The 57,671-nt window shown below is 33.8% G+C and carries 31 protein-coding genes and 1 pseudogene (1 of these 32 running past the window's edge); 30 read left to right on the top strand and 2 right to left on the bottom strand.

Annotated elements, in window-relative coordinates; translation table 11 throughout:
• The 4 genes from H599_RS0115295 to H599_RS0115280 all read left to right on the top strand — a co-directional run.
• Positions 1 to 224 carry the final stretch of an alpha-galactosidase gene (locus H599_RS0115295; protein WP_026714925.1) on the top strand. The gene continues 1,981 nt to the left of window position 1, outside the view, so only the last 224 of its 2,205 coding nucleotides appear in the window; its start codon lies beyond the left edge, outside the window; it ends in the stop codon at positions 222 to 224.
• Positions 225 to 294: 70 nt separating this feature from the next.
• On the top strand, positions 295 to 1,311 hold the full coding sequence (locus H599_RS0115290) for a GntR family transcriptional regulator (protein WP_026714924.1): 1,017 nt from the start codon (positions 295 to 297) through the stop codon (positions 1,309 to 1,311).
• 12 nt (positions 1,312 to 1,323) lie between these two features.
• Complete coding sequence (locus tag H599_RS0115285) at positions 1,324 to 2,907, top strand: solute:sodium symporter family transporter (RefSeq protein ID WP_245600531.1); 1,584 nt, start codon at positions 1,324 to 1,326, stop codon at positions 2,905 to 2,907.
• 640 nt (positions 2,908 to 3,547) lie between these two features.
• A complete protein-coding gene (locus tag H599_RS0115280; RefSeq protein ID WP_026714922.1) occupies positions 3,548 to 5,884 on the top strand; it encodes a glycoside hydrolase family 95 protein in 2,337 nt (778 codons plus the stop codon).
• A gap of 287 nt (positions 5,885 to 6,171) precedes the next feature.
• On the opposite strand, the gene H599_RS0115275 is transcribed toward H599_RS0115280, so the two are convergent.
• Positions 6,172 to 7,050 carry an AraC family transcriptional regulator gene (locus H599_RS0115275; RefSeq protein WP_026714921.1) on the bottom strand — a complete coding sequence of 293 codons (879 nt, stop codon included), beginning with the start codon at positions 7,048 to 7,050 and terminating at the stop codon, positions 6,172 to 6,174.
• 325 nt (positions 7,051 to 7,375) lie between these two features.
• Here H599_RS0115275 and H599_RS0115270 point away from each other — a divergent pair, with 325 nt between their 5' ends.
• The 26 genes from H599_RS0115270 (at position 7,376) to H599_RS19885 (ending at position 57,223) form a co-directional block, all read left to right on the top strand.
• Entirely contained in the window at positions 7,376 to 8,749 is a 1,374-nt protein-coding gene (locus H599_RS0115270; protein ID WP_026714920.1) for a sugar porter family MFS transporter, read from the top strand.
• Positions 8,750 to 8,771: 22 nt separating this feature from the next.
• Entirely contained in the window at positions 8,772 to 12,182 is a 3,411-nt protein-coding gene (locus H599_RS0115265; protein ID WP_211253758.1) for a tetratricopeptide repeat protein, read from the top strand.
• 438 nt (positions 12,183 to 12,620) lie between these two features.
• Positions 12,621 to 15,692 (top strand): SusC/RagA family TonB-linked outer membrane protein, encoded by a 3,072-nt coding sequence (locus H599_RS0115260; RefSeq protein WP_211253757.1) that lies wholly within the window; start codon positions 12,621 to 12,623, stop codon positions 15,690 to 15,692.
• A gap of 31 nt (positions 15,693 to 15,723) precedes the next feature.
• Positions 15,724 to 17,238 carry a RagB/SusD family nutrient uptake outer membrane protein gene (locus H599_RS0115255; RefSeq protein ID WP_026714917.1) on the top strand — a complete coding sequence of 505 codons (1,515 nt, stop codon included), beginning with the start codon at positions 15,724 to 15,726 and terminating at the stop codon, positions 17,236 to 17,238.
• 69 nt (positions 17,239 to 17,307) lie between these two features.
• Positions 17,308 to 21,582 (top strand): T9SS type A sorting domain-containing protein, encoded by a 4,275-nt coding sequence (locus tag H599_RS20395; protein WP_051590767.1) that lies wholly within the window; start codon positions 17,308 to 17,310, stop codon positions 21,580 to 21,582.
• Positions 21,579 to 22,268, top strand: a complete 690-nt coding sequence (locus tag H599_RS0115245; protein WP_026714916.1) for a hypothetical protein — start codon at positions 21,579 to 21,581, stop codon at positions 22,266 to 22,268. Before H599_RS20395 ends, H599_RS0115245 begins: the two co-directional genes overlap by 4 nt.
• Positions 22,269 to 22,419: 151 nt before the next feature.
• The gene (locus H599_RS0115240; RefSeq protein ID WP_051590766.1) at positions 22,420 to 25,065 is read left to right on the top strand and encodes a glycoside hydrolase family 2 TIM barrel-domain containing protein; all 2,646 of its coding nucleotides are present in this window, start codon (positions 22,420 to 22,422) and stop codon (positions 25,063 to 25,065) included.
• A 169-nt stretch (positions 25,066 to 25,234) separates the two neighbouring features.
• The gene (locus tag H599_RS0115235; protein WP_035141760.1) at positions 25,235 to 27,169 is read left to right on the top strand and encodes a glycoside hydrolase family 97 protein; all 1,935 of its coding nucleotides are present in this window, start codon (positions 25,235 to 25,237) and stop codon (positions 27,167 to 27,169) included.
• Between the two features lie 73 nt (positions 27,170 to 27,242).
• Positions 27,243 to 27,458 (top strand): ATP-binding protein, encoded by a 216-nt coding sequence (locus H599_RS21430; RefSeq protein ID WP_081810586.1) that lies wholly within the window; start codon positions 27,243 to 27,245, stop codon positions 27,456 to 27,458.
• Positions 27,459 to 27,809: 351 nt separating this feature from the next.
• Positions 27,810 to 30,644 carry a helix-turn-helix and ligand-binding sensor domain-containing protein gene (locus H599_RS0115230; RefSeq protein ID WP_026714913.1) on the top strand — a complete coding sequence of 945 codons (2,835 nt, stop codon included), beginning with the start codon at positions 27,810 to 27,812 and terminating at the stop codon, positions 30,642 to 30,644.
• Between the two features lie 225 nt (positions 30,645 to 30,869).
• On the top strand, positions 30,870 to 33,899 hold the full coding sequence (locus H599_RS0115225) for a SusC/RagA family TonB-linked outer membrane protein (RefSeq protein ID WP_026714912.1): 3,030 nt from the start codon (positions 30,870 to 30,872) through the stop codon (positions 33,897 to 33,899).
• Positions 33,900 to 33,910: 11 nt separating this feature from the next.
• The gene (locus H599_RS0115220) at positions 33,911 to 35,443 is read left to right on the top strand and encodes a RagB/SusD family nutrient uptake outer membrane protein (protein WP_035141746.1); all 1,533 of its coding nucleotides are present in this window, start codon (positions 33,911 to 33,913) and stop codon (positions 35,441 to 35,443) included.
• 44 nt (positions 35,444 to 35,487) lie between these two features.
• A complete protein-coding gene (locus tag H599_RS0115215) occupies positions 35,488 to 36,564 on the top strand; it encodes a LamG domain-containing protein (RefSeq protein WP_162174268.1) in 1,077 nt (358 codons plus the stop codon).
• A gap of 118 nt (positions 36,565 to 36,682) precedes the next feature.
• Entirely contained in the window at positions 36,683 to 38,050 is a 1,368-nt protein-coding gene (locus H599_RS0115205; protein WP_026714909.1) for a glucoamylase family protein, read from the top strand.
• Positions 38,051 to 38,053: 3 nt separating this feature from the next.
• Positions 38,054 to 39,418, top strand: coding sequence for a glucoamylase family protein (locus H599_RS0115200; protein WP_026714908.1), 1,365 nt, complete (start codon positions 38,054 to 38,056; stop codon positions 39,416 to 39,418).
• 4 nt (positions 39,419 to 39,422) lie between these two features.
• Entirely contained in the window at positions 39,423 to 40,415 is a 993-nt protein-coding gene (locus H599_RS0115195) for a metallophosphoesterase (RefSeq protein ID WP_035141742.1), read from the top strand.
• Between the two features lie 11 nt (positions 40,416 to 40,426).
• Complete coding sequence (locus H599_RS0115190; RefSeq protein WP_026714906.1) at positions 40,427 to 41,227, top strand: carboxylesterase family protein; 801 nt, start codon at positions 40,427 to 40,429, stop codon at positions 41,225 to 41,227.
• A 1-nt stretch (position 41,228) separates the two neighbouring features.
• Positions 41,229 to 43,559 (top strand): beta-glucosidase BglX, encoded by a 2,331-nt coding sequence (gene bglX / locus H599_RS0115185; protein WP_026714905.1) that lies wholly within the window; start codon positions 41,229 to 41,231, stop codon positions 43,557 to 43,559.
• Between the two features lie 16 nt (positions 43,560 to 43,575).
• Entirely contained in the window at positions 43,576 to 45,681 is a 2,106-nt protein-coding gene (locus tag H599_RS0115180) for a glycoside hydrolase family 97 protein (RefSeq protein WP_026714904.1), read from the top strand.
• A gap of 2 nt (positions 45,682 to 45,683) precedes the next feature.
• On the top strand, positions 45,684 to 47,924 hold the full coding sequence (locus tag H599_RS0115175) for a glycoside hydrolase family 3 N-terminal domain-containing protein (protein WP_245600530.1): 2,241 nt from the start codon (positions 45,684 to 45,686) through the stop codon (positions 47,922 to 47,924).
• 11 nt (positions 47,925 to 47,935) lie between these two features.
• Positions 47,936 to 50,548, top strand: a complete 2,613-nt coding sequence (locus H599_RS0115170) for a glycoside hydrolase family 2 TIM barrel-domain containing protein (protein ID WP_081810582.1) — start codon at positions 47,936 to 47,938, stop codon at positions 50,546 to 50,548.
• Complete coding sequence (locus H599_RS0115165; RefSeq protein WP_026714901.1) at positions 50,549 to 51,436, top strand: alpha/beta hydrolase; 888 nt, start codon at positions 50,549 to 50,551, stop codon at positions 51,434 to 51,436.
• Positions 51,433 to 53,124, top strand: coding sequence for a sulfatase family protein (locus H599_RS0115160; protein WP_026714900.1), 1,692 nt, complete (start codon positions 51,433 to 51,435; stop codon positions 53,122 to 53,124). Before H599_RS0115165 ends, H599_RS0115160 begins: the two co-directional genes overlap by 4 nt.
• A gap of 4 nt (positions 53,125 to 53,128) precedes the next feature.
• The gene (locus tag H599_RS0115155; protein ID WP_026714899.1) at positions 53,129 to 54,982 is read left to right on the top strand and encodes a family 43 glycosylhydrolase; all 1,854 of its coding nucleotides are present in this window, start codon (positions 53,129 to 53,131) and stop codon (positions 54,980 to 54,982) included.
• A gap of 55 nt (positions 54,983 to 55,037) precedes the next feature.
• Positions 55,038 to 55,865, top strand: coding sequence for an endonuclease/exonuclease/phosphatase family protein (locus H599_RS0115150; RefSeq protein ID WP_026714898.1), 828 nt, complete (start codon positions 55,038 to 55,040; stop codon positions 55,863 to 55,865).
• A gap of 218 nt (positions 55,866 to 56,083) precedes the next feature.
• The gene (locus H599_RS19885; RefSeq protein ID WP_081810581.1) at positions 56,084 to 57,223 is read left to right on the top strand and encodes a formylglycine-generating enzyme family protein; all 1,140 of its coding nucleotides are present in this window, start codon (positions 56,084 to 56,086) and stop codon (positions 57,221 to 57,223) included.
• A 148-nt stretch (positions 57,224 to 57,371) separates the two neighbouring features.
• Here H599_RS19885 and H599_RS20930 read toward each other — a convergent pair.
• A pseudogene (locus tag H599_RS20930) lies at positions 57,372 to 57,671 on the bottom strand (hypothetical protein); the annotation flags it as partial.

Here is a 57,671-nt window from a genome sequence, read left to right as displayed (position 1 = left end):
ATTCTGTTAATTCAAGATATGAAGCGGGCACTCATCTTCCAATAAAATTAAAAGGATTGCAAGCAGGGCAAAATTATAAAGTAGAAGAAATCAATGTATATCCAGACAAAAAACCGGTTGTAGAAACTGCTGTTTATTCTGGAGATTTCTTAATGCAGGTTGGAATTAACCCAAATGTTACTGCATCTAACAGCAGCGTTGTTTTAAAAATTACTAAAGCCTAAGCTAAATTTCAAACATTAGTATATATTTGTAATACTATATTTTCTATTTAAGTACATATTAAAACTTTTTATGAAGAAAATTATTCAACAGATTAAAAATCTTGAATCTATTAATTCTTTATCTAAACATGAGCAATTGGTTCAGGGAATAATTAATGCCATTGATGAAAAGATAGTTGTAAAAGGCGATTTGCTTCCGTCTGTTAATACTTTTATAAGTGAGCTGGGTTTTGCTAGAGAAACAATCGCAAAGGCTTATAAAGAACTTGTTCACAGAGGAATAATTGAGTCCAAAAATAGATTAGGTTACTTTGTTGCTACTGAAGACGTAAAACAGGAATTGAAAGTTGCCTTGTTAATCTTTGCATTTGATATATTTCAGGAAACGTTTTATGAAAATTTTAGAAAGGGTCTTGGTAAAAATGTGCAATTGGATATTTTCTTTCATCACAATAATTTTGAAACATTCGAAAATATCATTCACAGTTTAAAAGGAAAATATGGAATGTTTGTTATTGCTCCAATTCCTAATAAAAAAACACCAACTGTTTTAAAACAGCTTCCAACAAATAGAGTTTTATTAGTAGATCGTTTTATTGAAACAGATGAAGATTATAATTATGTTGCACAAGAGTTTGGAGATTCGTCTTACAAAGCTTTTGTGCAGCTTAAAGATAAAATTAAAAAATATGACGAATTAGTTTTCTTCTTTAAACCATCTTCCGCCGAACCAAATGAAATATTAAATTCTTTTAAGAGATTCATGAAAGATTATGAAATTAAAGGCGTAATAAAAGAAGAATATATTGCTGGATCACTTGAAAAAGGCAAAGTTTATTTTACAATTCATAACTTAGAATTATGGGAAATGCTTAAGGATTCTAAAGTTCATGGGCTTAAAATTGGCAAAGATATTGGGTTTATTTCTCACAATGATGACATTGTTAAAGAAATCATTTTTGATGGTGTTACAACGTTTTCTGCTGATTTTGCTGAAATGGGTAGAAAAGCTGCCAATTTTGTGTTGAAGCGAAAAAAGATTCAGGAGATTATACCAACAATACTGATTGATAGAAATTCGCTTTGATTTATGAGTTTTATGTCTATAGTTAGTTTTGTGTTAACTACTTGTTTAATTGCTTTAATTTCAGGAATAAATGCTCGTAAAAAGAAGGTAAAAACAACAAATGAATTGTTTTTTGCTAACCGTAGTAATAACTTCATTATTGTAGGAGGAGCTTTGTTGCTAAGTAATATTAGTGCAAATCAGTTTATAGGTGAAAATGAGTCTATATATATTAACAACATGAGTGTTATGGCTTGGGGGGTAAGTTCTGTGCTAGCAATGTTGCTAGTTGCAGAATTTTTTTTACCTGTTTATTTTCGTACTGGAGCCATGACGATACCAGATTATTTAGGAAAACGATACGATAATTCTACAAAAAAAATGGTGTCAATTGTAGTTTTATGTAGTTATCTAATAAATTTACTACCTGCAGTTTTATATGGTGGAGCAGTTGCTCTTACTGGAATGCTAAATTTTTTGCAGCCTTTAGATTTAAGTTATTGGCAAAATATTTGGATCATGGTTTGGGGAATTGGTTTTATAGGGTGTGCATATTCGGTTTTGGGAGGTTTAAGGGCTATATCAATAAGTGATACAGTTTTAAGTATAGGGTTATTAACGGTAGGTATTGCTTTTCCTTATTTTGGATTTAGATTTCTTGGGGATGGTGATTGGTTAAAAGGTGCACATATTTTACTTTCTAATCATAAGGAACATCTAAATTCTATTGGGGGGGCTTTTGATGAAGTTCCTTTTAGTACAATTTTTACAGGTATGTTTATTATGAATTTGTATTATTGGGGAATGGAACAATTCATTGTTCAACAAGCTCTTTCTGCAAAAAGTTTATCTCATAGTCAAAAAGGTATGGGTTTAGCTTGTTTAGGTAAGCTTTTGTGTCCTTTTTTGATTAATTTTCCCGGAATTTTAGGAGTACATCTGTATTCTAAACTAGATAAAACAGCTGAGGTTTTTCCTCTGGTTGTAAAAGATACATTACCAAGTGTTTTGATAGGATTAACTGCTGCTGTAGTTCTTGGAGCTGCAATTAGTACTTTTAATGCTGGTTTAAATAGTAGCAGTACCCTTTTTGTTCTTAATATTTATAAACCGTGGAAGGAGAAAAAAAACGAAGTAGTTACAGAAAAGCATTTAGTGTTTACGGGACGTAAATTTGAAATAATTGTATCTTTCTTGGCTATGCTTTCAGCTCCATTTATAATGTTTAGTAAAGTTGGTTTTTATACCTATTTACAGCAACTTGCAGGGATGTTTTGCTTGCCTATTTTTACCATTATTATAATTGGTGTTTTATTTAAACGAGTACCTCCACAAGCGGCAAAGATTGGAATTATATTTTTTATTTTTAGTTTTATTATTTTCAATTACATTTTAAGTGTTAAAATTCATTATCTGCATATGTTAGCTTTATTGTTTGTTACAACATCTGTAAGTATGTTTTTTGTAGCAAAATTTTACCCAAATTACAGTTATACCGAAGTACAACTTGAATCGGTTAAATTATCTCCTTGGAAAAATCGCTATTGGTTTTTTGCATTTTTAATAATAGCAATGGTTGGAGTTTTCGTTTTTTTTTCAAAGTGGGGTATAGCTTAGTTTTTTAGTTCTGCTTTTTCTTTTTCTACTTCATTTTTATCGTATTAGTAAAATGTATTTCAACATGATTTTTATTGTAAAATACTGATAATCATTTTTTTTACTTGTAATGTGTTGTCCGTTTTTTACCTGAAATTATTTAGTGTTTAGGATAATCTTAACGTTTTGTTTGGTTATAACAAAAATATCAGTATGTTTGTGTGTGGTATAGTGTAGTATAGTATATGTTGGTTTGTTTTTTGATTCAAATAATTAATAATAAAATAAAAGCTAGCTTAATAGCTATTTTTATTAACTAAAAGTTATTTATATGAGAGTTGCAATAACATACATATAATTTAATAGTTATTATGTTTTGAAAATAAAATCTGATGCAGAAATTGGAAAAGATAGTATCAGGATGTTTACTTCAAATCATTCAGATACAGATTAGGTATAAGCAGTTATGTCTGGTACCATTTTTAATTCCGATGTCGTAAGTAGATTAGAAAAAATCTAGTTTCGGCGATAAAATTTTAAACTTAAATTAAGGAAGGTTTTCAAAACCTTGTAGGTCTAACGAGATTTAGTAACAGCACATCAATTAAGTTCATCATAGAGTAAAATCATTTTAATCTGTGAAAAAAAATAAACCATGAAGATGATAAAGTATAAAGTATTGCTTTTTATATTAATACCTATTTTAGGTTATTCTCAAAAGAGTCCGCTTGAGTTGTGGTATAACAAATCAGCTTCTCAATGGGAAGAAACATTGCCATTAGGAAACGGTCGCTTGGGAATTATGCCCGATGGAGGTGTGACAACCGAAAAATTGGTTTTAAATGATATTACACTTTGGAGTGGATCTCCGCAGGATGCCAATAATTACAAAGCATTTTCTTTTCTCCCTCAGATAAGAGAATTGTTGTTGGATAATAAAAACAGTGATGCCGAGAAATTAATTAATGAAAATTTTGTATGTACAGGTCCAGGTTCTGGGAGTGGTGATGGAGCTAATGTCCAGTTTGGCTGTTATCAGGTTTTAGGTGATATGACACTGAAATTTGATTATAAAACAAAATCTCAACCAATAAATTACAGTAGAAATCTTAACATTCAGACTGCCCTTGCTTCAACTCAATTTACAATTGACGGTGTAACATATAAACGTGAATATTTTGCTGGTTTTGGCGATGATGCTCTTTTTGTAAAATTGACTTCAAGCAAAAAAGGGAAATTGAATTTTACAGTTCAGTTAGACCGTCCAGAATATTTTAAAACTGAAAACGGGAAGGACAATTCTCTTGTAATGACAGGACAATTGAACAACGGAATTGATGGAAAAGGAATGAAATATAAAGCTAAAGTAAAAGCCAAAACTACAGACGGAAGTGTTTTGTATGCCAATAATACAATTGAGATAAAAAATGCAACGGAAGTAATCTTATATATTTCAGCAGGAACTGATTTTAAAGATAAAAATTTTGAATCTTCGATAGATAAAATTCTGGATGTGACAATGTTAAAAAAATATGAAGATCAGAAGAAAATACACATTCAAAATTATCAAAAACTGTTCAACCGTGTGGTGTTGAATTTTGGAAAACCAGTTCAAAAAACACTACCGACAAACGAGCGTTTGGATGCCTTTTTAAAAGAACCCGATTCAGATACGGAACTTCCGGTTTTGTTTTACCAATACGGACGTTATTTAAGTATCAGCAGTACGAGAGTCGGATTGCTTCCTCCGAATTTACAGGGATTGTGGGCACATCAGGTACAAACTCCGTGGAATGGCGATTATCATCTTGATGTAAATGTTCAGATGAATCATTGGGCCTTAGAAACAGGAAATTTATCGGAGTTGAATCTTCCTTTAAAAGATTTGGTAAAAGGCATGATTCCTTACGGAGAAAAAACAGCCAAAGCCTATTACAATGCTGATGGATGGGTGGCACACGTAATCACGAATGTCTGGGGATTTACAGAACCTGGAGAAAGCGCATCATGGGGAATTGCAAAAGCAGGATCTGGTTGGCTGTGTAACAATTTATGGAATCATTATTTATATACCAAAGACCAAAACTATCTGGCAGAAATTTACCCAATAATTAAAGGAGCAGCTAAGTTTTACAATAGCATGCTGGTAAAAGATCCGGAAACGGGATGGTTAGTAACTTCACCATCAGTATCGCCGGAAAATTCATTTTTGCTTCCTAATGGTCAGGATGCGCATGTTTGCATGGGGCCGACAATCGACAATCAAATTGTACGTGAATTGTTTAATGGTGTAATAGTAGCCTCTCAAAAACTAGGAATTGATTCTGATTTGCGAAATGATTTTGAAAAAAGGCTGCAATTATTACCGCCATCAGGAGTTATTGGCACTGACGGAAGAATTCAGGAATGGCTAAAACCGTATAAAGAACCAGACCCGCAGCACCGTCACATTTCTCATTTATACGGATTGTATCCAGCCTCTTTAATAACTCCCGAAAGTACGCCTGATTTAGCAGAAGCGGCAAAGAAAACTTTAGAAGTTAGAGGAGATGATGGCCCAAGCTGGTCAATTGCTTATAAAATGCTTTTCTGGTCCCGATTAAAAGACGGAAACAGAGCTTATAAATTACTAAAAGCCATTTTGAGACCAACATTGGCGACTAACATCAATTATGGAGCCGGTGGAGGAGTATATCCAAATCTGCTTTCTGCCGGTCCCCCTTTTCAAATTGACGGAAATTTTGGAGCAACTGCAGCAATTGGAGAAATGCTGATACAAAGCCATGCAGGATTTATCGAATTATTGCCTGCAATGCCAGACGCTTGGTTAAAAGAAGGAGAAGTAAAAGGATTAAAAGCTGAAGGTAATTTTACTATAAACATGAAATGGAAAAATGGTAAAATAATCCAATATGAAATATTATCACCATCACCTGAGAAAGTAAAAATTAAAATAAACGGAAAAGTTAAAAATGTTTATTCTAAAAGTATTCAATAATCAAAATTTTAAAATTAATTTTTCTGATTTAGGACTAAAAGATCTTTACGAAATAAGAGATTTATAGAAACATAAAGTAGTACGAAAAGGAAAAAAATGGAATGAAAATGTGCAAAGTCATGAAACAAAATTTTTTGATTAAAAAGAAAAATCTAAATATACATTATCGTTTATAAGTTTGTCCGATGAATTAAGGCTCTGGTTTCTAAAACCGGAGCCTTTTCAAATATCAAAAGAAGATAAGTTAAAATAATGTTCATTAATGAGTTATTTATTTTTATTACTGACTAGTTTTTATATTTTTTACGATACTCCCGTGGTGAAATTTCCATTTCTTTACTGAATGATTTTGAAAAATGATAAGGGTCATAATATCCCAGATAGTAAGCAATTTCATTTATTTTCATATTGCTGAATTGCAATAATGAACAGGATTTCTGAATTTTTAATTTATTTAAATATTCAATAGGTGTAAAAGAGGTTTTCTCTAAAAATAAATTTCGAAAATAAGAATCTGAATAACCTACATGTTTAGCTATCTGGGTTAGTGTTAATTTATTAGTTAGATTATCTCTCATATATATTATACTCATAGGAACTGTGTCTAAATCAGACATGTTTTCTGATTTTGATCGTATAAATTGATCCGTATATTTTATACTGGATAAAAAATGTTTAAGGCAAATACTTGAATATTCTAAATTATCAGCATAAAACCCCATTTCTAAGTTTTGATAAATTTCTTCAAATAGTTCAAGTCTATTGGCAATTCTTACGTCATTTAAACTTATAATTTTTTCCATCTCAGGTGAATAAATGTCTGATTTAGTTCCTCTAAAATGTATCCAATAGATGCTCCAAGGATCATTGGTGTCAGATTCATAAGAATGAGGTTTGTTTGCAGGAATAATTAAGATTTGATTTTCTGTTAGTTTGAATTGTCTTTCATCTATTGTTACCGTTCCAATTCCTTTTTCACAATAAATCAAAATATTTTCAAGAGCACCTTTAGAACGTTTTCGAAAATGATTTTTTGCATTAGGATAATATCCGATATGGGTTACATATAATGATTTCGTCAATTCGTTATTTGTTTGAAAATTACGGATACTATAAGGTAATACAATTGCTCTTTCATCTTTAAAACCATCAGCTATATGTTCCATCTTTAAATTTAGTAAATAAGTTAAAAAATACAGGTTTTAGTCATTTTTGCTAACAATTTATATTGTTTTGTTTTTAATTTTTTGATTTAAAAATATGTTATTATAGATTATTTAGTTCCAAAAATAGTTAATTGTATTTAATTTTATTGAAAAAAAACATATTGAAAAAAAATATAAGTAATTATTTAGATAGTGAGATTTTATGTAATAATAAGTGTTTGTGTGTTTATAAATAGTTGTTTTGTACATCTTTTTGTTTGTTTTTTGCATTTTTTAACTACTGCTATACTTCTAAATTTGTCTTCATAATATAAGTTTCAAAATTATGAGTGAAAATAAATCCTATTTGCTTTTTATTGCTTTAGTTTCTGCCCTGGGAGGTTTCTTGTTTGGTTATGACTGGGTTGTTATAGGTGGGGCAAAACCATTTTATGAAGTATATTTTAATATAGTTAATTCGCCTTCTATGCAGGGTTGGGTGATGGGAAGTGCTATTTTAGGATGTTTGTTAGGGGTAATGGTATCGGGTACTTTGTCTGATCGATATGGTAGAAAACCTTTAATGATTGTTGCAGCCATTTTGTTTACTGCTTCAGCAATAGGAACAGGAGCGGCAAATTCAATTGAAATGTTTATTGTTTGGAGAGTGGTTGGAGGTATTGGTATTGGCATAGCATCTAATCTTTCACCGATGTATATAGCTGAAATAGCACCAAGTGCCACCCGTGGTAAATATGTTTCCATTAACCAACTTACTATTGTAATCGGTATTTTGGCAGCCCAAATTACCAATCTGCTGGTTGCAGAACCTATTGATTCTGGAAATATTCTGTTGAATTCCTGGAATGTACAATCAGGCTGGAGAGTAATGTTTTGGGCTGAAGCAGTCCCTTCCGTGGCATTTTTTCTTTTAATATTAATCATTCCTGAAAGTCCAAGATGGTTAGCCAGTCAGTATAGATTTGAAAAAGCGATTACTATTTTTTCTAAAATAGGAGGTCAGGAATTCGCCTTGGATCAGGTTAACGAGTTAAAGAAAACTCTAGGGGCTGTTAAAGAGACTGTAGGTTTTAAAATGTTGCTTGAAGGTAAAATGCCTAAGATTCTTCTATTGGGAATATTCATTGCTGTTTTTCAGCAATGGTGTGGTATCAATGTGATTTTTAATTACGCTCAGGAAATATTCTCAGCGGCAGGATATGGGGTGTCAGATATTTTATTCAATATCGTGATTACAGGTTTGACTAATTTAATTTTTACGTATGTAGGGATGTTATTGGTTGATAGATTAGGAAGGAGAGTTTTAATGCTTTTTGGATCTATTGGACTTGCCGGTATTTATATACTTTTAGGTTTATGTTATTTCTATTCAATAACTGGTCCGGTAGTTTTAATTCTTGTAATTGCAGCAATTGCTTGTTATGCTATGACATTAGCTCCTGTGACTTGGGTAGTCCTATCTGAAATTTTTCCTGTAAAAATCAGAGCTATGGCCATGGGAGTAGCGACTTTTTCACTTTGGGCAGCCTGTTTTGTATTGACTTATTCTTTTCCAATTTTAAATAAAAGTTTAGGTGCCAATGGAACTTTTTGGCTTTATGGCTTTGTATGCTTTATAGGATATCTTTTTTTAAGAATATATCTAACAGAAACTAAAGGAAAATCCTTAGAACAAATAGAAACAGAATTAACAAAATAATTAATTGAAGAAATGAATGAAGATGGAAAAATTAATTTCAGTTCAACCAGATACAATTGAAGAAGGTAAATTGAGTTCAACTTCTCAAATGCCAAATACAGAAATGGCAGATGAACCTATTACGGCTTACCTGATTCAATCTACGGTAAATGAAGATGGTGTAGTTCGCGCATGGGAAGAAGATATTATGCTGCCAACTTATGAAATTGGTGAAGAAGAAAAGAATCCAATATTTCTTGAAAAACGAGTTTATCAGGGAAGTTCCGGATCAGTATATCCTTATCCGGTAGTTGAAAAAATATCCGATATAAAACGAGACAAATTGTATCACGCCTTATTTATCGAAAATAAATATATCAAAATAATGATTCTGCCAGAATTAGGAGGTCGTATTCACATGGCTTATGATAAGGTAAAACAACGTCATTTTGTGTATTACAATCAGGTAATTAAGCCTGCATTAGTAGGACTTACAGGTCCTTGGATTTCAGGAGGAATTGAGTTCAACTGGCCACAGCATCACCGTCCGAGTACTTTTTTACCAACTGATTTTAGTATCGAAGAAAATGCTGATGGTAGTAAAACGGTTTGGTGTAATGAAGTAGAAAGAATGTTCAGAACTAAAGGAATGCAGGGATTTACGTTGCATCCTGATAAAGCATTCATAGAAATTAAAGTTAAAATTTACAATAGAACGGCTTTTCCGCAAACATTTCTTTGGTGGGCTAATCCGGCTGTAGTGGTAAACGATGAATACAAGTCAGTTTTTCCGCCGGATGTGAATTTTGTGTTCGACCATGGAAAACGTGATGTTTCTAATTTCCCAGTTGCAACCGGTGAATATTACAAACAGGATTATTCTGCAGGTGTAGATATTTCAAAATATAAGAACATTCCTGTACCTACTTCCTATATGGCGGTGCATTCTAAATACAATTTTGTTGGTGGTTATGAAGATGGAGTTCAGGCTGGTTTGTTGCACGTAGCTAATCATCATGTTTCTCCGGGTAAAAAACAATGGACTTGGGGTAATGGAGATTTTGGACTGGCCTGGGATCGAAATTTAACGGATAAAGACGGTCCTTATATTGAATTGATGACAGGGGTTTTTACAGATAATCAACCTGATTTTTCTTGGCTACAAGCTTATGAGGAAAAATCATGGGTGCAGTATTTTATGCCTTATGCCGAAGTAGGTTATGTTAAAAATGCTTCAAAAGATGCCATAATCAACATTGAAGTAGATGGTGACAAAGCGGATTTAATTTTATATACAACCAGTCTTTTTGAAAATTTAAAATTAGAATTAAAAGATATAGACGGGACTCTTTTGCACCAGGAAATTATTACTATTTCTCCACATAATCCGTATAAAAAGAATGTAGTTATTGGAAATGTTGCCTCTGAGAATTTAATTTTCTCCATTTATACTGCAGAGGGGAAAGTTCTTGTTTCCTATCAGGAGGAAAAACCGGAGATTAAACCAGCACCGAATCCTGCAAAAGCAGCTCTTGATCCTAAAGAAATAGCTTCCATCGAGCAATTGTTTTTAACAGGTTTACATTTGGAGCAATACCGTCATGCAACCTATAATCCATTGGATTATTATGAAGAAGCTTTAAGTAGAGATCCTAAAGATGTTCGTTGTAATAATGCAGTTGGTTTGTTAATGTTAAGACGAGGACAGTTTAAAAAAGCAGAAGCTTGTTTTAGAACTGCTGTTGAAGTTTTGACCGAACGCAGTCCAAATCCTTATGATGGAGAACCGTATTATAATTTAGGGATTTGTTTGAAAATTCAAGGGAAATTAGAAGAGGCTTATACCGCGCTTTTTAAATCTATCTGGAATGCAGCCTGGCAGGATGCCGCATTTTTCGCCTTGGCGCAAATAGACTGTATAAAAGGCGAGTGGAATGAAGCATTAGAACGTATTGATTCTTGTTTAATTCGTAATTGGCATAATCATAAAGCACGCCAGTTAAAAGCATCAATTTTAAGAAAATTAGGAAGAGCAGAAGAGGCGCTGGCTCTTGTTAATGAATCAATCAAAATTGATCATTTTAATATGGGTTGTCGTTTTGAAAAGTATTTGTTGACGAATAGCAAAGCCGAATTGGGTAAAATGAATCAAATTATGCGTAAATGGTCGCATGCTTATATCGAATATGCATTGGATTTTGCCGGAGCAGGATTGTATGAAGAAGCTATTCAGTTTTTAAAAGAATGTACTCTGGATGTTACTGCGGTTTATCCAATGGTTTTCTATACAATTGGTTATTTTGAATCTATGAAAGGAAACAAAAAAGAAGCAATTGAATGGTATAAAAAAGCTTCAGCATTATCTCCTGAAAAATGTTTCCCAAATAGAATTGAAGAAGTCAATATCCTGCAAGATGCTATTGTATTGAATCCTGAAGATGATAAAGCGTCATTTTATTTAGGTAATTTTTGGTACGCGTTTCGTCAGTATGATAATGCAATTGATTGTTGGGAAAGTTCAGTAAAAATTGACAATCAATTTCCAACGGTTTTAAGAAACCTGGCTCTTGCTTATTATAATAAATTGGATAATAAAGTGCGTGCACAGGAAGTATTAGAACAGGCATTTCAATTGGATACAACTGATTCCCGAATTTTTATGGAATTAGATCAATTGTATAAAAAAACGGGGAAATCTCCAGAGGAAAGATTAAGCTTTTTTGAACTATATTCTGATCTTGTAGAACAAAGAGATGATTTATGTATTGAACGTATTGGTTTGTATTGTCAGATTGGACAGTATGAAATCGCTAAAAACCTTATCGCTTCGCGAAAATTCCATCCTTGGGAAGGTGGAGAAGGAAAAGTAACCGGTTTATATACATTGTGCAGAGTAGAATTGGCTAAAATCGCCATTACAGAAAAACGTTTTGCAGATGCTATTCAATTACTGAAAGAAACAGAAGTGTTTCCTCATAATTTAGGTGAAGGAAAATTAAAAAATGCCGAAGAAAACGAAGTGTTTTATTATAAAGGTTTGGCATATAGAGGGCTGGGTGATGAAGAAAATGCCAAAGCTAATTTTATGGTTGCAACACTTGGATCTCCGGAACCGGTACAAGCTTTTTTCTATAATGATCAACAGCCTGATAAGATATTTTATCAAGGATTGGCATGGCGTGAATTAGGTGATGAAGATAAAGCCCGTAGTCGTTTTAACAAGTTAGTGGCTCACGGTGAAAAGTATTTGTTTGAAAAAAGCCGTATTGATTATTTCGCTGTTTCTCTTCCGGATTTAGCTATTTGGGAAGATGATTTAGACATTCGTAACCAGGTGCATTGTAATTATGTGATGGCTTTGGGGCACAGTGGTTTAGGAAATGAGGAAGTTTCAGAACGTTTTTATCAGAAAGTAAAAGATCTGGATGTAAATAAATATACTTTTAGAAAATAAAATAGCAATTCATGAGTGTATTGTTTTTCAGAAATATGAATTTTAAAATAATAATTTTTGTTGAGGATTTTATGTATTACTTTATGTGTTTATTTTTTGTTTGAATACTAACGGGTGTTGCATATTATTTAATTTGAGTTAAAAATTTAACTTAAAGTTAAATTGTAAGAGTGTTTTTGATATAAGTTATTCAACTTGTATTTTTCTAATTAAATCAATTTTGTTTTAGTTCTTTTCTAATTTTTTTACCCATATTATTAAATTTTAGGATTTTTCTATTTCAATTAGGGGGTTAATTAGAAAGATGTCATTTTTTTTTTTTTTTTAATGTATATGATGATTATACACAAAAAATATTTTGTATAATTGCAATGAAATAGTATAGTATAGAATAGTAAATTTTTTATAATTTAATTAACAACCAAAATTTAATAAACAATGATGAATAGAATGACAATTTTTTGTACGGTGTCATTGGTGTTGATGTTTAATTTTGCTCTTTCTCAAAATGTAAAAGGGAAAGTGACAGATGAGGATAATTTACCTTTACCAGGGGTGAATGTTCTTGTTGAAGGAGGAAACATTGGTACTGTGACAGACTTTGATGGGAATTATGAAGTCAAAGGAGTGAAATCAGAAGCCACTCTGATTTTTAGTTATATAGGTTTTGAAACAAAGAAAGTTGCAGTAGCAAGTAAAACAATTATTGATGTTGTTTTGAAATCTAGCAGCGAATCATTGAATGAAATTGTAATAGTAGGTGCTTCTGTTAAAAAGGGAGATCTTACCGGAGCTATTGTGAATGTAGATCAAAAAACACTTGAAGAACGTCCTGTAACTAGTATTAACGATGCTCTTCAAGGAAGGGCTGCGGGTGTTTTTATCCAGAATGATCCTTCTCCAGGCGGTAATGCCAGTATCAAAATTCGTGGAAATAATTCACTACAATATGGCGGAAATCCAATTTTTGTGGTTGATGGTATTATCATGGATGGAGATTTTAATTTAACTAATCTTAATGATGTGGCTTCTGTTAATATTCTAAAAGATGCCAGTGCGACTGCATTATACGGTTCTCGTGGAGCAAATGGGGTGGTAGTTGTTACTACCAAAAAAGGTTCTAAAGGAGAAGGTAGAATAACTTATAAAACTTGGGTTGGTATGAAAGATTTTACCAATGAAAACTTAACGTTGGGAGCTAAAGATATGTATCAGTTAAGGATTGATGCTTTAATGAATTCTCATGTAGCGGATGATTATTTTTCGCAGTATCCTAATGCTCCGAAAGAACAGTTTATAAATGAAGCATTGTTAGGGGAAAATTCTAATTGGTTTGCTGACTATGAAAAGGAAACTTATGCTCAGGGTAAAAATTATAATTGGTTAAAACAAGTGACCAGAAATGGGGTTGAACAGAATCATGCTTTAAGTTTTTCAGGAGGATCGGATAAAGGTTCTTATTATATGAGTTTAGGATATATTGATGATCAAGGTTTGATGAAAAATTCTTCAAACACAAGATATACAGGTAGAATTAATGCTGATAGTAAAATCAAACCTTGGTTGAAAGTTGGGACTAATACTTCTTATACAAAATCAATAAGTAAAGAGGTTGATGGGGATGTTTTTGAAGATGCTCGTCGAGCAAATCCATTATTGCCTATTGAAAGGTATAAAGATACTTTATATCTGGCATGGGGAAATAATTGGGATATTAATGCAGAAAATCCTTTGAATACACTTAAAATCAAAAAAGATCGATCAAGAAGTATGATTGCATCTTCTAATTATGCTGAAATAAATCCGTTGAAAGGACTAACTGCACGTACTACTTTTGCAATTAATTTTGTTGATCAGGAATATTATGAATATGTTCCTCGTGATATACAACAGGCAAAGAGAGGTTCTTATTTAGGAAGAGCTATACATAATTTAGATCATTCTAATTATTATCAATGGGATAACTCTATTACCTATGATACTAATTTTGGAAAAAGTAGTCTTAAAACACTTTTTTCAACAAGTTTAAGTAAGGATAATTTCAATTATACCAATGTATTAGCGAGAGATTTTCCGACAGATGATTTTAGCTATTATGATCTAGGAAGTGCGTTTGATAAAACTAATTTTAGTTTAGGCTCTGATTTTACAACCGCTACTTTAATGTCTTATTTGGGAAGATTGAATTATAGTTATGATGGGAAATATATGTTGACTTTAACAGGTCGTTATGATGGGTCTTCAAAATTTGCAGAAGGACACAAATGGGGGTTCTTTCCTTCAGTTGCCGTTTCTTGGGATGTAGCCAAAGAAGAGTTTATGAAAGATCAGCAGTTGTTTGATTTAATGAAATTAAGATTTGGTTACGGAAGTGTTGGTAATCAGAATATTCCTAATTATTCTTTTTACAGTTTGTATGAGCCAGTTTATTCGAATGGAAGTGTCTCTTTTAATTCTTCAGGGGTTAGGGGAACTCCTGCTCTTAACTGGGAAAAACAAAAACAACTTAATGTTGGTCTGGATTTACAACTTCTCAATAAGCGTTTAACGGTTAATGCTGAATATTTTAACATTGTCAATTCAGATTTGTTAATGAGAAGAACACTAAGTACGATTACCGGATATAATGCTGCTATCGAAAATATTGGAGAAATGACCAATAAAGGTTTTGAAGTTTCTGTTGCTGGTGATTTAATTGTTAATGATGATTTTAATTGGAATGTATCTGCTAATATTTCAGCTGATAAGAACAAGGTGACAAAATTATATGGCGATGTGGATGCTATATATAATTTTGGAGGATTTACCGGAACGGAAATTCAAAGAACAGGTAACTTTTTTCTGGGGAAATCTTTAAATTCAATTTATTCATATCAATTTGACAGAATTATTCAGGAAGAAGATATGGATTATGTAAACAGTTTACAACTTCCTGGGAAAACACTTCAACCAGGAGATATACTTCCAAAAGATCAACAAAAAGAAGGAGAAGAGGGTTATGGGATTATTGATGAAAATGACAGGGTGATTGTTGGAAAACAAGATCCTAAATTTTATGGAGGTTTTTCATCTCAATTTTCGTGGAAAGATTTATCCTTAAATGCAGTTTTTACTTATTCGTATGGAGCTACAAAAGTTAGTGGTTATTATGAAGGATTAATGAATAGTAATGGTTTTGGACCAGCTCATAAAGATATGTTAAACAGATGGACGCCAATTAATACTGATACTAATATTCCAAGAGTTACTTATGATAATGCACAGCGATTTGGTACCGGAGATACTTCATGGGGACTTCAGGATGCTTCTTATTTACGACTGTCAACAGTTACTTTGTCTTATAATATACCTAAATCCGTGTTAGAGAAAGCTGGTTTGTCTAATTTGAGGGTTTATGTTAGTGGTAACAATTTATACACTTGGACAAAATATAAAGGATATGATCCTGAAAATGGAGATTGGTATCCAACTGCAAAGATGATAGTGACTGGATTAGATATCAGTTTTTAATATTTAATGATAAATTTTTAAACTTAAGAAGATGAAAAAGATAAAAATCATAAAAATCACACAATCAATATACATACTTTTCTTACTGTTATTTGGATTTACATCCTGTTCAGACTTTTTAGATGAAACTCCAAAAACAAGTTTAACAGAAGAAGAAGTTTATGGAAAAGATGAAAACCTTGAATTATTAATATCAGGGTTATATACACAATGGAGAAATACACGTCAGGACAGAAGTGCTTTGTATTTTACTTTGGGAAGTGATGAAGGAAAACAAGGTGGTCAACAAATTCAGGAAAATAATACTCAGGCAGCTTTAGATAAATATAATGGAGCACTAAATGCTAGTAATAGTACTTTGGCAGGAGAGTGGAGTAAACGTTGGCCAGTAGTAAGTGCAGCAGCAAAGGCTGTATATTATGCTAAATCAGATGAACTTAAAGCGCAGGCAGCTTTTATTCGAGCATCTGTCTGCTTTGATTTGGTTATGTTGTGGGGAGAGATACCGATTATTGATTTGAAGAATATGAGAGAATCAAGACAACCATTACCTGATGTATATCAATTTATTATAGATGATTTAAAGTTTGCTTCAGAGCATTTGCCTCTAACTCAGCAAAATAAGAAAATACCAACAAAAGGTGCAGCTCAAGCCTTATTAGGAAAAGTTTATCTATATGCACCAGTAGAGTCAGGAGTTCGAAATTATGAAAATGCTGTTGCATATTTTGATATGGTCATTCCAAATTATTCCCTTTTACCTAATTATGCAGATTTGTTTAATACAACTTTGAATCAAAATTCAAGTGAATCGATATATGCATTTCAGTTTATTAATCAGTCGCCTGATAATAACATGGTTCAACATCATGCCGGTTCGAGAGCAGTAGCAGATCTTGATTCAAATACTTATTTTGGAGGTTATGATTTAGCACTTCCAACACAATATTATCATTCTGATGTTTGGGTAGGAGAGGATGGCGATACCAGAAAAACGGCAAGTATAAGATATGATTTTAAGTTGCCTGATGGCAGAGTACCTCAAATTACCTGGACCGGACAAAGTGATGAGTTAGAGCCTCATACTAAAAAATTTGAAGATATAAGAACGCAGGGGAAGCAGAATTTTTGGTATTGTGGAGGTTTAATTTATTACTTACGCTTGGCAGATATTTTATTGTGTAAAGCAGAATGTTTAAATGAATTAGGAAAAACGGCAGAGGCAGTTAATTTAGTTAATACAACAGTGAGGAAAAGAGCTTATGGAGGTACTTTGCCGGCAGGAAAAGAATGGTCTTCTAGTTTGTCTAAAGAAGAGTTTAGAGTGAAAATAATGGATGAGAGAATGCGGGAACTTGGTTTTGAAGGTTGGAGAAGAATGGATTTAATAAGGACAGGTAATTTTGTAAATTATATAAAGGAACGTAATCCTTGGGCTAAGGCATCAGGTACCATAGCTGAATTTCATAAATGGTTTCCAATACCAGAATCAGAAATTAAACAAAATGAGTCAATAAATGAAGAGGATCAAAATCCGGGATACTAGATTTGAGGTAATTCTCGACACTTTTTTATGAGTGTCGGGAATCCGTTTTAATTATTAAAAATAATGAATATGAAAAAAATAATTACTTTTTTTGGATTTATATTACTCATTCTTAGCAGTAATTTGAATGCGCAAACTTTTTATGAAGCGGAGGCTGGTACCTTATTTGGGATAGCCAGTATTCAGGATTGTAGTAACTGTTCAGGAGGGAAACAGGTAGGCGATTTAGGTTATGAGCGGTATTTTACTTATGATGTGACCGTTGCCCAGACAGGAATTTACAAATTAAAATTTGGTTATTCTACAGCTCAGGATCGTTCTATCTTTATTTCTGCTAATGAAGAATCTCCAACCCAAGTTGTTTGTAATAACGGAGAATGGAGTACTAAATCAGATCGTGAAATAGAAATAAAATTGGCTGCCGGTGTTAATAAAATAAAGTTTTATAACCCTAATGGATGGGCTCCTAATATCGATGGTTTTTCGCTGGAACTTCTACCTAATGTGGCAACTTATTATGAAGCCGAAACGGGTTCTACTCTGTATGGAGTTGCCACCGTTCAAGATTGTAGCAATTGTTCAGCAGGGAAACAAGTGAATGATTTAGGCTATGAGCGCTATATGACTTATGATGTTACAGTCCCGGAAACTGGATCTTATAACTTAAAATTGGTTTTCAATTCTGGTGATGCGAGATCTGTATCAATATCAGCAAATGATGGTAGTCCGGTAATGCTTACTTGTTGGTCAGCTGATTGGGGATTATATGCCAATCAGGATGTGACTGTAAATTTAGTTAGTGGAGTTAATACTTTAAAGTTTTACAATGATAATGGTTGGGCTCCTAATATTGATGCTTTTTCATTAAGGTTAAAAGAAAGAGATTCCAGTACTTATTATGAAGCTGAGAATGGTGTTTTATTTGGTGTTGCCAGTGCTCAGGATTGTGGTAACTGTTCAGGAGGAAAGCAGGTGGGAGACTTAGGATTTGAACGCTATTTTACTTATGATGTTACTGTTGTTCAGGCAGGAACTTACAAATTGAAATTTGGGTATTCTACAGCTCAGGATCGTTCTATTTTTATTGCTGCCAATAATGATGCTCCGGCACGACTTCTTTGTAATAATGGAGAGTGGAATACAAAATCAGATCGTGAAGTAGAGGTAAAATTGGCATCAGGTGTCAATAAGATAAAGTTTTATAATCCTAATGACTGGGCACCTAATATAGATGGATTTTCGCTGGAGCTTTTGCCTACTGCGGCAACTTATTATGAGGCAGAAACCGGTTCGACACTGGTTGGAGTTGCTACTATCCAAAATTGTACTAGTTGTTCCGGAGGAAAGCAAGTAGGCGATTTAGGTTATGACCGCTACATGACTTATGATGTTACTATTCCCGAAGCGGGAACTTATAACTTAAAAATGATTTTCAATTCAGGCGATCCACGAACTATGTTCGTTTCGGCAAATGGTGGAACTGCTGCCGAATTATCTTGTTGGTCAGGAAATTGGGATTCATACGCTAATCAGGATGTCAGTATAGATTTGATTGCAGGAGTTAATACTTTAAAGTTTTTTAATGATAGTGGTTGGGCACCTAATATTGATGCCTTTTCATTGAGATTGTCTTCAGGAGCTGTCGGAAGTTGTGCTAATTGTGATGTTTTTGAGTATGGAGATAACGGTACAATCGCATATAATACGACAACAGGTGTTATTAATGTCTATCAGGGTGATCAATTAATGATTAAAGATGCTTATTCGGAGTTGTCTAATAATTCCGGTGCAGTATATACATCTAAAGATTATACGCAAAGAACAATTAATAAAAGTACTTTCTCAGATAATATAGGAAGTGGAAATAAAGTAATTGTTAGTTTGACCGGTGGTACACATCCGCCAATGAAGCAAATTTTTTATGTTTATGATGGGAAACCTTATTTTTTAATGGATGTTTCAATTGAAGGAACTTCTTTAGAAAGTAATTATATGGCTCCTTTGGTTTCTTCAGAGGTTAATATTGATAAGACAGGAGATAACAGAGTGTTATTTGTTCCTTTTGATAACGATGCATTTGTACGATATCAATCTAAATCAATGTCTAGCACTGTAAGTAATATTAGTTCTGAGGTTACAGCGTTTTATGAAAATAACAGCAGAAACGGTTTCATTGTAGGTTCTGTTGAACATGATATATGGAAAACTGGCGTAGAAACAGAAGGTATTGGAAATAATTTGTCTAAATTCCGTATCTGGGGAGGTTATACAGCTTCTAATGTAACAAGAGATCAAATTGAACATGGAAAAATTAAAGGAAGTAGTGTAAAATCACCAAAAGTGTTCATAGGGTTTTATGACGATTGGCGTACTGGAATGGAAGATTATGCCGTGGCTACAAGCAAATCAGATACAAGATATATTGCACAATGGAATAAGGCTACCCCAATAGGATGGAATAGTTGGGGTGTTATTAAAGATAAATTAACTTTTGATAAAGCAATTGCGAATGCAGAATTTTTTGCAAATGAGATTCCAATGTTCAGAAGTGGAGATACTGCTTTTATCGATTTGGATTCATATTGGGATAACATGGTTTCCGGAGGATTGACAGGTGATTTTAGTAAGTTGAATGAATTTGTACAGTATTGCAAAGCGCATAATTTAAAAGCGGGAATTTATTGGACACCTTTTGTTGATTGGGGAGATTGGGATAGACAGATAGAAGGAAGCAGTCACCGCTATCCGGCAGCCTGGACTAAGGTTAATGGAAACGTTACAATTATTGATGGAGGTAGAGCTATGGACCCGACACATCCGGGAACTAAAGACAGAATTAATTTTGCCATTGATAAATTCAAGGCAAGTGGATTTGAAATGATTAAACTGGATTTTCTTGGGCACGCAGCTGTTGAAGCAGATCAATTTTATAATGCCAATGTAACCACAGGGATGCAGGCTTATAAAGAAGGTATGGAATATTTGTTGAACAGAATTGGTAATGATATGTTAGTATATGCGGCTATTTCACCTAATATGGCTACCGGTAGATATGCACATATGCGCAGAATTGCCTGTGATGCATGGGCAGATATAAATTCTTCAGAATACACACTAAACAGTAACACTTATGGATGGTGGCAATCTAAATTATATGATTATATTGATGGAGACCATATTGTTTTTACCGGAGTTACCGAAGGAGAAAATCGTGCCAGAATGGCATCAGGAATTGTAAATGGTTCTTTTGTTAACGGAGATGATTTTTCTGTAAGCGGTGCATGGGTTGATGCTGCAAAAAAACTTTTGCAAAACCAAAGTTTACTTGATTTAGTTAAGGTTGGTACTGCTTTTACACCTGTGGAAGGTAATTCTAACACCTCTGCAAGTGAATTATTTGTGAATGAAGTGAATGGTAAAAACTATCTAGTCGTATTAAATTATGGAAACGCAGCTAAAGCTTATCAAATTAACATAGAACGTCTTGGTTTAGTTAGTGGAGGTTACTGTGTAAGAGAATTGTTTACAGGAAGTCGTTTTACTTTAAAGGATGGATCTTTGGCAGTTAATCTTGGTGCTAAAGATGCAGCCATTTATGAGTTTAATCCCGGAGAAAATGCCTGTGTTTTTTCACTACCTGACAATTATAAAATATTATCCCGAAATGTAAGCTGTAATGGAAAATCGGATGGTTATATAAGTATTGAACTTAAAAACACAGATTATAAGTATATGGTTCAAATGTCTGAGGGTGATCCTATTGTTATACCTGCTGGTACTGGTTTTTATGAATTTAAAGATCTTACTTCGGGTACTTACAATATATGTTTTACAATAGACGGTATTGCAGATTACGAACAGTGTTTTGAAATCGATGTGACTCAACCGGAAACTATTGATGTAAGTTCAAAATTTGATAATAAATCAGGAGTGTTAAATTTAGAACTAAATGGTGCTGACCGATTTTATGTTAGTATTAATGGAGAAGAAAAGGTTTATGTAAAAGGTTCGTACGATATAGATTTACAAAGTGGTACTAACAGTGTAGCAGTTAGAGGAGATTTAGAGTGTCAGGGATCTTATTTTGAAAAAATATATGTTTCAGAAAGTTTAAGATTATATCCTAATCCTACATCAGATGTGGTTCAGATTTTTGTTAAAACAGAAAGTAAATCTGTGGACGTTCAGGTTTTTGACATTGGACAAAGATGTGTATTGCAAGAACAAGAGAAAGTAGAATCAAATGTTCTTAGTGTTGATTTGAGTGATTTACAAGCAGGTGTTTATCTGGTTAAAATTTCAGATGGAGACATTAATCAAACTTTTAAAGTAATCAAAAAATGAAAAATCAATTAAAATTAATTTTAGGGATGACTTTGTTTTTGGCTCTTTCATGTACCAAAGACGAAGTTCAGGATATTCTGCCTGAAGCTGTAACTTTAATTTCACCTTTAAAAGGGCAAAGTTGTGAAGAAGGTATAAACACTATTGGAGATAAAAGCAGAGTGTTTTTTGAATGGGAAAGAGCAGAAAATGCTCAAATATATGATATTGTAGTAACCGATTTAGAAACAGGTGAAAACTATATTACTTATAGAGATATTTATAAAACAAAAAAGGAATTGGAGTTGGTTCATAATCATGCTTATTCATGGTATGTGATATCCAGAAATTCTAAAGGAGAAAAAACAGCTGTGAGTCAAACTTGGAATTTCTTCTTTGTGGGTGAACCTCAGGAAAATTATGTACCGTTTCCTGCTACAATTTTGAGTCCTGAGTTTGGTGAAACGCTAGCTACGGGTACTGTTTCATTGGAATGGGAAGGTTCAGATCCAGATGGAGATGATTTAACTTATACTGTATATTTAGATAAGGTAGATGGAAAACAAACACCTAAAACTGAATATTCTAATTTGAGTGCATCTTCTTTAGATGTTCAGTTGGATGCGGGAACTTATTATTGGCGAATAAAATCTTCAGATGGAACCAGTAGTAGTTTTAGTCCTATATATACTCTTAATATACAATAAAAATGAGCAACTAAGCAATGAGAAATCATTGCTTAGTTGTTTTATTCAGTATCGAAACGATTAACAATAGCAAAATATTTTAATAATCATTTTTGTTTAAAGCGGAATTACAAAATTTATAATTATTGCTATACTATTATTTAACAACATAATGAAATTAAAGAAAAATATAATTGTTGCATTATCTTGTATGTTTACAAGTGTTCTTTTATATGCTCAACAAGCCATGCAAAGTATTAACACAGATTGGAGTTTTCATAAAGGCGATGTAGCAGCACCCAATAATTCAGGAGAAACAGACTGGGAAACGGTAAATATTCCGCATTGCTGGAACGTTGTAGATGTCATGGATGAAACACCGGGTTATTACAGAGGAATATGCTGGTACAAAAAAAAGATTACAGTTTCGTCCAATTGGAAAGGTAAAGATATTTTTATTGTTTTTGAAGGAGCCAATCAGGAAACTGAAGTTTTCATCAATGGGAAAAAAGCCGGTTCTCATGTAGGAGGTTATACGGCATTTAATTTTAATATTACCTCTTATTTGCAATCAGGAGACAACGAGATATGGGTTAAAGTGAGTAATGCACATAATGAAGACATTCCTCCGTTGAGTGCTGATTTTACTTATTATGGAGGGGTATACAGAGATGTATATCTTAAAGTGGTGAATCCTGTTCACTTTGAAATAGATCAATATACTTCTCCGGGAGTTTTTATCACCACACCAATCGTAACTGCCGAAAAAGCTTCGGTACATGTTAGAGGTCGTGTTTCGGGTTCTAACCAAAACACCCAATTGCAAGTGACAGTCTTAGACGCACAAGACGTATTGGTGCAACAAAATAAAGGGCAAATAAGCAAAACAGGCAATTTTGAAATTGATTTTAAGAATATTAAAAATCCAAAATTATGGTCCCCGGATTCACCTTATTTGTATAAAGTGGTGGCGACTTTAATTGATAAAAGCAGTCATGCAGAGTTGGATAAAACGGTTCAGCCTTTAGGATTTCGTTGGTTCAATTTTGATGCTACAACTGGTTTTACTTTAAATGGAAAACCTTTAAAATTGATGGGTGCCAGCCGACACCAGGATTATAAAGGCAAAGGAAACGCTTTGGAGGATGCTTTGCACAAAAAAGATATAGAACTTTTAAAAGAAATGGGGGGTAATTTTCTTAGAGTTGCCCATTATCCGCAGGATCCGGTAATTATGGAAACCTGTGACCGTCTTGGAATATTAACAGCCGTAGAAACTCCCGGAAATAATCGTGTAACCGAAACGGAAGTATTTGCCAAAAATTTTTTGGAGATGCAAAAAGAAATGATCCGCCAGAATTATAACCACCCGAGCGTCATTATGTGGGGATATATGAACGAAGTATTGATAGATCCAAGATATAATGATAATACTCCGCAACGGGAAAATTATTATACCTTCCTTAGAAATTTGGCACAAAAAACAGAAGACCTTAGCCGTCAGGAAGACCCAAATCGTTATACGGTAATCGCTTTTCATGGAGATTACGACCGCTATAAAAAAGTAGGACTGATTACTATTCCGAAAATTGCCGGGTGGAATTTGTACTACGGATGGTATGTAGGTGAGTTTTCAGGCTTTGATAATTATATAGATAGATTCCATAAAGACTATCCCAACATTCCAACATTGATAACCGAATACGGTGCAGGTTCAGAGCAAAACCTGCATGATTTTACCCCTGTTCGTTTCGATTTTTCCGAAGAGTACAATGTAGATTTTCATGCTGCTTATTTAAAGGCTATTCAGGATAGACCTTATATTTCGGGAGGAATTATGTGGAACTTAGTCGAATTTAACAATGAGTTCAGGGAAGATGTTGTGCCTCACATGAATAGCAAGGGGGTTTTAACCGACGACAGAAAACCCAAAGATGCGTATTGGTTTTATAAAGCCAATTTAACAACAATACCTTTTGTTAAAATTGCTTCCCAAAATTGGGTAAAAAGAGCACAACTAGCTGATGCAGCCAGCGAAATACAAGCGACACAGCCGGTAACTGTTTTTAGTAGTTCAAAAGAGGTTCAACTATTTTTGAATGGGAAAAAGCTAGGGACAAAACCTGTTAATTTAGGAATGGCTACTTTTCAGGTGACTTTCCAAAACGGAAAAAATTTGCTGTATGCCAAAGACGATACTACAGAGGATTTTTCAGCAATAGAATTTCAGGTAATACCAAATCAATTAAAATCCAAAGAAAATCCATTTACTGCTTTAAATGTCAGTTTGGGAGATCAAAGGATGTATTTAGATTCCGAAACCGGAATATCCTGGATTCCTGAAAAAGAATATACTTCAGGTAGTTGGGGATACGTTGGAGGAAAGGTTTTTAAAATGAATCCTTCCGAACCAAGGTATGGATCCAATAAAGGTATTTTGGGAACCGTAAACAATTCGCTCTATGAAACCCAGCGTGTTGGATTGGATGCGTTTAAAGCGGATGTACCAGATGGAGTTTATGATGTTACACTGCGTTTTGCTGAATTGCTGACAAAAGATCAATTAAAGAATTTAATCTATAATTTAGCAGCTGCAACTGGAAATGCACCATCATTTGCCAGAAGGGATTTTGATGTTTTAATTAACGGTAAATTATTGCTCGAAGGACTTTCAAATCAAAACTATCTTAAATCATTCCGGGCTTATGATGTAAAAACAAGACTAATGGTTTCTAATGGAGAAGGGATTACAATTAGTTTTAAAAACAATCAGGGAGAATCTGTAATTAATGCAGTACAGATAGAAAAAATCTATTAATAGTATCAACTTTGACAACTTTTAAAAAGTTGTCAAAGTTTTTTTCAAAGTTTTTCAAACTCAGGTTTTAAATATAATAGTTTAGTAAAGGGTGTGATTACAGATAAAAATATCTGAATTGTGTTTTTGTAATGAAATAAAACAAGATTAATTATTAAAATAAATGATTATGACTATTTTTTTGTCCGATTTTAAAAAGATTTTAATTGCTTTTGCTTTGCCGTTCATAATGTATGGGCAACATCAACTAAAGCAAAAAGAACTAAATTTAGTTTCAAAAGAAGGTAAAAACGAAATTATACTGTCGTTAAATCAAAAAGGCGAACTAGCTTACAAAGTAAAGCGAAATAATGCCATAGTTATTGGCGAATCTCCTTTGGGACTGGTTTGTGAGAATCAAAATTTTACGGAAGGTTTAGAAGTTGTTACTGTTTCGGATGTTAAGGAAAAAAGAGAAGTTTATTCCTTACAAGTTGGAAACAACAATAAAATCGATCATCTTTTTACTACTAAGAGTATTAGTTTTAAAAATAAAAATGGAGCTTTACTTATAGTCGATTTAAAAGCGGGCCAGGAAGGAGTTGCTTTTAGGTATCGATTACCTGATGAATCCGGAAAAATTCAGGTCGTAGAAAAAGAATTGACCGGTTTCCAAATTGAGAAAGGAGCTAAAGGCTGGTTGCAACCCTATAATAAAGCAGGAAAATATACGCCGGGATACGAAGATTTTTATCTTCATGTAACTGCGGGCGATTCTATTGAAAAAGCTAGAAATCCGTCTGTTGGTTGGTGTATGCCGGCACTTTTTAATGTAAATAATAAAAAAAATTGGGTGCTTATAGCCGAATCCGGAACGGATGGCAATTTTCCTGGATGTCATTTAGCAGCCGATTCTCATGGCGGACTTTACAGCATTGAATTTGCAAAACAGGATGAAAGATACACCCTTCCGATAGACGAAAATGCAGATGCCAAACCAAAGTATAAAACGCCATGGACAATGCCTTGGCGGGTAATTATTACTGGCAATCAGGCCGGCGATATTTTACTTTCGACTTTAATAACCGATTTGGCTCCTGCTTCTAAAATTGAAGATACTTCATGGATTGAACCAGGAAAGGCCGCATGGTCATGGTGGTCTCATCCTGATGATTTTTCGGCTAAAACGTATAATGATTTTACTGATCTTTCAGCTTCATTTGGATTTAATTATACTCTTTTTGATGCTGGTTGGGAAAAAGCTAACCAAGAGTCAGGAATCATTAAATATGCTGCTTCTAAGGGAATCAAGCCTTTAGTATGGGGATATTCATCAGCTTTTTTTGAACCAAAAGCTAGAAAAAAGAGATTCAGACAGCTGGTTGATATTGGGGTTAAAGGTGTTAAGATAGATTTTTGGTGTTCAGATAGGCAAGAGGTAATGGGAGCTTTACAGGGAGTTTTTGAGGATGCAGCTAAAGAGCATTTATTGGTAAACCTGCATGGAACGACTGTTCCCAGAGGTTGGCACAGAACCTGGCCTAACTTTATGACTGCCGAAGCTATATTAGGGACTGAAAGTTATTTTTATGAACCGAGATTTCCTGAAAAAGCGGCTGAGCAAAACACAGTATTACCTTTTACAAGAAATGTGGCGGGTCCTGCAGATTATACTCCTTTTGCACTAACAATGAGAACTTATCCCCGTTTAAATACAGCGATTCATGAGCTTGCCACTGCTATGACTCTAACATCAGGAATTATTCATTTTGCTGATTCAAAAGAAGTTTTTGATTCACTTCCTATTGAAGTTAAGAATCTATTAAAAGAAATGCCAGCTACCTGGGATAGAACGGAAAGTATTATCGCTAAACCAGGAGAGGCTATAGTGTTATATCGTCAAAATGGATCGCTTTCATATATTGTAGGGATAAACGGAACTAATGAAGAAATGCCGGTTTCAATTGACCTTAAAAAATATGGCAAGGGTTTTTCAAAATTCAGGATTATCTCCGAAGGAAAAGATCCGTTAATGGAATTTAAAATGCAATCATATCCCTTAATTTCAAACTGGAAATATAATTTAGTCCCTAAAGGAGGATTTATTATACAGTTTATAAAGTAGTTCAAGATTAGTTTAAAAAGAGAAGATGTATTGTTCATCATGTCCAAAGAATTGCAGTATAAAATTTCAGTGACTGATAACGGTCCAGGGGATTTCAAAAGAAAATCAGCATAAAATTTTTGAAATTTTCGAGGTACTGGATACTTATGATAAATTTGGTGAATCTGGAAACGGTATAGGCCTTGCAACAGTAAAAAAAAAAAAACTGGTATTGGCCTTAGGTGGTACAATTGAGGTGGAATCAGAAATTGGAAAATGGACAAAGTTTGTTTTTACTATGGAGAAATAATACACAAAGAGTGATGGATAATATGTTTTGTCTTGTTCTGAAATATCATTACTGGATTAATAAGACATTATTATACATAAACTGGGTAAGTAATTGCTCTATTTGGGCATCGATTACCGTATTTTTTCTTCATACTGGTTAATGGTTTAAATTAATAATATCTTTTTGAATTTTTCTTCCCTGTTTTATAAGTTAAAATTTAAGTCCTAACTCGAGTAATATGATAAAAATGTATTGCTATCTCACAGATACAAACCAACTTTATATCTTGTAATCAAGTTCATGAAATTGTTTTGAATGGTGATTAGAGCCAAATAATGATTTTAATTTATATTTGGTAAAAAAACATAAATGACTGTAAGTAAATTTATTTGGGTTAATATTATTTTTGGTTTTTTCTTTATGCCTTTTGTAGCTCATAATGCAAAAGCTCAATTTACACCTGGCATCCGTAATTTTTTATTGTCTGATTACGAGGGTGGTAATCATAACTGGGATGTGTCCCGAGCTAAGGACGGACGAGTTTATGTAGCAAATGATTATGGTTTATTAGAGTTTGATGGTATAAAATGGGATTTATTTGAGCTTCCCAATAAAACAGTAGTAAGATCTGTTTTAGCCCATAATGGTTTAGTTTACGGAGGGTCTCATTCAGAATTTGGTTATTGGAAGAAAGATAAAAGAGGGGTGTTTTCATATAAGTCATTAAGTAGTACTATTGAGGATCGAATATCTCATAATGAAGATATATGGCAAATTTTGTCATATAGAAAAGATATTGTTTTTCGCTCTTTTGAAAATATTTATATATACAAACCAAATGGTCAAATAATAAAAATATCACCAAAATCGGCAGTTATTTCATGTAGTGCGGTAAATGAAAAGATGTATGTTGCTACACTTAATCATGGGATTTTTGAATTGAGAAATGATAAATTAGAACAAAAGATTTATGATTTGAATTTAAGTAAATTTAAAATAGTATCTATTACTAATTATAAAAAAGGGCTATTAATTGTTACTTCAAAAGGAGGCTGTTTTACTTATATAGATAATGAATTAAGATTAGCAAATTTCAAAATAAATAGTTTTATTCAACAACATTTACTAAGTGATTTTACTAAGTTGAAAAATGGTCAAATGGTATTTGGAACCATAAAGGATGGTGTTTATGTAACTAATGTTGAAGGTGAAATTCTGTTTCATATTAATAAAGTAAACGGATTAAACAATAATACTGTATTAGGTCAAAGTATAGATGCTTATAATAAGCTGTGGTTGGGCTTAGATAATGGAATTGCTTATATTGATTTAGATCGTACTAATTATTTGTACAATGACATTTCGGGTAAATTAGGGGCTGTTTATGATGTTATTAGTTATAAAAATACTGTGTATATAGGAAGTAATACAGGTTTGTTTTATTTAAATAAAAATGATGAATTAAAATTTATAGAGGGTTCTCAGGGTCAGGTTTGGGATTTAAAAGAAATTGAAGGAGAATTGTTTTGCGGGCATAATGAAGGGACATTTATTGTTGATAATTTTAAATTAAAAAAGATATCAAATCATACAGGAGGATGGACTATTAAAAAAACACCTGAAACTCCGAATGTTTATATTCAAAGTACTTATATAGGTTTTGTTAAGTTTAAAAAGAAAAATAATGAATGGAATGCAAAGCATATAAGTAAAACATCATTGTCTCCAAAATTTAATACTATGCCAATTAAATATTTTGTATTTCAGGATAAGAATACGATTTGGGCGGCACAAGCTTATAAAGGACTTTATAGAGTTAAATTTGATGACAATTTTGATTCAATTATTGCGATTAAGGATTATGGGAAAAAATTTTTGAAATCAGATTATAACGTAAGGGTTTACAAAATAAAAAATGAAATTTGTTTCAAAACAAATGGAGGTTGGTATAAATATGAAGCTTTCCTTGATAGTATCGTACCACATAAATTTCTTAATGAAAAAGTAGGAAAAAAATCAAATATTATATCTGATGATAATTTAGATTTTTTAGTCTATATGACAGATGAAAAAGTTATAAATTTTAGTGGTTTTTCAAATGAATATGATACCTTTTCACTGAAAAGAAATTTTTATGAAAACAGACTAATTGTAGGTAATGAAAGAATTTCTAAAATATCTAACTCTATATATGCCCTTAATCTTTATGATGGTTTTATGCTAATCAATAGAGACTACGATTATACAAATTTGCCCCTGCAAAGTCCAGTTCTTGATAGAGTTGAAATTAATAATAAATCGAAAGTGATTGCTGTAGATCAGGAGATTGAGGCGGCCTATAATGAAAGTGTTGTTATTTACGTTTCATCACCAAAATCAGAGAATCATTATTTCGAATATAGAATTCAAAATTTTACCCCTAATAGATGGATTAAATTAAGAGCAAATAAATTAGAGTTGTCAAATTTAAAAGACGGAGATTATCACATTGAGTTAAGAACGGTTAATTCTTTGGGGAAAATTTCAAAGTTGCGAAAGCTTACCGTAAGTATAATGCCTCCTTGGTACAAAAGCTATAAAGGGGGGAGCTTGTATTTTGTATTATTAATGTGTTTTTTAGCTTTTATGTATTCTTTGTACAAAAAGAAGATGTTTAATGAGCAAAGACGTTTAAAATTAGAGCTTGAACGGAAGCAAAGAGAATTATTACGAGAGAAGACTATTGAAAATGAGAAAAGAATTATTCAATTAAAAAACGAAGCATTAAAAAACGAATTAAATCTAAAAAGTAAGCAATTAGCTAATACAGCAATGGCTTTAGTGAAGAAAAATGAATCAATTTTGGATATTAAGAATGAATTGATAAACGCAAAAAATGCTTTTGAAGATACTTACATATTTCGAAAGCTTATGAAAAAAATGGACAGTTCTATTGAGCAAAAAGATGAATGGGAAGTTTTTGAATATAATTTCAATCAGGTACATGAAGTGTTTTTTGATAAATTAAAAGCTCAATTTCCAAATTTAAAACCCAAAGACCTAAAGATGTGTGCCTACATCAAAATGAATTTAAGTAATAAAGAAATTGCACCACTAATGAATATCTCAGTAAGAGGGGTTGAAACTATTAGATATAGATTAAAAAGCAAACTAAATTTAGAAAATGAAATTTCTTTAAGTGATTTTTTGATAAATTTTAACTAGTATTCCTTTTTGTTAAGAAGAATTTAAGTTAATTTACTACTTCATTACTACGTCAATTTGTTTATGATGTATTAGAAAAAGGCTGTTTTAACGGGTTTGGAGTACGTCAATATTCGATTTTTTATGAAATATTAAAAGTTGACGTATTTTTTACGTACTCAAATTTTTGGTAAGTATTATTAGGTGGGGGTAAATTGCACATACTATTAATTAACCAAAAGTTATATGAAAACAAAAATTCTATTATTGTTATTTCTATTATCTTTTAGTGGATATTCTCAAAAATTAAATATTTCTGGAATTGTCACTAGCTCAGAAGATAATATGCCCTTACCAGGGGTTAATGTTATTATTAAAGGAACTTCCAGTGGAGTAAATACCGATTTTGACGGTAAATATTCAATCGCTGTTTCTAAAGGAGAAGTCCTTGAATTTAGTTTTATAGGATATAAAACTTCAACGGTTACCATTACTAATCAAACTATCATTAAAATGTCATTAGAAAGTGACGTGTCCTCATTAGATGAAGTTGTAGTAGTAGGGTATGGTTCACAAAAGAAAGCTGATTTGACAAGTGCTATCACTACAATTGAGCCTGAAGCGATTGCTAAAACGCCGGCTGCTCAAATTGTTCAAGGGTTTCAAGGTCAGGTTGCCGGAGTACAGGTAAGTAGTTCTGGAAGTCCGGGAGAAACCCCACAAATAAACATTAGAGGTCTTAACTCTCTTTATGGTAATTCAGCGCCTTTATTTGTTGTTGACGGTATGTTCTACAGTAACATTGACTTCCTTAATGCCTCTGAAATTAAAGATATTTCTATTCTTAAAGATGCTTCTGCCTCTGCTATTTATGGGGTTAGAGCAGCAAATGGAGTGGTGTTAATCACCACTAAAGGAGGAGGTTATAATAAAAAGACTGATATTGAATATTCAACATATTATGGTATTCAACGTGCGTCTAATGTATTAAAGATGGCTAATACCGAGCAGTTTACAACCTTTGCTTTAGAATCGGGATCTGCCTCAGAAATTGCAAGTATTGATCAGGCTATGCAACGTTTTGGACGTAGTAGAGTGAACCCTAATGTACCAAATGTTAATACTGACTGGTATAAAGAGGTTCTAAAAGAAGCTCCTATTACAAATCATGATCTTCAAATTAATGGAGGGTCAGAGAAGGTAGCCTATTCTGTAGGAGGAAATTTCTTTTCTCAAGAAGGTATTTTAAATATGAAAAATAGTTATCAACGTTTTAATTTAAGAGCAAGAGTTGATGCCAAAGTTAGAGATTGGGTAACTGTTGGGGGTAATATGCTTTTTAGTAATTCGACAAAGTATAACGACGAAGCATCGGCATGGCAATTAGCCTATTATGCCGTACCGATATTACCTGTTTTTGATTCTAATTTTACAAATGCAGATCCATTACCATATGCTGATGCAAGAGAAATTGGTTATAGAGATAGTCAAAATCCTTTTCCTTTATTAGATAATTCCAATCTAAGAAGTGAAAAGAGAAGAACAACAGCTAATTTTTATGCAGATTTCAAATTATTGCCGGAGCATTTGAGTTTTAAAACAAGTTTGGCATATAATTACGAGGCTGTCAATGGTAGATCGGTATTGTTGCCTTATTACGTTTCGGATAATTTTCAGCGTACTATTAATCAGTCTTCAATATCATTATCTAATTCAGTAAATGAAGATTATTTATGGGATAACGTGTTAACCTACACAAATCAGTTTGGAGATCATGATGTTACTGCTATTGCCGGGATGTCTTTTAGAGATAATTATGGTAGAAATTTCGAAACCAGTGGAAATTTCGATTCGGAATCTCCAGCATTTGTTCGTAATAATGAAAAAACATGGTATTTAAGTAATACTTCTATTGATAGTAGAACATCTTCCGATGGTGGTTTTAGAAATTATGGTTTTTCTTATTTTGGAAGGTTGGCATATAAATACAAAGACAGATATCTTGCCTATGCTACTTTTAGAACAGAAGGAAGTAACAAATACGACCAAACCTATGTCAATTTACCTGCATTTGGTTTAGGTTGGGTTATTTCAGAGGAATCTTTTATGAAGGATGTTGATTTTATTAACTTTTTTAAATTAAGAGCAGGTTGGGGGAGATTAGCTAATGATGCTGTGCCGGCAAGTATTCCTCAAAGTGCAGAAACTACTTCAACAGTATTTGGTGATGTTCTAACTACAGGTTTTCAATTCACTTTAGCCTCTGATAATTTAGATTGGGAGTTTACCGAGGAGAAAAATTTTGGATTAAGCTCAAAATTATTTGATAATAGATTATCATTGGAAGCTGATTATTTTGTAAAAGATACTAAGAACTTAGCCATTGCTGTATTCCCTTTAGTAGGGACTGAAGTTAGCTTCCAGAATGTAGGTAGTGTTCGTAATAAAGGTATTGAGATTGAGGCTTCGTGGAATGGAAAGATTTCAAAAGATTTCAATTATACACTATCAGGTAACTTTAGTACTATAGATAATAAAATTACAGATTTGGCCGGACAGCCTTATATAGATCGTGGAAGTGCAGAGTTCAGACAGCGCTTGGTCGTAGGACAACCAATTAATGTTTTTTATGGATGGGATATTGAAAAAGTTTATCAAAACGATGCTGAAATCGCTGCTGATCCAGTCGCTCAGTCTGCTATTAATGAAGGAACAGTTATTAAGCCAGGTTACTTTAAGTATAAAAATTTAGATGATAGTGATGATGTTTTAGATGCGAAAGACAGAAAGTATTTAGGGTCACCTATCCCTACTTACTATTACGGGGGAAGTATCGGGGTAAATTATAAAAACTGGGGACTTTCCACTGCATTTTATGGTCAGGGTGGAAATGTCATTCTTAACCGAAACCGTGCGGAGGTTATTAGAACACAAGGAAGAAATGTTGATGCTCAACTTGCTGTAAACAGATGGCATGGTGAAGGAACAACAAATACATTCCCTTCCTCAGAAGGTTACAGACAATTATGGAACCAACGTATGTCTAAATTCTGGTTGCAGGATGGCGATTTCTTTAGAGTTCAAAATATACAATTAACCTATACAATTACAGACAAGAGATTACCAGAAATGCGTTTTTCGTTAACAGCAGATCGTCCTTTCCTTTTTGCAAAGAGCTTTAACGGATTTAACCCAGAAGTTGGTTTTGATGGTGTAGACTTACAAACATACCCAACTCCATCAGTAGTTTCATTAGGAGTAAATGTAAAACTTTAAAAAAAAGAATTATGAAAAGATTATATATAGTAAAATCAATGCTAATGGTTCTGACAATGTTTTCGCTAACAAACTGTAGTGACCAGTTGGATGAAGAACAAGAATTAGTAGTAGTACAAGACGATCTGGATTATTCCAGTCAAGAAGCTGCATTAGGAGCACTTATCGGGGCTTACCAAAAGTTTCAGGACGTAGGTTGGGAGCAAATTCCATTATTAGCTGTACGTGGAGATGATGTTAACGCTGGAGGAAAAGGAGATCAACAAGGATTTGCAGATACTGATAATTATATTTACGATAGTAATTTTTGGATGTACAATAGCCTTTGGCAAACTTGGTTTCAGGATGTATTGCAAATAACAGCTCAAATGGAGCAGTTACAAGCCTTTAAAGCTGGTGGTGTAAAAGCAGAATTGGTTGATCAGTATATAGCTGAATGTAGAGTATTGCGTGGATTTATAACTTTGGAGTTATCTCATGTTTTTGGAGACGTATATAAAATTGAAAGTACCGATCAAACACAGATTAAAGTATTGCCAAAGAATGAATTGATGCAATGGATTTCAGATGAAATGGATTTAGCGATTCCACATTTGGTAGATATGCATCCAAATAAAAGAACAGATTTGCGCGGTGGAGTAACTAAATATACTGGATTAACCGTAAAAGCAATGGCAAATCTTGATAATGAGAATTATCAGGCTGTGGCTGATGCTGCCGGAGAAATCATCAAATCAAACAAGTTTAAACTGTCTAATGACTTTTATAATTTGTTTAAAATTCCTGGAAAATTGGATGATGAGAATATCTTGGAAATTCAATATTCTGATTTTGGACAAGGTTCAGGTCTTAATATCTCACACCTATATGCATTTTATGGTCCACAATCCTGGACACCGGCAGTTGCAGGAGCAGGTGCTGGATGGGGCTTTTATGAACCTAGTAAAAAATATATTAAGTTTATGCTAGACCGTAATGAGACTATTCGCTTAGAAACCAGTGTATTGTTTACCGATAGGGGAATTAACGAATTAAAAAGTGAAGGTTATACGAATTTGCCAGCTTTTGTAAAAAATACTACAAGAAGTGGAGACGTAATTAAAGATTATTCCCGAGCATTATTTGCCAGTGGGAAACATTATTTACCTTCAAACCAATTGACTCCTGGTAGAACTTCTTACGGTACAAATAAAAATTATACAGTAATCCGTTATGCCGAAGTTTTGTTAATGTATGCCGAAGCTTTAACAAGAGGAGCTACCGGTACTGCAGGAACTGCAGTTGAAGCTGTAAATAAAGTTAGAGAAAGAGCAAACCTTAATGCATTATCTAGTGTAACCAATGAAGATGTATTGGATGAGAAATTTGCTGAATTAGCCATGGAATGGGGAATCCGATACAACGATATGATTCGTTTAAAGAAAACAAATGAGTTAAGTTACGATGGTAGAACATTTGATATGAATAAGGCATATTTGCCTTATCCTCAAGCTCAATTGGATCAAAGCTATATCCTTAATGCTTATTACCAAAACAAAAAATAATTAAGATTATGAAAAATATTTTTAAAAACTTTGGTTTATCAACTTTGCTAGTATTTTTGTTAGTAAGTTGTGATAACGAGAATATAGATCCAATTACCAGAGTAGCTCCTGGAGAAGATGCTGCAAGTCCGGTAGTTAATATTAGTTATCCGTCTGGAGATATTGTGATCCCTTTTACAGATACACAAACAAATCTAGACGTTGATTTTACGGTTTCGGATGATATTGAAATCGCAAAAGTGAGTGTTTTAGTTGATGGAAAAACTCCTGTAGAATTCAAAGATTTTATTGACTACAGAAGGTTTGTTAAAAAATTATCTGTAGGAGTTCTTCAGTTAGGTAATCATAGTGTAACAATTGCTGCAACAGATATTAATGGCAAACTTACTACAAAGACAATGAGTTTTAAAGTTGATAATACTTACTCAGCTATTATGTCTGGCGAGAAATTCTATATGCCATTTTTTGATGGTTCATACATTGAGTTAATTAGTGAAACTAATGCTAGTGTAGTAGGATTACCAAGTACTACCAGTGCAGGGTATTTTGGATTTGCTTATGCTGGAGCAGTAGGAAGTTATTTAACTTTTCCGACCAGTAATTTAGGTTTGGGTAATGAATTTAGTGCTACGTTTTGGTATAATGTGAAAACCGGTGTATTTGCGGGAGATGACCGAGCAGGTATTTTAGTTGCTGGACCACCTGATTTAGCTAATCCAAACGCTATGAATAATAGAAAAAATGGATTTAGATTATTCAGAGAGAATGCAAGTGGAAAACAACGAATTAAACTCAATGTAGGAAATGGAACAGCTGATACATGGGTTGACGGAGGAGCCGCTGCCGATATCGAAACCAATAATGGGAAATGGAGATTCATCGCATTTAGTATTGCTAGTAATAAAGCATCAGTATATATAGATGGAGTATTGGTTAAAGAAGCTGCTCTTTCTGCGCCAATTGATTGGACTGGTTGTGATATTCTTTCAATTATGTCGGGTGAACCACGTTTTGCAGGATGGAATCACAAAGCAGATGGTGGTCTTATGGATGAACTTCGCACCTACAACAGAGCACTTTCTAAAGCTGAAATTCTAACTGTGATGAACAGGTCTAATTAAAACTATAAACCTAACTCCGGTTTGTAGTTTTAATTGGTGAATGTTTATTTTATTTATTTGGTTAATAATGGTTTAGCTGCATTTTCGGATGCAGCTAAATTAAAAAAATCTTTTTACAATGTTATATCATAAACTTAGGTATGTATCCCTTACAGCTATACTCATGCTTTTATTTAGCTGTAAGAATAGTGAGAAATCTTTTCTAATTAAGGAACATAACCGAAATAGCAGTAGAATTTCCGACGAGAAATTATTAAATACTATACAGCGTCAAACCTTTAACTATTTCTGGGAGGGTGCAGAGCCTAATTCTGGATTGGCCAGAGAGCGATTACACATGGATGATGTATATGATACATCTCCTAAAAATACCGTAACTACTGGTGGAAGTGGTTTTGGATTGATGGCTATTTTGGTTGGAATAGAACGCGGATTTATAACAAAGCAGGAGGGCTTGAAGCGCTATCTTAAAATTGTTGATTTTTTAGAACGAGCAGATAGGTTTCATGGAGCCTGGCCACATTGGTTAAATGGAGAAACAGGAAAAGTATTACCCTTTAGTAAGAAGGATAATGGCGGTGATCTAGTAGAAACTGCCTTTTTAGTTCAGGGACTTTTAACGGTTTCTGAATATTTTAAGAATGGGAATGGAGACGAACAACTATTGGTCTCTAAAATTGATAAACTTTGGAAGTCGGTAGAATGGGATTGGTACACTAAGGGTGAAGATGTATTGTATTGGCATTGGTCACCAAGTTATGGCTGGGAGATGAATTTTGCTGTTGGAGGGTATAACGAATGTCTAATCATGTACGTTTTAGCTGCTGCATCGCCTACCCATTCTATTTCTAAATCAGTATATGAGAAAGGCTGGGCTAGAAACGGAACTATTATGTCTAAAGATTTGCTTTACAATAAACCATTGGTTTTAGATTATTACCAATACGATAATGCCGCAATTGGACCATTATTCTGGGCACATTATTCTTACTTGGGGTTAAATCCAAAGGGATTAAAAGATCAATATGCAGATTATTGGAAGCTAACACAAAATCATGCTATTATTCATTATGAATATGCTAAGGAAAATCCTAAAAACTATAAAGGTTACGGCGATAGTCTTTGGGGGCTTACATCTAGTTATTCAATGAAAGGTTATGCAGGGCACAGACCCGGAAACGATTTAGGGGTTATTGCTCCAACAGCTGCATTATCGTCATTTCCTTATACTCCCGAAGCGAGTATGAAAATGCTTAGAAACCTTTATGAAAACCATAAGGATTTAATCGGGAAATATGGTCCTTACGATGCCTTTAGTTTAGAATACAAATGGATTACACCGCGATACTTGGCAATAGATCAGGGACCTATTCCTGTTATGATAGAAAATTATAGAACCGGTCTGCTTTGGGATTTATTTATGAAGAATGAAGATGTAAATGCAGGTTTAAGAAAATTAAGTTTTTCAATAGCAACAAAACCATAAATAATGAAAATATTATATTTATTAGTTTTCCCATTACTACTAGTTAGTTGTAGTTCAGATAATGGACCGGGTTATCAGGAGCCATATGTGCCAGAACCAAACAAACCTGTTGTTGAGAAGCTTACTGATTCTGAAATGTTAGATTTGGTGCAAAAGGAGACTTTTAAATATTTTTGGGATTTTGCAAATTCAAATTCAGGTGCAGCTCGTGAGCGTTTTCATCCTGATAATCCTAATTTAAATAAAAATGTTGTCACTACCGGAGGATCCGGCTTTGGTTTAATGGCTATTTTAGTAGGTATTGAACGTGGATATATTACCAGAGCTGAGGGCGTTACACGTTTACATAAAATCCTGTCATTTTTTCAATCTGCCGATAGGTTTCATGGGGCTTGGCCCCATTGGATTGATGGTGATACTGCCAAGGTTATCCCTTTTAGCACAAAAGATAATGGAGGAGACCTTGTTGAAACAGCCTTTTTAGCACAGGGGTTAATTTGTGTAAAGGAGTATTTTAAAGGAGGCCCGACTGATGAACAGGGCTTAGCTGGATTGGCCGATACGCTCTGGAAAGGAATTGAGTGGACATGGTATACGCAAAATCAAAATGCTTTATTCTGGCACTGGAGTCCAAATTATGGTTTTGATATTAATTTAAAATTAAGAGGCTATAATGAAACCATGATAGCTTATATTTTAGGTGCTGCTTCTCCGGATTTTTCGATAACTCCTCAGGTTTATGATGAAGGTTGGGCCAATAATGGAGCAATAACATCTTCAAAAATCCAATATGGCCTTCAGTTAATACTCAATCATGCAGGTGGTTCAAACTATGGTGGTCCCTTGTTCTTTAGTCATTATTCTTTTTTAGGATTAAACCCAAAAAAAGTATCTGATAAATATGGAAACTATTGGAATTTAGTTGTAAACCATACTAAAATAAACAGACAGTATTGTATTGAAAATCCAAAGAAATATGTTGATTATGGGGAAAATTGTTGGGGATTAACAGCAAGTTATTCCCGTAATTCCGATGGTAGCAGAGGATATTCTGCTCATAGTCCCTCAAACGATAAAGGAGTTATTTCGCCAACCGCAGGAATTAGTTCTATGCCTTATACTCCAAGTGAATCTTTAAAGCTAATGCACTATTTGTATCAAAATAAGGCCAAGTTACTTGGGCCGGCCGGATTTTACGATGCGTTTAGTCCGCATTATAATTATTGGGTTACCGAAACATATCTGGCTATTGACCAAGGCCCTCAAATTATTATGATTGAAAATTACAGAACGGGCTTGCTCTGGAATTTGTTTATGCAAAATGAAGAGGTTCAAAACGGATTAGATAAACTGGGATTTAATTATTAAAACAATGGAAAGAAAATTTAAAAAGAGATTAAAAATAATAGCGCTGTGCCTTTTTTGTTTGATAAGCTATATTGCATCAGCGCAAAAGAGTTTTGAATTTGTTGTTATACCGGATTCACAAACTTTAGTGGAAGAATTTCCGGAGGTTTACAAAGCACAAATGGAATGGATAGCTAATAATAAAAAAAGATTTTCATTTGCATTGCATGTCGGTGATATTACTCAAAATAATTCCGAAGAAGAATGGGAAGTTGCAAAATCGGGATTATCCTTACTAAATAAAAAAGTACCTTATAATTTGTCTCTTGGCAATCATGACATGGGTAGCAAATCAGGAAAATTTGCCGATACCCGAAACACGACATTAGCCAATACTGTTTTTCCGGTATCTGAATATATTAACAATTCTAAAGCAATTGAAACTTTCCCTAAAGGAACTATTGACAATACTTGTAGTGAATATCAATTGGCTGGTAAACGTTGGTTGGTATTTTCTTTAGAGTTTGGTCCTAGGAATAAAACATTAGTTTGGGTAGAAAATTTAATTAAAAGTCACCCACATCATAAAATAATCATTAATACGCACGCCTATATGTATGAAGACAATACGTTACATGATGGCGATGATTATTGGCAACCACAGGCCTATGGTGTAGGTAAAGATATTGGTAGTGAGGCTGTTAATAATGGTCGTGACATTTGGACTAAATTGGTCAAGAAATATAAAAATATCATGTTTGTGTTTTCAGGACACGTTTTAAAATCGGGTGTTGGAACTCTTGTTTCTACAGGCGATAAGGGTAATAAAGTTTATCAGATGCTTGCTAATTATCAAAAGCATGTAAAAGGTGAAGGCAAAGCAGATTCTGGTTATTTGCGAATTATTAAAGTAGATAAAAAACATAAAACAATTTCGGTAAAAACGTATTCACCTTGGCTCAATAAGTTTAGAACAGAACCAGAGCATGAGTTTGTTTTTGAAAATGTTAAAATTTAAAAACTTGATTTATGAAGAGTTTGATTCAATTAGGCAAAGCAATAGTAATCATTTTATTGTTATCGGCACAATTTGTTGAAGCCCAGATGAAAAGTGAATTTTCAAAAGAATACTATGTAAAAGATGATGATACACTTCAGTATAGAATGTTGCTACCCAAGGATTTTTCAGAAAACAAACAATATCCGATAGTGCTTTTTTTACATGGAGCAGGTGAACGTGGTAATGATAATGCAAAACAGTTAATACATGGAAGTAAACTTTTTGCAGATAATAACAATAGAGAAAATTTTCCTGCGATAGTAATTTTTCCCCAGTGCCCAAATGCTGATTATTGGTCGAATGCCAAAGTAAACAGAAAAACGCATCCTATTACATTGAAGTACCCTATGAAAGCGCCACCAACCAAGTCCTTGAGCCTAGTTATGGAACTTATGGAAGATTATTTAAAGAGACCATATGTGGATAGGAATAAAATTTATGTCGGAGGACTTTCAATGGGAGGTATGGGGACTTTCGAAATTCTTTATCGTAAACCCCAAATGTTTGCTGCAGCCTTTGCTATTTGTGGTGGTGGCAATCCTAAAACTGTAAAGAAATATGCTAATATTACAGATTTATGGGTCTTTCATGGGGCTAATGACGATGTTGTTAATCCGCAATTATCTGTAGCCATGGTCAGTGCTTTTTTAAAGGCAGGCGGGAAGCCAAATTTTACATTATATGCAAAAGATAATCATAACAGTTGGGATTCGGCATTTGCGGAGCCGGAATTGTTACCATGGCTTTTTTCAAAATCAAAACACAAATAAGATGAATAATAATATAATCAAAATAAAATATGCCGTTGTAGGCTTTGCAACTACCTTAATTGTAGCTTGTAATACGAATCATAAAATAATTAATAGTACGGCTTACGATAATCCTTTTGAGAAAAAAGTAGATTCGGTATTAAAACTGATGACCTTGGAAGAAAAATTAGGACAGTTAAATTTACCTTCCTCTGGAGATATTACCACCGGGGCATCACAAAGCTCTGATATAGCCAAAAAAATTCAGGAAGGCAAAGTAGGCGGATTGTTTAATATTAAAAAGGTTGCTAAAATTAGAGAAGTTCAAAAAATAGCCGTAGAAAAAAGCCGATTAGGTATTCCGTTAATTTTTGGAATGGATGTTATTCATGGTTATGAAACTACATTTCCTATTCCCTTAGGTTTATCAAGTTCCTGGGATATGGATTTGATTGAAAAAACAGCTCAAATGGCCGCTAAAGAAGCCACAGCCGATGGCATTAACTGGACCTTTTCGCCAATGGTTGATATATCACGTGATCCGCGTTGGGGTCGTGTGTCCGAAGGCGCCGGAGAAGATGTGTTTTTAGGAAGTAAAATAGCTGCTGCCATGGTAAAAGGTTACCAACAGGATGACCTTTCAAGAAATAATACAATGTTAGCATGTGTAAAACATTTTGCACTTTACGGAGCACCGGAGGCAGGCCGTGATTATAATACGGTTGATATGAGCCGAATAAGAATGTACAATGAATATTTGCCTCCTTACAAAGCGGCTATTGATGCGGGAGTGGAATCTGTAATGGTATCATTTAACGAAATAGATGGTGTGCCGGCCACAGGAAACAAATGGTTACTTACCGATTTGTTGCGAAAAGATTGGGGTTTTAATGGCTTTGTAGTCACTGATTATACAGGTATTGAAGAAATGACGTATCACGGGGTAGGCGACTTACAACAAGTGTCAGCTCAGGCTTTAAAAGCAGGTTCGGATATGGATATGGTAGCCGAAGGCTTTTTAGGGACATTAAAAAAATCAGTTGCTGGAGGTAAAGTCTCTATGGATGACATTGATAAAGCAGTAAAACGCATTTTAACGGCTAAGTTTAAACTAGGGCTTTTCGACGATCCGTATAAATATTGTGATTTAAGTAGACCTGAAAAAGATATTTTTACAGATGAAAACAGAGCCTTTGCTAGAAAAGTCGGTGCTGAATCTATGGTGTTGCTTAAAAACGAGAATAATGTTTTACCATTAAAAAAGTCAGGAACTATAGCTTTAGTTGGACCATTAGCAAATACAGCAGTAAATATGGCTGGAACCTGGAGTGTCGCAACGAAACAAGATAAATCTAATCCGTTGTTAGAGGGTTTAAAAACGGTAGTTGGTAAGGATGCAACCATTTTATACGCAAAAGGAAGTAACATCGATTATGATTTAGAATATGAAAAGCGGGTTACTATGTTTGGTAAAACTATTCCTCGTGATGGAAGAACCGATAAGCAATTACTTGATGAGGCGTTAGTCATTGCAAAGCAATCAGATGTTATTGTAGCGGCATTGGGTGAACCTGCAGAAATGAGTGGAGAGTGCAGTAGTGTGACAAATTTGCAAATACCACAGGTGCAAAAGGATTTGTTGCAAGCGCTATTGGAAACAGGAAAGCCAGTGGTTTTGGTTTTGTTTACAGGAAGACCATTAGCTATTGTGCAAGAAAACCAAAAGGTGCCGGCAATTCTTAACGTTTGGTTCCCTGGAAGTGAGGCTGGTTTGGCTATATCAGATGTGTTGTTTGGAGATGTAAACCCATCAGGTAAATTGACTGCAACGTGGCCTATGAATGTGGGACAAGTACCTGTTTTTTACAACCATAAAAATACAGGTCGTCCATTAGGAAATAAGGAAGGAAAGTTTGAAAAATTTAAAAGTAATTATATAGATGTTCGTAATGAGCCATTGTATCCATTTGGTTACGGACTTAGTTATACTAACTTCCAGTATTCTACCTTAAATCTGAGTTCAAATACGATGAGTACCGGTGGAAGCATTACAGTTTCTGTAGATGTTACCAATACTGGTGCATTTGAGGGCAAAGAAGTCGTGCAACTTTACGTAAGAGACGTGGTAGGATCGGTAACCCGTCCGGTTAAAGAATTAAAAGGATTTAAAAAAGTATTGTTGAAGCAAGGAGAAACAAAAACGATTTCTTTTCAAATAACCGAAAATGATTTGAAGTTCTATAATTCAAACCTCGATTTTATTGCTGAACCAGGAACTTTTCAGGTTTTTGTTGGTACTAATTCAGATACGAATTTGATGAAAACCTTCGAATTAATCGCAAACAATAATTAAGTTAATCAATACCGATATGTTCAAAAATATCATAATAATCATTGCCTGTTTTATTTTGCAGTTTTTACATGCTCAACAACTGCAGTCTCCTTCAAAGGAGGTTGAACTCATCTTTTCGCTAAATGATAAGGGAACAGCTGTCTATGAGGTTAAATATAAAGGTCAAGCAGTTATAAAATCTAGTCGTTTAGGCTTAAAAATTAAAAACGGGACTGATTTATTTGAAGGATTTAAAATAGTAAAATCAGAAACGGCTAGATTTGATGAGATCTGGCAACCAGTTTTAGGAGAAGAGTCTCACATTAAGAATCATTATAATGAAATTAAATTTCATTTAGTTCAAAATGAAACCAATAAAAAACTGGATATTGTTTTCAAGGTTTATGATGAAGGTGTTGCGTTTAGATACCAATTCCCCTTTAACGAAAGTGTAGAATATTTTGTAATTTCAGAAGAAATGACAGAATTTAACCTAACTGGAAATCATAAAGCGTTTTGGATTCCGGGAGATTACGATAGTCAGGAGTATGTTTATAATGAAACCAAATTATCTGAAATTGATAATTCCAAACTTGATTTAGCTAATGGGATAGCATTAAAAAGTATTCAAAGTAATTACCGGGTGCAATCGCCTTTAATGCTGAAATCTGACGCAGGGTTGTATATCAATATTTTTGAAGCAGCGGTTGTAAACTACCCCGTTATGCACTTAGATGTAGATACGTCAACGTTTCAACTAACGGCTAATTTAGCACCAAACGCAATAGGAGACAAGGCGTATTTAAGAACACCATCAACCACGCCTTGGCGCACGATAATGGTTAGTGATGATGCCCGAGAGATTGTTGGTTCTAAAATGATTTTAAACCTAAATGAACCTAATAAAATTGAAGACACTTCATGGATAATACCTATGAAGTACGTAGGCATTTGGTGGGAAATGCACGTTGGAAAATCTACATGGGATTATGCCGGAAGTCAGAATGCTCAAAATGCGGGTACTGGACGCATGATACCAACAGGAAAGCATGGTGCCACTATCGAAAACACAAAACGATATATCGATTTTGCCGCAAAGCACGGTTTTGATGCTGTTTTAGTTGAAGGATGGAATGTTGGTTGGGAAGATTGGTTTGGTAATTGGAAAGAAGATGTTTTCGATTTTACTACTCCTTATCCTGATTTCGATATTGAAGCCATTATGGAATATGCCAAATCTAAAGGTATTAAAATGATTATGCACCACGAAACTTCTGGGTCGGTTGCTAATTATGAACGTCATCTGGATAGAGCTATGGCTCTGATGAAAAAATATGATTATCCAGCCGTTAAGACAGGATATGTGGGTAGAATTATTCCACGGGGTGAATTTCACGATGGTCAAACTATGGTAAACCACTTCAATTTTGTAGCACAGCGTATGGCTGAGAATAAACTATTAGTAAACTCTCATGAAAGTGTGAGACCAACAGGTTATAGCCGTACCTATCCCAATTACATTGCAGCCGAAGCAGCAAGAGGTAATGAGTTTAATGCCTGGAGTATAGGTAATCCTCCAGCTCATGAAACCATTCTACCTTTTACAAGACTGCTTGGAGGTCCAATGGATTACACACCGGGTATTTTTGAAACAAAAATGGGTATTTACGATGAAGGTAAAAAAGATTATCAACTACATACTACTTTGGCTAAGCAATTAGCTTTATATGTCACTATGTATTCGCCATTGCAAATGGCAGCAGATTTACCAGAGAATTATGAAAATCATTTAGATGCCTTTCAGTTTATTAAAGATGTTCCGGTAGATTGGCAGAAGTCTATTTATCTGGAAGCTGAACCTGGTGATTATCTGACGGTAGTTAGAAAGGATAAAAATTCTGAAAACTGGTATCTGGGCGCAATTACTGATGAAAATGCCAGAAAGACAAGTATTAAACTAGATTTTCTTGATCCAAACCAAGTATATGTAGCGACTATTTATCAAGATAGTAAAAATGCTGATTGGAAAGATAATCCCAAAGCATACCAAATTGTTACCAAAACAGTTACTCACAAATCATATATTCAGTTAAATATGGCGAAAGGAGGAGGAACTGCCGTTAGTTTAAAATTAAAAAATTAGGCATGATGAATAAAATATCTGAAATAGTGAAGCATGGGCTGCTGTTGATAGGAAGTTTAACCTTTAGCAGTACAATGGCTCAAAATTATGAAGCCAAAGTTGATTCTCTAATGAAGCGAATGACTCTTCAGGAAAAAATAGGTCAAACGGTCATGTATAGTGGGAGTTGGGATCAAACAGGACCAATTGTAGGTTCCAATAATGGTAAGTACATCCGCGAAGGTAATATGGGGGGGATGTTAAATGCCTTTACCGTAAGAGGAACACACGATTTGCAAAAAATAGCAGTAGAAGAAACCCGCCTTGGAATCCCATTATTATTTGGTTATGATGTTATTCATGGCCACCGGACTATTTTTCCAATAAATTTAGGACTTTCAGCAAGCTGGGATTTAAAGATGGTTGAAGAAAGTGCCCGAATAGCTGCTGAAGAAGCCTCGGCAGAAGGTATTCATTGGACATTTGCTCCTATGGTTGATGTATCTCGAGAACCGCGTTGGGGAAGAATTTCTGAGGGTGCAGGTGAAGATGTGTATCTGGGTAGCCAAATAGCTAAAGCTTATGTGAAAGGTTTTCAGGGAGACGATTTATCTAAACCCAATACTATTTTGGCTTGTGCCAAACATTTTGCTGCTTATGGGGCACCACAAGCCGGACGGGATTATCATACGGTAAATATGGGCGAAGGCGAATTGCGAGATGTGTATTTGCCTCCGTTTAAAGCAGCTGTTGAGGCAGGTGTTGAAACATTTATGACTGCTTTTAACGAAATCAATGGTGTACCGGCAACCGCAAACAAATTTATATTCAAAGATATTTTAAGGAAAGAATGGGGGTTTAACGGATTTGTAGTAACGGATTATACAGCGATTAATGAATTAGTACCTCATGGTTTTGCCAAAGATGAAAAACATGCTGCTCAACTGGCTCTCGAGGCAGGTGTTGATATGGATATGATGAGCGGAGCTAATCGATTGTATTTAGAAGAATTAGTTAAGGAAAATAAAATCGATGAAGGATTAATTAATCAGGCATGTAAACGTATTTTATTAGCAAAATTTAAATTAGGTCTTTTTGATGATCCTTATCGCTATATTGATGAAGAGCGTGAAAAAACAACCAAATACAAACCTGATTTTTTAGATAAAGCAAGAGCGATTGCTGCTGCCTCTTCTGTTATGTTACAAAATAACAATCATGCTTTACCGATATCAAAAAATACCAAAAAGATTGCTTTTATCGGTCCACTGGTAAAAGATGAATACGATATTATTGGAAATTGGGCGGCCAAAGGCGACCGAAATGGAAAAGCTGTCAGCGTATTTGAAGGGATATCAGAATACTTAACATCAAACCAAATTTTATACGCAAAAGGCTGTGAGATTTTAAAAGAGGACAACTCTGGTTTTAAAGAGGCTATAAATGTATCTAAAGCTGCAAATGAAATTGTTTTGGTGATGGGTGAAGGGCATCACATGAGTGGTGAAGCGGCTTCGAGAACCAATTTAAAAATACCAGGCATTCAACCAGAACTTATTAAACAAATTCGCCAGGCTAACCCAAATAAAAAAATAACACTAGTACTGATGAATGGTCGTCCATTAAATCTATCTGAAGAAGTAGGATTGGTTGATGCTATTTTAGAGGTTTGGTTTCCAGGTACTATGGGTGGGGCAGCTGTAGCCGATTTGTTATTTGGCGAAGTAAATCCTTCCGGAAAATTGACCGTAACTTTTCCACGTAATGTAGGTCAGGTGCCGATATATTACAATATGAAGAATACAGGAAGACCAATCCCTGAAAGTAACCCGAAAGAAGATTATAAAAGTAATTATATAGATGTATCTAATTCTCCATTATTTCCTTTCGGGCATGGTTTAAGTTATACCAATTTTAATTATTCCGATTTTAAATTATCTTCAGATACTTTAACATTTTCCGGAGAAATAGAGGCCTCGGTAACAATTACTAATACAGGCAAAATGGATGGACATGAAATCGTTCAGCTTTACCTTCACGATAAAGTGGGAAGTGTTACCCGACCAGTTAAAGAACTTAAAGGCTTTCAAAAGATATTTTTGAAACAGGGAGAGAGTAAAACAGTGCGTTTTACTATTACTGCCCAAGATTTAAAATTCTATAATAACCAGATGCTATTTGATGTAGAACCGGGTGAGTTTGAAATTGTTATTGCCCCGAGTTCCAACTTCAAATTTCAACACAAATTTAATTTAGTTGATTAAAAATTAAGATTATGTCATTCACCAAAAATACCATACTAAATGTAATAATGACGTTGTGTTTGGCTTTATCTTTAAAGGGTAAGGCCCAATCTAAGGTTATAAATTCTGGTTGGCAATTTTCAGAAGATAAAATCAAGTGGGAAACGGTTAATATACCTCATAATTGGAATACAAATGATGCTTTTGACGATGAAAGTGGTTATAGACGTGGGTTAGGTTATTATAAAAAGCTGGTTTTTATCCCCTACGAAAAAAAGAATAAGGTACATTATTTAAAGTTTAATGCTGTAAATCAGGAGGCCACAATTTATGTAAATGGAAAATTAATAGGAAATCACAAAGGAGGTTACACCGCTTTTAATTTTGATATTTCTAAAATTATTAATTATGACCAATATAATTTGATAGAGGTCACGGTTGATAATTCACATAATTTGGATATTCCTCCATTAGATGCTGATTTTACATTTTATGGAGGGATATATCGGGATGTCGAATTGATAACTTTGGAAAAGCAATATTTCTCAATCTCTGATTTTGCTTCCGATGGGTTTTATGTCGATTATTATGATGTATCTGAAGACAAAGCAGGAGTAGAAATTACGGCTATTTTTAATAATTCAGATTCAAAAGACATTAAGACTACTTTAAATGTAAAATTGTTTGATGCTCAAGGCGGGGAAGTGCAAAATTTGCTTAAATCATTACTTCTTCCTGCTAATGCTTCTAAAGAAACAAAGTTTAAATTACCTGAAGTATTAAATCCTAAGCTTTGGTCTCCGGACAGCCCATACCTATACCGCTTACAATTAAAATTATTGGATGCTAATGGTCAGGTTTTAGATATTAAATATGCGAATGTTGGATTTCGATGGGTTTCAGTCGATGCTCAAAATGGTTTTTACCTCAATGGAAAACCTATAAAACTGATTGGTGTAAACCGACATCAGGATTATGAGGGTTATGGAAATGCAGTGCCTCTTGAGCTTCAAAAACAAGATATACATCTGATAAAAAATATGGGCGCAAATGTGATACGTTTTGCCCATTATCCTCACAGGCGTGAACTGTACGACTTATGTGATGAACTTGGTATTTTGGTATGGACAGAAATTCCTATTGTCAATAAAGTAACAGATTCGAAGGCTTTTTTTGAGGTAAGTACAAACATGCAAAATGAGCATGTAAAACAATATTTTAACCATCCTTCAGTGGTAATGTTTGGTTATATGAATGAAATATTTTTAAGGCTGGCATTTAATGGAAAACTAACTAACGAAGAGCGTGAAAAGGAGAAAAAAACGACCTTGAAACTGGCTCAACAGTTGGAAGATTTAACCCGAAAGTTGGCTCCAAATCACATAACGGTTATGGCTGGTCATTTGAATGAGGTATACAACGAAACGGGTATTGCCGATGTACCAAAACTTTTTGGATGGAATCTTTATTTTGGGTGGTACGATAAAGAAATTTCAGATTTAGGAATTTTTCTGGATGAGCAGCATAAACGCTACCCTAACAGAGCGATGCTGCTGTCAGAATATGGACCGGGAGCCGATGTTCGTATTTTTACCAAGACACCTGGAAAATTTGATTTTTCAACAGATTATCAGGCAAAATTACACCAATCGTATTACCAACAAATCAATAGCAGGCCTTTTATGTCTGGCATGACCGCTTGGAATTTTGCCGATTTTGGTTCAGAATTTAGAGGTGATGCTATTCCACATGTTAATCAAAAAGGGCTCGTCCAGTACGACAGAACACCTAAAGATATTTATTATTGGTACAAATCGGTTTTAGATAAAAAAACAGCATTGCTGCATATTGCTTCTGATTATTTGTCCGGACTTATATTGTTTGAAAAAGAAACCTATGCCATAAATGTATTTTCAAATCAAAATGATGCAGCCGTTTTTTTAAACGGAAAGAAATTCAAAACTGTAAGCTTTGAAAACGGGGTTGCTATTCTTGAAATGCCATTTAAAAACGGACAAAATGTAGTTAAGGTTGTGTCTGGTAAAATCTCCGAAGAACGTTTAATAAATGTGCTAAAAATTGAAAACTTAGATTTTAAAAATTTTAAGCGATTCGGAATCAATATGGGGGCACATTTTTATTTTACAGATGAAGAACATCAATTCACTTTTGTACCAGATCAACCCTATAAAAAAGGATGGTTTGGTTATGTTGATGGTAAGCCATTTGGTATGACAAAGGATAAAAATCAAGGTATCCCGCATAATATTAAAAATTCAAATTCAGAGCCCTTATTTCAGACCATGCTGGAAGGATGCTCAAGTTACAAAGTTGATGTGCCGGATGGTTTATATAAAGTGGACTTGTTTTTTGTCGAACCACAAATAAAACCCGATGAAAATATTTATAATTTATCTGGTTCTGTGTCTCAGGAACAAAATACAAATCAAAGAGTATTTAACATCTATATTAATGAATTGTTAGTTGAAAAACAATTTAATCTGGCTGAAAGATATCCCGAAAAATATGGAGTTAAGATAACATCAGTGGTTGAAGTAAATAATAAAAAAGGGCTGACCATTGCATTGCAACCCATTAAAGGAAAAACAGTGATTAGTGGTATATTAATAGAAAAATTAGAATAAATGAAGTATTTCTGTTTATTAATATTAGTGTTATTTTTTTTGAGTTTATCTGCTCAAAATAAAGTAACTTTTACATATGCTATAAAGGGAAATGATACCTTAAAGTTGGATGTTTATACACCAAATCGAATCAAGAAATCTCAAAAATTACCAGTTTTACTCTGGATGCATGGGGGTGGTTTTTCGGTGGGTTCAAGAGATTATAAAGACGATGCTGAGTTATGTTCGTATGCGGCAAATAATGGTTATATAGGTATTTCAATTTCATACCGGTTACTAAGAAAAGGTACTGAAAGCGGCTTTGGATGCGATTGTTCTAAAGAAGATAAATTAGAAACCTTTAAGCAGGTAGTGATAGATTACCTAGATGCAGCAGCATTTGTAGTTGAAAATGCGGAAGAACTTAAAATAGACACTAATTATATTATTGCTGGAGGTAGCAGCGCTGGAGCAGAGGGTACTTTAAATGCTGTATTTATGCGCGAACATTTTGCAGATAGCCTTGAAAAATACAAAGATGTAAAGTTTGCTGGTATTTTTTCTTGTGCTGGAGCCGTTGTTAATGCTGATTATATTACTGAAGTTAATGCGGTACCCAGTGTACTGTTTCATGGAACAAACGATCAGTTGGTGCCCTTTGGGGTAGCTTCTCATCATCTTTGCAATCCAGAAAAGCCGGGTTACTTGATGTTAGATGGCTCTCAAGTTATCGCAAATAAACTAGAAATCCTGGAAAAACCCTATTATTTTAACATTGTTAAAGGAGGTAGGCACGAAGTGTCGGTCATACCGTTTTCCGATTTAGATAAGGTTTTTCAATTTTTTCAAAAAACAATTATGAATAAGGAAATAATTCAAACCAAAACTATAAAAACTAAAAAAATATGAGATACTTAGTGTATATTGGATGTTTCATCCTTTTGTTACAATCGTGTAAAATTAAAGAGGTTAAGAAAGAAAGTAATCACCAAATGAAACGCCCTAATATTGTTTATATTATGGCTGATGATCATGCGGAACAAGCCATAAGTGCCTATGGTCACCCTATTAGTAAATTGGCACCAACACCTAATATTGACAGAATTGCAAAAGAAGGTGTTTTATTTAGAAATAATTTTTGTACCAATTCTATTTGCGGACCAAGTAGAGCTGTTATTTTAACAGGTAAATTTAGTCATGTTAATGGGTTTAAAATGAATGGAAATCATTTCGATGGAAATCAACAAACCTTCCCAAAATTACTTCAAAAAGCTGGGTATAAAACAGCTGTGATTGGAAAATGGCATTTAGATGCCTTGCCTCAGGGATTTGATTATTGGAATATTTTAACCGATCAGGGAAATTACTATAATCCGGATTTTATTTCAGAACGTGTTGATACAAAAATAGTTGATACAACCAGAGTGGAAGGATATGTAACCGATATTATTACCAATGAAGGTTTGGCATACCTAAAGAAAATCAAAAAATCAAAACAACCTTTTATGTTGATGTTGCAGCATAAAGCACCCCATAGAAACTGGATGCCAGCGTTACGCCATGCCAATAAATTTGATTCTGTACAGTTCCCATTACCAGATACCTATTTTAGTCACCACGAAGGATCTAAAGGTTCAAGAGATCAATTACAAACGATTTACAAAGATATGTATGAGGGACATGATTTAAAATTAACAAAACAGAAGGGTAGTTCTGAGTTAGCTTGGAACCCATGGAAAACTGATTTTGAAAGAATGACAGCTGAACAACGTGCGGTATGGGATAAAGCGTACCAACCTAAAAATGATGCATTTCACGATGCTAATTTATCCGGCAGAGCTTTAGCAGAATGGAAAGGACAACGTTATTTGCAGGAGTATCTGGCCACTATTGCAGCTGTTGATGAAGGTGTTGGTGAAATATTAGATTATTTAGAGAAAAGTGGTTTGGCAGAAAATACTATTGTAATTTATACTACAGATCAAGGATTTTATTTAGGAGAAAAAGGCTGGTTTGATAAACGTTATATGTATGAAGAATCATTGGCTATGCCTTTACTAATGAAATATCCTAAACATATTAAAGCGGGTAGCGAAATAAATGCTTTAACGCAAAATCTGGACTTTGCTGAAACATTTTTGGATTATGCAGGAATAGAAATTCCAAAAGATATGCAAGGAAAATCCTTACAGCCATTATTAGAAAACAAAATGAAAGATGTTGATTTTAGAGATGCGGTCTATTACCATTACTATGATTATCCGGCATTTCATATGGTTAAAAAGCATTATGGTATAAGAACAGAGCGCTATAAGTTAATGCACTTTTATGATGATATCGATACTTGGGAATTATACGATTTGGAAGAAGATCCTAAAGAAATACATAATCAAATTGATAACCCTAAATATGATGGAATTGAATCTCAATTAAGATTGCGTTTGACCGAATTACAAAAGCAGTATGAGGTAACAGATAAAGAAATGGAACAGGCACCAAAGGATCAGGTTCAAAAAGCCTTCAAACAATTTGAAAAAATAAGAGGAAATACAGGTACATCTTATGATCCTATAACAAATAAAGAAACAAAACTATAGCACGATGAAGAATATATTAATACTAATATCCCTACTGGTATCAATAATATCATGTAATTCTATCAAAAATAAAAATACAGCTCATAAGAATTTGAAACCTGTAAACGCTGAGAGAATTAAGAATAATTCGCAGACTTATTGTAATCCTTTAGATATTGATTATACGTATATGGTTTACAATTCGAGCAGAAATCAATCGTATCGTTCGGGTGCAGATCCTGCTGTAATTGAATTCAAAGGAGAATATTACATGTTTGTTACCCGTTCTTTTGGGTATTGGCATTCTTCAGATTTGGTGAATTGGAATTTTATTAAACCGCAACAATGGTTTTTTGAAGGTTGCAATGCCCCTACAGCCTTTAACTATAAAGATTCTCTGGTTTATTTTGCAGGTAATCCTGCCGGTTACGGAAGTATTCTTTATTCTGATAATCCAAAAGAAGGAAAATGGTCACCTACACCTTCAATTTCTAACAATATTCAGGATTCGGAATTATTTATAGATGATGATGGTAAAACCTATTTATACTGGGGTTCGTCTAATGTTTACCCAATTCATGTAAAAATGCTTAATAAGGACGATCGTTTTCTGGAAACCGGTGTTAAAAAGGAATTAATAAATTTAGTGGAAGAAGAACACGGCTGGGAACGTTTTGGGGAAAATAATTATCATCCAACATTAAAAGAAGGTTATATGGAAGGCGCTTCCATGACTAAACATAATGGGAAATATTATTTGCAGTATGCAGCTCCTGGTACGCAATTCAATGTTTATGCTGATGGAGTTTACGTTGGAGATTCTCCACTTGGACCTTTTGAATATATGAAAAATAACCCAATGTGTTTTAAACCAGGAGGTTTTACAAATGGGGCTGGACATGGTATTACGGTTAAGCAAACCAATGGACAATACTGGCATTTTGCAACAATGGCTCTTGCTTCTAATGCACAATGGGAACGTCGTTTGTGTATGTTTCCTACTTATTTTGATAAAGAGGGATTAATGTATACCAATACTGCTTACGGTGATTATCCACGTTACGCACCAAATCATCCTACCAAAGCAGGAGAGCATAATGGATGGATGTTACTTTCTTATAAAGCTAATGTTATTGTATCATCATCTTTAAAGCAGATTATGAAATTTACTTCCAATAATGATGAAGTTGAAGTTTCTGAAATTCTATTAGAAAAGAATGTAAATGGTGATATTATTTCCAAAGTATTAACAGATGAAAACCCAAAAACATATTGGGTGGCTGAAGCCAATAATGATAAACAATGGATAAATATTGAAATGCAAAATTCAGGAAAAATTCATGCTTTTCAATTGAATTTTCATGACCATGAGACAGGAATTTATACTCGAACAGAAGGATTGAGACATCGTTTTACGATTGAAGTTTCACAGGATGGTAAAAACTGGCAAACTGTTATCGATAGAAGCAAAAGTAATATTGATGCACCTAATGCATATATTGTTCTTGACAAACCTATAAATGCCAAATATGTACGCTATAATAACGTGGAAGTACCAGGTACTCACTTTGCCATGTCTGAACTCAGGGTATTTGGTTTAGGCAATGGTCAAAAACCAGAAATAGTAAATGGATTTGCAATTAATCGTGAAACCGATAGAAGAGATGCAAGCTTTACCTGGAACCCGGTTAAGGGGGCCCAAGGTTATAATATACGTTGGGGAATTGCACCTGATAAATTATATCAGTCCTGGCTAGTCTATGATACCAATGAACATTTTATGCGCTGTTTAGACCGTGATACCCCTTATTATTTCACAATAGAAGCATTCAATGAGAATGGTATTTCAGAAAAAAGTAAAATCTACGTAGTGGAGTAATTATTATTATTACAATGCAATCATTTATAATTTTTTTATTTTTAAATAGAATATCATGAATAATTTTGTAATCCTTTTCAGTTTTATTATATCTTTCCTTGGTTTGCAAGCGCAAGAATTATCAATAATGACTTATAATATTAAACTTGATTATCCGAAAGAGGGAGATAATAGTTGGACAAACAGAAAACCATTTTTTATCGATCAGTTAAAATTTTACGAGCCCGATATTTTAGGTGTTCAGGAACCCATGCCAAACCAAATGAAAGATATAGATAGTTTATTGCCTAAATATAGTTTTGTTGGGGTAGGTAGAGATGATGGTAATAATGTAGGCGAGTACTCAGCTATTTTTTATAAGAATGATAAATTTAAAGTTTTGAAATCCGAAACCTTTTGGCTTTCTCCAACACCAGAAAAAGTTTCCAAGGGCTGGGATGCAGATTGCAATAGAGTCTGTACATATGCATTGTTTGAAGATATTGTAACAGGGAAAAAGTTTTTGGTCTTTAATACTCATTTTGACCATATTGGAATGGTCGCCAGGAATAAGAGTACGATTTTAATCCTAAAAAAAATAAAAGAAATTAATATTCATGACTACTCTGTGATTTTGAGTGGAGATTTCAATATGGAAGAATCAGATAATAATATTAAATATATTTCTGAAAAATTGAATGATTCTAAAACTATAGCTAAAAACATATTTGGACCAACAGGAACTTTTAATGATTTTGAATTTCACAAACCAGTTACTAGGAGAATCGATTTTATTTTTTTAAGTAAAGATATTTTAGTTGAGAAGTATGCTGTCTTAAGTGACTCAAAAAATTGTCGTTACCCATCAGATCACTTACCCGTTTATATAAAAATTACTTTGTAAGTAAATAGTTTTGAATATAAAAATAGGAATTTAATTTCATCCTAATTGGTTAACAACTAAATTTTTTGTCAAATTGCTGGTAAAGTAGGTGAAGGAGATTATTCATTAGAATGTATAACAGCATTCTGAATTTGTAGTATACCTTTAGTAAATCTAAAAATCAATCTAAATTTATACATAGTGAGTTTGGTAGGAAAGAGTTTAAATAAAAGATAATTATGATTAGCAGAGAGAAAAGAATAATAAGAATCGTAGTTTTTATAATTATTCCTTTAGTAAGTTTTTTATGTTTTTTAATTTATTATTCCATTCTAATAGATAAAAACAAAAGTTTAGGTAATAATCAAATTGAGAAAATATTAATAGAATCTAAGTTTGAACTAACCATCGAAAACAAAAACAACAAACCTAAGATTACTCCGAAAGGAATGGTTTGGATTCCTGGGGGCGAATTCTCGATGGGAAGTAATTTTGATGATGAGAGTTTATGTAGTATCAAAGGTGTAACTAATGATGCCAGACCTATTCACAGGGTTTATGTAGATGGTTTTTGGATGGACAAGACTGAGGTGACTAATAAAGAATTTGCTGCATTTGTAAAAGCTACAGGCTATGTAACAGTAGCCGAGATTAAGCCACTTGCAGAGGAATTTCCAGGAGTTCCAATATCTAAATTAATTGCCGGATCGGCCGTTTTTACACCTACAAAAATTAAGGTTGATTTAAATAATTATTTGGCATGGTGGGAATATGTAGGCGGTGCCGATTGGCGACACCCTACAGGTCCAGGTAGTTCGATTGAAGGAAAAGATAATTATCCTGTTGTACAAGTTGCCTATGAAGATGCGGTTGCTTATGCTAAATGGGCAGGTAAACGATTGCCAACAGAAGCAGAATGGGAATTTGCTGCCCGAGGCGGAATAACAGGCGCTTCCTATATCTGGGGAAATGTTTTGATGCCTGATGGGAAATTCCAAGCTAATATTTATCAAGGAGATTTTCCTGTTGATAAAGGAGATACAGCAGAAGATGGTTTTGTAGGTGTAGCTCCGGTAGCTCAATACAAGCCAAACGGATATGGATTGTATGATATGGCTGGTAATGTATGGGAATTGATTAATGATTGGTATAGTGAGGATTATTATCAGGAATTAGCAGTCCAGGCTGAGGTGACTCGAAATCCGCAAGGACCCGAAAAGAGTAAATACTTCCAAGAGCCTAATGCCTTGACTAAAGTACATCGAGGAGGTTCTTTTTTATGTACAGATGAATATTGCACGAGATATTTAATAGGATCAAGAGGTCACGGGGAAATTAAATCATCGGCTAATCATATTGGATTTAGATGTGTGAAATAGTTTTTTTTTAAAATATAGTAGTTTGTAAAAGCATGAATACGCCCCGCAAGTGCCTGACCATAAGAAAGAGCATTTGCGGGGCGAAATTTTTCAGCCCTTTTCTTTAAAAGGGCTTATTTAATTAGTCATTCCTTAAAAAGCCACTATTTTAAATCTCGATTAAAATAGTGGTTTTGTTTTTAGTAAAAAAGTTGAACAATAATTGTAGCCAAAAAATAATTTGCTCTTTGATTTGATTAAATCTGAGCTTTAGATTGTATCCAATTCCCGCTAGTAGTGCATTATGAACATCTCCAGTCACGCCTTTAAGGAAGTTTAGTCCTAAAGAATGATTTTTTTTCAAGTGTGAGATTGTAGGTTCGATGGCTGCTCTTGCTCTAAATCTTTTTCTAGCTACTTCTTGTTTGTATTTTGTTTTTTCTTTATTGTTTTTTGGTATTAATACCTG

The sequence above is a fragment of the Flavobacterium daejeonense DSM 17708 genome (assembly GCF_000425425.1).
Classification (GTDB): Bacteria; Bacteroidota; Bacteroidia; order Flavobacteriales; family Flavobacteriaceae; genus Flavobacterium; species Flavobacterium daejeonense.
Note: the sequence above shows the minus strand (reverse complement) of the source record. Positions and strands in the feature narration are given on the sequence as shown.

Excerpts from the sequence above, each read along its gene's own strand:
- H599_RS0115285 (WP_245600531.1), top strand. The coding sequence starts at position 1,324 with ATGTCTATAGTTAGTTTTGTGTTAACTACTTGTTTAATTGCTTTAATT.
- H599_RS0115245 (WP_026714916.1), top strand. The coding sequence starts at position 21,579 with ATGAAAAATCAATTAAAATTAATTTTAGGGATGACTTTGTTTTTGGCT.
- H599_RS0115240 (WP_051590766.1), top strand. The coding sequence starts at position 22,420 with ATGAAATTAAAGAAAAATATAATTGTTGCATTATCTTGTATGTTTACA.
- H599_RS0115155 (WP_026714899.1), top strand. The coding sequence starts at position 53,129 with ATGAAGAATATATTAATACTAATATCCCTACTGGTATCAATAATATCA.
- H599_RS0115255 (WP_026714917.1), top strand. The coding sequence starts at position 15,724 with ATGAAAAAGATAAAAATCATAAAAATCACACAATCAATATACATACTT.
- H599_RS0115280 (WP_026714922.1), top strand. The coding sequence starts at position 3,548 with ATGATAAAGTATAAAGTATTGCTTTTTATATTAATACCTATTTTAGGT.
- H599_RS0115150 (WP_026714898.1), top strand. The coding sequence starts at position 55,038 with ATGAATAATTTTGTAATCCTTTTCAGTTTTATTATATCTTTCCTTGGT.
- H599_RS0115200 (WP_026714908.1), top strand. The coding sequence starts at position 38,054 with ATGAAAATATTATATTTATTAGTTTTCCCATTACTACTAGTTAGTTGT.
- H599_RS20395 (WP_051590767.1), top strand. The coding sequence starts at position 17,308 with ATGAAAAAAATAATTACTTTTTTTGGATTTATATTACTCATTCTTAGC.
- H599_RS0115275 (WP_026714921.1), bottom strand. The coding sequence starts at position 7,050 with ATGGAACATATAGCTGATGGTTTTAAAGATGAAAGAGCAATTGTATTA.
- H599_RS0115220 (WP_035141746.1), top strand. The coding sequence starts at position 33,911 with ATGAAAAGATTATATATAGTAAAATCAATGCTAATGGTTCTGACAATG.
- H599_RS0115225 (WP_026714912.1), top strand. The coding sequence starts at position 30,870 with ATGAAAACAAAAATTCTATTATTGTTATTTCTATTATCTTTTAGTGGA.
- H599_RS0115195 (WP_035141742.1), top strand. The coding sequence starts at position 39,423 with ATGGAAAGAAAATTTAAAAAGAGATTAAAAATAATAGCGCTGTGCCTT.
- H599_RS0115260 (WP_211253757.1), top strand. The coding sequence starts at position 12,621 with ATGATGAATAGAATGACAATTTTTTGTACGGTGTCATTGGTGTTGATG.
- H599_RS0115270 (WP_026714920.1), top strand. The coding sequence starts at position 7,376 with ATGAGTGAAAATAAATCCTATTTGCTTTTTATTGCTTTAGTTTCTGCC.
- H599_RS0115290 (WP_026714924.1), top strand. The coding sequence starts at position 295 with ATGAAGAAAATTATTCAACAGATTAAAAATCTTGAATCTATTAATTCT.
- H599_RS0115180 (WP_026714904.1), top strand. The coding sequence starts at position 43,576 with ATGTTCAAAAATATCATAATAATCATTGCCTGTTTTATTTTGCAGTTT.
- bglX (WP_026714905.1), top strand. The coding sequence starts at position 41,229 with ATGAATAATAATATAATCAAAATAAAATATGCCGTTGTAGGCTTTGCA.
- H599_RS0115265 (WP_211253758.1), top strand. The coding sequence starts at position 8,772 with ATGGAAAAATTAATTTCAGTTCAACCAGATACAATTGAAGAAGGTAAA.
- H599_RS19885 (WP_081810581.1), top strand. The coding sequence starts at position 56,084 with ATGATTAGCAGAGAGAAAAGAATAATAAGAATCGTAGTTTTTATAATT.
- H599_RS0115235 (WP_035141760.1), top strand. The coding sequence starts at position 25,235 with ATGACTATTTTTTTGTCCGATTTTAAAAAGATTTTAATTGCTTTTGCT.
- H599_RS0115165 (WP_026714901.1), top strand. The coding sequence starts at position 50,549 with ATGAAGTATTTCTGTTTATTAATATTAGTGTTATTTTTTTTGAGTTTA.
- H599_RS0115175 (WP_245600530.1), top strand. The coding sequence starts at position 45,684 with ATGATGAATAAAATATCTGAAATAGTGAAGCATGGGCTGCTGTTGATA.
- H599_RS0115160 (WP_026714900.1), top strand. The coding sequence starts at position 51,433 with ATGAGATACTTAGTGTATATTGGATGTTTCATCCTTTTGTTACAATCG.
- H599_RS0115170 (WP_081810582.1), top strand. The coding sequence starts at position 47,936 with ATGTCATTCACCAAAAATACCATACTAAATGTAATAATGACGTTGTGT.
- H599_RS0115190 (WP_026714906.1), top strand. The coding sequence starts at position 40,427 with ATGAAGAGTTTGATTCAATTAGGCAAAGCAATAGTAATCATTTTATTG.
- H599_RS0115230 (WP_026714913.1), top strand. The coding sequence starts at position 27,810 with ATGACTGTAAGTAAATTTATTTGGGTTAATATTATTTTTGGTTTTTTC.
- H599_RS0115205 (WP_026714909.1), top strand. The coding sequence starts at position 36,683 with ATGTTATATCATAAACTTAGGTATGTATCCCTTACAGCTATACTCATG.